Source organism: Ruegeria sp. BF8 (genome assembly GCF_056538625.1).
In genome coordinates this window covers 897502-954522 of sequence record NZ_JBQFTL010000001.1, presented here as the reverse complement: position 1 = coordinate 954522, position 57021 = coordinate 897502, and the positions used below count along the sequence as shown (strand labels likewise).

Annotated in this window: 52 protein-coding genes and 1 tRNA gene (2 of these 53 cut by a window edge); 24 read left to right on the top strand and 29 right to left on the bottom strand. The window is 60.6% G+C overall.

Features of this window, described 5'->3' with window-relative positions; genetic code table 11:
• The 5 genes in view from sufC to iscR are tightly spaced (at most 56 nt apart) and all read right to left on the bottom strand, a layout consistent with a single transcriptional unit that may run on beyond the window.
• Positions 1-736, bottom strand: partial view of a Fe-S cluster assembly ATPase SufC gene (gene sufC, locus ACR0LD_RS04715; protein ID WP_170357887.1) — the 5' portion only. It extends 20 nt beyond the left edge of the window; only the first 736 of its 756 coding nucleotides appear in the window; its start codon is at positions 734-736; its stop codon lies off the left edge, out of view.
• A 48-nt stretch (positions 737-784) separates the two neighbouring features.
• Complete coding sequence (locus tag ACR0LD_RS04710; protein WP_170363443.1) at positions 785-982, bottom strand: hypothetical protein; 198 nt, start codon at positions 980-982, stop codon at positions 785-787.
• Positions 982-2502 carry a Fe-S cluster assembly protein SufB gene (sufB, locus tag ACR0LD_RS04705; RefSeq protein ID WP_170339113.1) on the bottom strand — a complete coding sequence of 507 codons (1521 nt, stop codon included), beginning with the start codon at positions 2500-2502 and terminating at the stop codon, positions 982-984. The genes ACR0LD_RS04710 and sufB overlap by 1 nt, the downstream gene beginning before the upstream one ends.
• Positions 2503-2520: 18 nt before the next feature.
• Positions 2521-3564 carry a cysteine desulfurase family protein gene (locus ACR0LD_RS04700; RefSeq protein ID WP_480635746.1) on the bottom strand — a complete coding sequence of 348 codons (1044 nt, stop codon included), beginning with the start codon at positions 3562-3564 and terminating at the stop codon, positions 2521-2523.
• A 56-nt stretch (positions 3565-3620) separates the two neighbouring features.
• Complete coding sequence (gene iscR, locus ACR0LD_RS04695; protein ID WP_093962098.1) at positions 3621-4079, bottom strand: Fe-S cluster assembly transcriptional regulator IscR; 459 nt, start codon at positions 4077-4079, stop codon at positions 3621-3623.
• Positions 4080-4257: 178 nt separating this feature from the next.
• On the opposite strand from iscR, the gene ACR0LD_RS04690 reads away from it, so the two are divergent.
• From ACR0LD_RS04690 to typA, 4 genes are all read left to right on the top strand, one after another.
• Positions 4258-4911 (top strand): alpha/beta hydrolase, encoded by a 654-nt coding sequence (locus tag ACR0LD_RS04690; RefSeq protein ID WP_093962099.1) that lies wholly within the window; start codon positions 4258-4260, stop codon positions 4909-4911.
• Complete coding sequence (locus ACR0LD_RS04685; RefSeq protein ID WP_093962100.1) at positions 4911-5156, top strand: hypothetical protein; 246 nt, start codon at positions 4911-4913, stop codon at positions 5154-5156. Before ACR0LD_RS04690 ends, ACR0LD_RS04685 begins: the two co-directional genes overlap by 1 nt.
• Before the next feature lie 365 nt (positions 5157-5521).
• Positions 5522-5857: a DMT family transporter gene (locus ACR0LD_RS04680; protein ID WP_170339109.1), complete on the top strand. Its 336-nt coding sequence runs from the start codon at positions 5522-5524 to the stop codon at positions 5855-5857.
• Between the two features lie 74 nt (positions 5858-5931).
• A complete protein-coding gene (typA, locus tag ACR0LD_RS04675; protein WP_170338557.1) occupies positions 5932-7749 on the top strand; it encodes a translational GTPase TypA in 1818 nt (605 codons plus the stop codon).
• Positions 7750-9254: 1505 nt separating this feature from the next.
• Here the strand turns inward: typA and ACR0LD_RS04670 are convergent.
• The 4 genes from ACR0LD_RS04670 to recA form a co-directional block, all read right to left on the bottom strand.
• Positions 9255-9878: a transglutaminase-like cysteine peptidase gene (locus tag ACR0LD_RS04670; RefSeq protein WP_170339104.1), complete on the bottom strand. Its 624-nt coding sequence runs from the start codon at positions 9876-9878 to the stop codon at positions 9255-9257.
• Between the two features lie 378 nt (positions 9879-10256).
• Positions 10257-10544, bottom strand: coding sequence for a DUF1330 domain-containing protein (locus ACR0LD_RS04665; RefSeq protein ID WP_093962104.1), 288 nt, complete (start codon positions 10542-10544; stop codon positions 10257-10259).
• Between the two features lies 1 nt (position 10545).
• Positions 10546-13218 carry an alanine--tRNA ligase gene (gene alaS, locus ACR0LD_RS04660; protein WP_480635742.1) on the bottom strand — a complete coding sequence of 891 codons (2673 nt, stop codon included), beginning with the start codon at positions 13216-13218 and terminating at the stop codon, positions 10546-10548.
• 141 nt (positions 13219-13359) lie between these two features.
• On the bottom strand, positions 13360-14424 hold the full coding sequence (recA, locus tag ACR0LD_RS04655; RefSeq protein WP_170339099.1) for a recombinase RecA: 1065 nt from the start codon (positions 14422-14424) through the stop codon (positions 13360-13362).
• A 306-nt stretch (positions 14425-14730) separates the two neighbouring features.
• On the opposite strand from recA, the gene ACR0LD_RS04650 reads away from it, so the two are divergent.
• Complete coding sequence (locus tag ACR0LD_RS04650) at positions 14731-15324, top strand: sulfotransferase family 2 domain-containing protein (RefSeq protein ID WP_170359204.1); 594 nt, start codon at positions 14731-14733, stop codon at positions 15322-15324.
• Here the strand turns inward: ACR0LD_RS04650 and ACR0LD_RS04645 are convergent.
• The 3 genes from ACR0LD_RS04645 to guaB form a co-directional block, all read right to left on the bottom strand.
• Positions 15321-17612: a hybrid sensor histidine kinase/response regulator gene (locus ACR0LD_RS04645; protein WP_480635740.1), complete on the bottom strand. Its 2292-nt coding sequence runs from the start codon at positions 17610-17612 to the stop codon at positions 15321-15323. The two genes, ACR0LD_RS04650 and ACR0LD_RS04645, sit on opposite strands and share 4 nt — an antisense overlap.
• Before the next feature lie 104 nt (positions 17613-17716).
• A complete protein-coding gene (locus ACR0LD_RS04640; protein ID WP_480635737.1) occupies positions 17717-18877 on the bottom strand; it encodes an RsmB/NOP family class I SAM-dependent RNA methyltransferase in 1161 nt (386 codons plus the stop codon).
• 28 nt (positions 18878-18905) lie between these two features.
• Entirely contained in the window at positions 18906-20354 is a 1449-nt protein-coding gene (guaB, locus tag ACR0LD_RS04635; RefSeq protein ID WP_170359199.1) for an IMP dehydrogenase, read from the bottom strand.
• Positions 20355-20569: 215 nt separating this feature from the next.
• Here guaB and ACR0LD_RS04630 point away from each other — a divergent pair, with 215 nt between their 5' ends.
• The 4 genes from ACR0LD_RS04630 (at position 20570) to ACR0LD_RS04615 (ending at position 25092) form a co-directional block, all read left to right on the top strand.
• Positions 20570-22612, top strand: a complete 2043-nt coding sequence (locus ACR0LD_RS04630; RefSeq protein ID WP_480635736.1) for an ASKHA domain-containing protein — start codon at positions 20570-20572, stop codon at positions 22610-22612.
• 24 nt (positions 22613-22636) lie between these two features.
• Positions 22637-23494 (top strand): class I SAM-dependent methyltransferase, encoded by an 858-nt coding sequence (locus ACR0LD_RS04625; RefSeq protein ID WP_480635734.1) that lies wholly within the window; start codon positions 22637-22639, stop codon positions 23492-23494.
• Positions 23495-23866: 372 nt separating this feature from the next.
• Positions 23867-24601 (top strand): helix-turn-helix transcriptional regulator, encoded by a 735-nt coding sequence (locus ACR0LD_RS04620; RefSeq protein WP_480635732.1) that lies wholly within the window; start codon positions 23867-23869, stop codon positions 24599-24601.
• On the top strand, positions 24598-25092 hold the full coding sequence (locus tag ACR0LD_RS04615) for an A24 family peptidase (RefSeq protein WP_480635730.1): 495 nt from the start codon (positions 24598-24600) through the stop codon (positions 25090-25092). Before ACR0LD_RS04620 ends, ACR0LD_RS04615 begins: the two co-directional genes overlap by 4 nt.
• A gap of 75 nt (positions 25093-25167) precedes the next feature.
• Here ACR0LD_RS04615 and ACR0LD_RS04610 read toward each other — a convergent pair whose 3' ends face one another.
• From ACR0LD_RS04610 to ACR0LD_RS04550, 13 genes are all read right to left on the bottom strand, one after another.
• The gene (locus ACR0LD_RS04610) at positions 25168-26154 is read right to left on the bottom strand and encodes a type II secretion system F family protein (protein WP_170359189.1); all 987 of its coding nucleotides are present in this window, start codon (positions 26152-26154) and stop codon (positions 25168-25170) included.
• A 15-nt stretch (positions 26155-26169) separates the two neighbouring features.
• Complete coding sequence (locus ACR0LD_RS04605; protein WP_480635728.1) at positions 26170-27198, bottom strand: type II secretion system F family protein; 1029 nt, start codon at positions 27196-27198, stop codon at positions 26170-26172.
• Between the two features lie 11 nt (positions 27199-27209).
• A complete protein-coding gene (locus ACR0LD_RS04600) occupies positions 27210-28604 on the bottom strand; it encodes a TadA family conjugal transfer-associated ATPase (RefSeq protein WP_170338532.1) in 1395 nt (464 codons plus the stop codon).
• Positions 28605-28650: 46 nt separating this feature from the next.
• Positions 28651-29856, bottom strand: a complete 1206-nt coding sequence (locus ACR0LD_RS04595) for a CpaE/TadZ family protein (RefSeq protein WP_480635725.1) — start codon at positions 29854-29856, stop codon at positions 28651-28653.
• 11 nt (positions 29857-29867) lie between these two features.
• Positions 29868-30506: a TadE/TadG family type IV pilus assembly protein gene (locus ACR0LD_RS04590; RefSeq protein WP_170580483.1), complete on the bottom strand. Its 639-nt coding sequence runs from the start codon at positions 30504-30506 to the stop codon at positions 29868-29870.
• Positions 30503-30994, bottom strand: coding sequence for a TadE/TadG family type IV pilus assembly protein (locus ACR0LD_RS04585; RefSeq protein WP_170338526.1), 492 nt, complete (start codon positions 30992-30994; stop codon positions 30503-30505). Before ACR0LD_RS04585 ends, ACR0LD_RS04590 begins: the two co-directional genes overlap by 4 nt.
• Positions 30991-32472, bottom strand: coding sequence for a pilus assembly protein TadG-related protein (locus tag ACR0LD_RS04580; RefSeq protein ID WP_170442751.1), 1482 nt, complete (start codon positions 32470-32472; stop codon positions 30991-30993). Before ACR0LD_RS04580 ends, ACR0LD_RS04585 begins: the two co-directional genes overlap by 4 nt.
• A 19-nt stretch (positions 32473-32491) precedes the next feature.
• Positions 32492-33298 (bottom strand): Flp pilus assembly protein CpaB, encoded by an 807-nt coding sequence (gene cpaB / locus ACR0LD_RS04575; RefSeq protein WP_254428886.1) that lies wholly within the window; start codon positions 33296-33298, stop codon positions 32492-32494.
• A gap of 180 nt (positions 33299-33478) precedes the next feature.
• On the bottom strand, positions 33479-33661 hold the full coding sequence (locus ACR0LD_RS04570; RefSeq protein WP_093962121.1) for a Flp family type IVb pilin: 183 nt from the start codon (positions 33659-33661) through the stop codon (positions 33479-33481).
• A 236-nt stretch (positions 33662-33897) separates the two neighbouring features.
• Positions 33898-33971: transfer RNA gene (locus ACR0LD_RS04565), tRNA-Gly, on the bottom strand.
• A 109-nt stretch (positions 33972-34080) separates the two neighbouring features.
• Positions 34081-35145: a methyltetrahydrofolate cobalamin methyltransferase gene (locus ACR0LD_RS04560; RefSeq protein ID WP_170370496.1), complete on the bottom strand. Its 1065-nt coding sequence runs from the start codon at positions 35143-35145 to the stop codon at positions 34081-34083.
• A 9-nt stretch (positions 35146-35154) separates the two neighbouring features.
• Entirely contained in the window at positions 35155-36081 is a 927-nt protein-coding gene (locus ACR0LD_RS04555) for a methylenetetrahydrofolate reductase (RefSeq protein ID WP_480635721.1), read from the bottom strand.
• Positions 36082-36107: 26 nt separating this feature from the next.
• Positions 36108-36404 (bottom strand): virulence factor, encoded by a 297-nt coding sequence (locus ACR0LD_RS04550; RefSeq protein ID WP_480635719.1) that lies wholly within the window; start codon positions 36402-36404, stop codon positions 36108-36110.
• Between the two features lie 237 nt (positions 36405-36641).
• Between ACR0LD_RS04550 and ACR0LD_RS04545 the strand changes: the two genes are divergently transcribed.
• From ACR0LD_RS04545 to ACR0LD_RS04535, 3 genes are read left to right on the top strand one after another with little or no spacing between them, the layout of a single operon-like run.
• Positions 36642-37754, top strand: coding sequence for a Ppx/GppA phosphatase family protein (locus tag ACR0LD_RS04545; protein ID WP_480635717.1), 1113 nt, complete (start codon positions 36642-36644; stop codon positions 37752-37754).
• A complete protein-coding gene (locus ACR0LD_RS04540; protein WP_170442759.1) occupies positions 37726-38106 on the top strand; it encodes a hypothetical protein in 381 nt (126 codons plus the stop codon). The genes ACR0LD_RS04545 and ACR0LD_RS04540 overlap by 29 nt, the downstream gene beginning before the upstream one ends.
• A 52-nt stretch (positions 38107-38158) precedes the next feature.
• A complete protein-coding gene (locus ACR0LD_RS04535) occupies positions 38159-38875 on the top strand; it encodes an RlmE family RNA methyltransferase (RefSeq protein WP_170339056.1) in 717 nt (238 codons plus the stop codon).
• Here ACR0LD_RS04535 and ACR0LD_RS04530 read toward each other — a convergent pair whose 3' ends face one another.
• The 3 genes from ACR0LD_RS04530 to ACR0LD_RS04520 form a co-directional block, all read right to left on the bottom strand.
• The gene (locus ACR0LD_RS04530; RefSeq protein WP_170339054.1) at positions 38876-39082 is read right to left on the bottom strand and encodes a hypothetical protein; all 207 of its coding nucleotides are present in this window, start codon (positions 39080-39082) and stop codon (positions 38876-38878) included. It lies immediately after the preceding gene.
• 97 nt (positions 39083-39179) lie between these two features.
• Positions 39180-41102, bottom strand: coding sequence for a cytochrome c3 family protein (locus ACR0LD_RS04525; protein ID WP_480635714.1), 1923 nt, complete (start codon positions 41100-41102; stop codon positions 39180-39182).
• Positions 41099-41965 carry a YihY/virulence factor BrkB family protein gene (locus ACR0LD_RS04520; protein WP_170339051.1) on the bottom strand — a complete coding sequence of 289 codons (867 nt, stop codon included), beginning with the start codon at positions 41963-41965 and terminating at the stop codon, positions 41099-41101. The genes ACR0LD_RS04525 and ACR0LD_RS04520 overlap by 4 nt, the downstream gene beginning before the upstream one ends.
• 171 nt (positions 41966-42136) lie before the next feature.
• Between ACR0LD_RS04520 and ACR0LD_RS04515 the strand changes: the two genes are divergently transcribed.
• The 10 genes from ACR0LD_RS04515 to cls all read left to right on the top strand — a co-directional run bounded on the left by ACR0LD_RS04515 (position 42137) and on the right by cls (position 53830).
• A complete protein-coding gene (locus ACR0LD_RS04515) occupies positions 42137-43213 on the top strand; it encodes an AI-2E family transporter (protein ID WP_170359158.1) in 1077 nt (358 codons plus the stop codon).
• Positions 43214-43354: 141 nt separating this feature from the next.
• Entirely contained in the window at positions 43355-44332 is a 978-nt protein-coding gene (locus tag ACR0LD_RS04510; protein WP_480635711.1) for an AAA family ATPase, read from the top strand.
• Between the two features lie 20 nt (positions 44333-44352).
• On the top strand, positions 44353-45300 hold the full coding sequence (locus ACR0LD_RS04505) for a DUF58 domain-containing protein (protein ID WP_170446082.1): 948 nt from the start codon (positions 44353-44355) through the stop codon (positions 45298-45300).
• Positions 45297-45770 (top strand): DUF4381 domain-containing protein, encoded by a 474-nt coding sequence (locus ACR0LD_RS04500; protein WP_170418759.1) that lies wholly within the window; start codon positions 45297-45299, stop codon positions 45768-45770. The genes ACR0LD_RS04505 and ACR0LD_RS04500 overlap by 4 nt, the downstream gene beginning before the upstream one ends.
• Positions 45770-46753: a vWA domain-containing protein gene (locus ACR0LD_RS04495; protein ID WP_480635708.1), complete on the top strand. Its 984-nt coding sequence runs from the start codon at positions 45770-45772 to the stop codon at positions 46751-46753. Before ACR0LD_RS04500 ends, ACR0LD_RS04495 begins: the two co-directional genes overlap by 1 nt.
• A complete protein-coding gene (locus ACR0LD_RS04490) occupies positions 46750-48252 on the top strand; it encodes a VWA domain-containing protein (protein ID WP_480635706.1) in 1503 nt (500 codons plus the stop codon). Before ACR0LD_RS04495 ends, ACR0LD_RS04490 begins: the two co-directional genes overlap by 4 nt.
• The gene (locus ACR0LD_RS04485; RefSeq protein WP_480635704.1) at positions 48249-49475 is read left to right on the top strand and encodes a hypothetical protein; all 1227 of its coding nucleotides are present in this window, start codon (positions 48249-48251) and stop codon (positions 49473-49475) included. Before ACR0LD_RS04490 ends, ACR0LD_RS04485 begins: the two co-directional genes overlap by 4 nt.
• Positions 49476-49733: 258 nt before the next feature.
• Entirely contained in the window at positions 49734-51344 is a 1611-nt protein-coding gene (locus tag ACR0LD_RS04480) for an arylsulfatase (RefSeq protein ID WP_093962145.1), read from the top strand.
• Positions 51345-51419: 75 nt separating this feature from the next.
• Complete coding sequence (locus tag ACR0LD_RS04475; protein WP_480635703.1) at positions 51420-52394, top strand: HAD family hydrolase; 975 nt, start codon at positions 51420-51422, stop codon at positions 52392-52394.
• 23 nt (positions 52395-52417) lie between these two features.
• Positions 52418-53830 carry a cardiolipin synthase gene (gene cls / locus ACR0LD_RS04470; RefSeq protein ID WP_170432515.1) on the top strand — a complete coding sequence of 471 codons (1413 nt, stop codon included), beginning with the start codon at positions 52418-52420 and terminating at the stop codon, positions 53828-53830.
• Here the strand turns inward: cls and ACR0LD_RS04465 are convergent.
• The gene (locus tag ACR0LD_RS04465) at positions 53827-54261 is read right to left on the bottom strand and encodes an ion channel (RefSeq protein WP_170338490.1); all 435 of its coding nucleotides are present in this window, start codon (positions 54259-54261) and stop codon (positions 53827-53829) included. The two genes, cls and ACR0LD_RS04465, sit on opposite strands and share 4 nt — an antisense overlap.
• Before the next feature lie 171 nt (positions 54262-54432).
• Between ACR0LD_RS04465 and ACR0LD_RS04460 the strand changes: the two genes are divergently transcribed.
• Together ACR0LD_RS04460 and ACR0LD_RS04455 are read left to right on the top strand one after the other, a co-directional pair.
• Complete coding sequence (locus ACR0LD_RS04460) at positions 54433-55080, top strand: ABC transporter ATP-binding protein (RefSeq protein ID WP_170442781.1); 648 nt, start codon at positions 54433-54435, stop codon at positions 55078-55080.
• Positions 55077-57021, top strand: the 5' portion of a protein-coding gene (locus ACR0LD_RS04455; RefSeq protein ID WP_480635702.1) for an ABC transporter permease. 470 nt of this gene lie beyond the right edge of the window; 1945 of the gene's 2415 nt are visible here — the first part of the coding sequence; its start codon is at positions 55077-55079; its stop codon lies off the right edge, out of view. The genes ACR0LD_RS04460 and ACR0LD_RS04455 overlap by 4 nt, the downstream gene beginning before the upstream one ends.

Here is a 57021-nt window from a genome sequence, read left to right as displayed (position 1 = left end):
TGTCGGCGTAACCGTTGTTTTCGACTTCCAGCGCCAGCTCGGGCCCGCCGGTCTTGACGATCCGGCCATCGGCCATGATGTGCACCACGTCGGGTTTGATGTGGTCCAGCAGACGCTGATAGTGGGTGATCACCAGGAATCCACGGCCTTCGTCGCGCAGCGCGTTCACGCCTTCTGCAACAAGTTTCATGGCATCGACATCCAGACCCGAGTCGGTCTCGTCCAAGATACACATCTTGGGCTCGAGCATCGCCATCTGCAGGATTTCGTTGCGCTTCTTCTCGCCGCCCGAGAAGCCCACGTTCACCGGGCGTTTCAGCATGTCGGCGTCAATCTTCAGCGACTTGGCCTTTTCGCGCACCAGCTTGAGGAAATCCGCGGCCGAGAGTTCTTCCTCGCCGCGCGCCTTGCGCTGGGCGTTCACGGCGGTGCGCAGGAACGTCATGTTGCCCACGCCCGGGATCTCGACCGGGTACTGGAACGCCAGGAACACGCCGGCGGCGGCACGCTCTTCCGGCTCCATCTCCAGCAGGTCGGCGCCATCCAGAGTCGCCGAACCCTCAGTGACCTCATACCCGTCACGGCCCGACAGCACATAGCTGAGCGTCGATTTGCCCGAGCCGTTCGGCCCCATGATCGCGTGCACCTTGCCGGCCTCGACCGTCAGATCCACGCCCTTGAGGATCTGCTTTTCCTCTTCCTCAAGTTTGACGTGCAGGTTCTTGATTTCCAGCATGATTTGTCCTTTTGCGTATCGTCGGGACGCGCCGGCCCCGGTCTGTTCCTATCCCAGCATCCTGCGCAGCAGCCGCGCCGCGATCCATCCCAGGACCGCCCCGCCGCCGATTGCCCAGACCGGGTTGATGAAATCGGTGTAGTTGACGTTGACATAGGCCACGCCCAGCAAGCCGCCCAGAACAGGCAGCGCATAAGACGCCGCGGTCAGGACATCATCCCTGCGGGTGCGCGGCGAGCGAGCCATCAGCCGACCGAGCCTTCCAGCGAGATCGCGACCAGCTGCTGGGCTTCCATGGCGAACTCCATCGGCAGCGCCTGCAGCACGTCCTTGCAGAAACCGTTGACCACCAGCGCCACGGCCTCTTCCTCGTCCATGCCGCGCTGGCGGCAATAGAACAGCTGATCGTCATCGACCTTCGAGGTTGTGGCCTCGTGCTCGACCCGGCTGCTGTTGTTCTTGACCTCGATATACGGAACGGTGTGCGCCCCGCATTTGTCGCCGATCAGCAGGCTGTCGCATTGGGTGTAGTTCCGGCTGTTCTTGGCCTTGGGGTGCATCGACACCAGCCCGCGATAGGTGTTCTGGGCCTTGCCCGCGCTGATGCCCTTGGACACGATGCGCGACTTGGTGTTCTTGCCCAAATGGATCATCTTGGTGCCGGTATCGGCCTGCTGCATGTTGTTGGTGATGGCGATCGAGTAGAACTCGCCTTGGCTGTCATCGCCCCGCAGGATGCAGGACGGGTATTTCCAGGTCACGGCACTGCCGGTCTCGACCTGCGTCCACATCACCTTGGACCGGTCGCCCCGACAATCGGCACGCTTGGTCACGAAGTTGTAGATGCCGCCCTTGCCGTTCTCGTCGCCCGGGAACCAGTTCTGGACGGTCGAGTATTTCACCTCGGCGTCTTCTTCGACGATGATCTCAACCACCGCGGCGTGCAGCTGCGCGGTATCACGCTGGGGCGCGGTGCAGCCTTCCAGATAGGACACGTACGAGCCCTTGTCGGCGATGATCAGAGTGCGTTCGAACTGGCCGGTGTTTTCAGCGTTGATGCGGAAATAGGTGCTCAGCTCCATTGGGCAGCGTACGCCGGGCGGCACATAGACGAACGAGCCGTCCGAGAATACGGCCGAGTTCAGCGTGGCGTAGAAATTGTCCGACACCGGCACCACCGAGCCCAGGTATTTCTTGACCAGTTCAGGGTGTTCCTTGATCGCCTCGGAGATCGAGCAGAAGATGACGCCGGCCTTCTTCAGCTCGGCTTGGAAGGTCGTGCCAACCGAAACCGAGTCGAACACCGCATCCACCGCGACCTTGCGGCCCTCGGCCGGGGCATCCTCGGCACCTTCCACGCCGGCCAGAATCATCTGTTCTTTCAGCGGGATACCGAGCTTCTCGTAAGTGGCCAGCAGTTTCGGATCGACCTCGTCCAGAGACTTGGGCTTGGTCTCCATCGACTTGGGCCGGGCATAGTAATACTGGTCCTGAAAATCGATTTCAGGATAGTGGACCATGGCCCATTTTGGCTCTTCCATCTGGGTCCAACGCTCGAAGGCCTTCAGGCGCCATTCGGTCATCCACTCGGGCTCTTCGTTCTTTTCCGATATCAGCTTGACGATATCGGGGTTCACGCCCTTGGGCGCGTACTCCATCTCGATATCGGTATCCCACCCGTATTTGTAGGTTCCGACCTCGCGCACCGCGTCAACGGTTTCCTGATCGACACCTTCTTTTACCTGGGTCTGGTCCAAAGCGGCCATGTTCCACCCTCCGTCAGATCACGCGGCCCGCGCGCGATGCTTTTTCTCTTTTTCCAGCCACGTCTCGGCGAAACGTAGCACGTCTTCTTCACTCGTCTCGGGGCCCAGCGAAACGCGTACCGCGCTGGCCGCCGTGGCCTCGTCATATCCCATCGCGGTCAGTACCGCGCTTGCCTTAACCTTGCCGCTGGAGCAGGCCGAACCGGCGCTGATCGCAAAGCCCGACAGATCCATCTGCATCACCTGCGTTTCGCCCTTCCAGCCGGGCGTCGCAAAGCACAGGGTGTTGGGCAATCGATCCTGATCTTTCCCGACAAAAATAGTAGATTTAGAACCAGCCTCAAGGGCCTTTTCTAGAATATTTCTAAGTTCTGCAACCTTTTCCCAAACTCCGTTTGCCAGATCCCGCGCCGCCGCTTCAGCCGCAGCGCCGAACCCAGCGATTCCAATGACATTTTCCGTCCCCGACCGGCGCCCCATTTCCTGGCCACCGCCCTTGATCCGGGCCTCCAGATCCGTGCCGCGTTTCATCACCACGGCACCCACACCCTTTGGCCCGCCCAGCTTGTGCGCCGAGACCAACGCCATCTGCACATCCAGCCAGTTGAAGGCGATCGGCAGTTTCCCGAACGCCTGCGTGGCATCGGTGACGGCTAGACCCTTGGGCAAGGCCTGAATGATCCCGGTTTCAGAATTGGCGAGTTGCAACGTGGACCGGTCCGGGTCGGCGACGGCGACAACGCCTTGGTGCGAAACCGGCAAATCCTCGACAGTCCAGGCCCTTACGGCATCATGTTCGATCGCCGCGCCATGCAGGTTGCGCCCTTCCAAGGCCAGCGCCGCGCCTTCGGTCGACCCGGATGTGAACACGATATCGGCCCCATCCGCCCCAAAGGCCGCGGCCACCTGCGCACGCGCCTTTTCGATGACGGCCTTGGCCGCTCGCCCCTCAGCATGGACCGAGGAGGGGTTGCCGCAGACCTCCATCGCCGCGATCATCGCGTCGCGCGCCTCGGGGCGCAGCCGGGTCGTGGCGTTGTGATCCAGGTAAACACGTCTCATGGACTCACCTTTTCATCCACGGCCACGCCCCTCGAGATTCCCAATCCACTCACCGGTCAATCATCCACGACCGAGAACAGCCCCGGCACCGCCGGACACGGCGCAAGGTCGTTCTGGATCACATCGGACAAGCGTGTCTGGTGCAGGAATACGTAGACATGCGCGCTGAGACTTTCCCACAGGCGGTTGGTCAGCGACTGCGCCCGGCTGCCCGAGGATCCCCCCGACGCCCCGGCCCCCTTGTGCATGGCATCAACTGTTTCATCCACGGCTGACAGAATCTCGACCACGCGGATCTCCGACGCCGGCCGCGCCAAACGATAGCCGCCGCCCGGCCCGCGCACGGATGCAACCAGATCGGCACGGCGCAGCTTGACGAACAGCTGCTCCAGATAGGGCAGCGAAATGTCCTGACGCTCGGAAATCTCTCCCAGGGTCACCAGCGTGTCGGCGGGTTGAAGCGCGATGTCCGCCAACGCCACCATCGCGTAACGGCCCTTGGTTGACAGCTTCATTCTTCGATCCTCGTGGCTTGAACCGCGTGAAAACATTGACGTCGCCGCGGTCAGTGCGTATCTCCGACTGACAGCGTGTTCACGCTGCGATACTCAATTAGAACCGTTCTAAGGTGCCTGACGATAACCGTCAAGTATATCCCGGCGCCCGCGAGAAAAAGACAGGACAACCGCACACATGCCCGAGGTGATTTTTCCCGGACCTGAAGGCCGACTGGAAGGCCGTTACCACCCCCAAAAGGAAAAAGACGCACCGATCGCCATCGTGCTGCACCCGCACCCCCAGTTCGGCGGGACCATGAACAACAAGGTCGTCTACAACCTGCACTACGCGTTCTACAACATGGGCTTTACGGTCCTGCGCTTCAATTTCCGGGGCGTCGGCCGCAGCCAGGGCGAGTATGACCAGGGCGTCGGAGAACTCAGCGACGCGGCATCGGCGTTGGACTATCTGCAGTCGATGAACAACAACTCGAAACATTGCTGGGTTGCAGGCTTTTCGTTCGGAGCCTGGATCGGCATGCAGTTGCTGATGCGTCGCCCCGAGATCACCGGCTTCATCAGCGTGTCGCCGCCCGCGAACATGTATGATTTTTCGTTCCTTGCCCCCTGCCCCTCGTCCGGGCTGATCATCAACGGAACGGCTGACCGGGTGGCACCGCCGGCGGACACCACCGCACTGGTCGGAAAGCTGCACGAGCAGAAGGGTATCACCATCACCCATACCGAGGTTGAAGGAGCCGACCACTTCTTCCAGGGTGAGCACATGGATACGCTGATGACCAACGTAACCGACTACGTCAAACGCCGCCTGACCGAGAACACACGCTGATGTCCGACACCATCACCATTCTCGCGGCGAAACTGGCCGAGGATACGATGAAGGTCATGGACGAAACCGGCCAGGATCGGTTCTACGTCGAAGTCGGTGACGTTCTGGGCGCAGCCTCCCAATCGCTTGAGGAGGCTTTCCTTACCGAAATCCGCGTCCGGTTGGCCGAGCGCAAGGCGCGGCAATTCCTGATCAAGAGGCTGTCGGATCACCGGTCCAAGGTGAAGGCGATCGAAAAGCAATAGGCGCAAAAAAAGGAGCCCGCGGGCTCCTTTTTCGTTTCATTCGTGGCGTTCAAACTGTTGTTGCGCTTGACATATCAACCAAATTGGCTGCGTCAGTATCGACGGACCCCCCGTCAGCAAGCCACCCAATCGCCACGATAGTTGCCGAAGCAAACACGACCGTTTTTGCAAATGTCGTCATGAAACACACTCGTTAAAAAAGTAATCGAAAACGTGCAGTAGTTTACACACTTTCCGGCCTTGCCATAGTCGGGTTTACCTGACCCTAGGTGAACCAACGAAAGGGGCGGCTGCCTGAATTTCCTTGCGCCGTTTCTGAATTCTGTGCTCAACGTCCCAGCAGCTGCATCAAGGGTTCAAGAACCATGCCCCACGCCTACCTGATCCTCCTTCTCGCCGTTATCGCCGAGACAATCGGAACGACCGCACTGCAGGCCAGCCAGCAATTCACCCGGTTCTGGCCCTCGGTTCTGGTGGTGGTGGGCTATGGCTTTGCCTTTTACCTGATGGCGCTGACGCTGAAGGTAATGCCCGTCGGCATCGTTTATGCAATCTGGTCCGGGCTTGGCATCGCTCTGATTGCGCTGATCGGCTTTGTGGTTTTCGGCCAACGGCTGGACTGGCCGGCGGTTCTGGGCCTTGCGATGATTCTGGGCGGCATTCTAGTCATCCACCTCTTTTCGCAGACTGCGGGCCACTGATCGCGCGTTAGGGCTGGTAACTTGTGCCGCGCCGCGTTATGCGCGCGGCAACTTCCCGTTCAAAGGCTGACCTCATGGACCTGCGCAACATCGCAATCATCGCTCACGTGGACCACGGTAAAACGACCCTGGTAGACGAGCTACTCAAACAATCCGGTGCATTCCGGGAAAACCAGGCCGTGGCCGAGCGCGCCATGGACAGCAACGATCTCGAACGTGAACGCGGCATCACCATTCTGGCCAAGGCCACCAGTGTCGAGTGGAAAGGCACGCGCATCAACATCGTTGACACCCCCGGCCACGCCGATTTCGGCGGCGAGGTCGAGCGTATCCTCAGCATGGTCGACGGTGTTGTGCTTCTGGTCGATGCCGCCGAAGGCCCGATGCCCCAGACGAAATTCGTGACATCGAAGGCGCTGGCACTGGGTCTGCGTCCAATCGTGGTGCTGAACAAGGTCGACAAGCCCGATGCCGAGCCCGACCGCGCGCTGGACGAATGCTTTGACCTGTTCGCCAACCTCGGCGCCGACGACGACCAGCTGGATTTCCCTGCCATGTACGCCTCGGGGCGGTCCGGCTGGGCCGATATGGAACTGGACGGCCCACGCAAGGACCTGTCCGCCCTGTTCGACCTCGTAGTCGACCACGTTCCCGCACCCAAACAAGCTGAGCGCAAGGATGAACCCTTCCGCATGTTGGCGACCACTCTGGGCAGCGACCCGTTCATCGGTCGCATTCTGACCGGCCGTGTGGAAAGCGGTACGCTCAAAGCGGGTGACAGCCTCAAAGCGCTCAGCCGTGACGGCAAGCTGATCGAGAATTTCCGGGCTACCAAGATCCTGGCCTTCCGCGGCCTCAGCCAGCAACCGATCGACGTCGCCGAAGCGGGCGACATCGTGACCATCGCAGGCATGAGCAAGGCCACCGTTGCGGATTCGCTGGTGGCGCCCCAGGTGGACGAGGCCCTGCCCGCCCAGCCGATCGACCCGCCGACCATCACCGTCACCTTCGGTATCAACGACTCGCCGCTGGCGGGGCGTGACGGCAAGAAGGTCCAGTCGCGCGTCATCCGCGACCGCCTGATGAAGGAGGCCGAATCGAACGTGGCGATCCAGATCACCGACACCCCCGGCGGCGAAGCCTTCGAGGTTGCGGGCCGCGGTGAGTTGCAGATGGGCGTTCTGATCGAGAACATGCGTCGCGAAGGGTTCGAGCTCAGCATCTCGCGCCCGCAGGTTCTGTTCCGCGAGGAAGACGGCCAACGCCTGGAGCCCATCGAGGAAGTTACCATCGACGTGGATGACGAATTCTCGGGCGCAGTCATCGAAAAGGTGACAGGCGCGCGCAAGGGCGAGTTGGTTGAGATGCGCCCCGCAGGAGTTGGCAAAACCCGCATCATTGCGCATGTCCCGTCGCGTGGCCTGATCGGCTATCACGGTGAATTCCTGACCGACACCCGCGGCACCGGCGTTCTGAACCGCGTGTTCCACGGCTGGGCACCGCACAAGGGCCCGATCCCCGGGCGGCGCGCCGGCGTTCTGATCTCGATGGAGAACGGCCAGGCCGTCGCATACGCGCTGTGGAACCTGGAAGAGCGTGGGCGGATGTTCGTCGGCCCCCAGACCGATGTGTATCAGGGTATGATCATCGGCGAACACTCGCGGGATAATGACCTTGAGGTGAACCCGCTGAAAGGCAAGAAACTGACCAACGTGCGGGCCAGCGGTTCGGACGATGCTGTTCGCCTGACACCGCATGTCCAGTTCTCGCTGGAGGAGGCCATCGCCTACATCGACGACGATGAGCTGGTCGAAGTAACTCCGAACGCGATCCGGCTGCGAAAGCGGTTCCTTGACCCGCACGAACGCAAGCGCATGGCCAAGTCAGCCTGACTTCGGTCCGTTCGATTTTGGACGGGTCGGAAACAATGGCGCGAATGTGACATTTTTGCGTCCATCTGAAACGGTGTTTTCTCAGGGAAGCCATGAATGGTTCATGGCTTCCCTTTTGTTTTACCTGCAATTTCGTCCATAAGATGAGTTAATTCCGCATCGCTATCGCGGTGTTGCCCTTGAAAATGCGGCGTGATAGGGGTGTATTTGTGTTCAAAGTGTGTCATCGCCACGTTGTTCGGTGATGAGTTTAACGAGTTTAAGGAGGCGCGATATGCGCATCAAATCCCGTCTACTGACAATAGTATTTGCTTCAGCTTCATTGCCTCTGATGTCCGGTGGACCTGTTGTCGCCGCGGACAAGTGTACGATCCAGACAGCCCGGCAGTCGGTTTCCACAGAAACCCTGTGTGCCTGTACGGTCGTGGATGCACGGATGCTGCGTTACATCCAGCGTCGTGCCGATTTCGAAGACATTCTTGCCCGCACTTTGCAGACCTGTCCTGCCTTTGCGGCCGTACTGACGGATTTCCCGACCGCGTCGATTGGTACGGTTGATCAAAGATCCGGCGACGGCCCTTCGGAACAGAGCGGGAGCTCAGGCGGTGGTAGCTCCAGCGGCGGTAGCTCCAGCGGTGGCAGCTCCAGTGGAGGCGGTTCCAGTGGTGGCAATCCTCCACCGGCGGCACCTCCGGGAGGTTCAGGCGGTAGCTCCAGTGGTGGCAGCTCCAGCGGTGGTAGCTCCAGCGGTGGTAGCTCCAGCGGTGGTAGCTCAAGCGGCGGCAGCTCCAGTGGTGGGTCCGGCGACGGCGGTGGCAGCTCCAGCGGCGGCAGCTCCAGCGGCGGTTCTGGCGATGGTGGAAGCTCCAGCGGAGGCAGCTCCAGCGGCGGTTCTGGCGATGGTGGAAGCTCCAGCGGAGGCAGCTCCAGCGGTGGGTCCGGTGATGGCGGCAGCTCAAGCGGTGGCAGCTCCAGCGGTGGGTCCGGTGATGGCGGCAGCTCAAGCGGCGGTAGCTCTAGCGGTGGGTCCGGTGATGGCGGCAGCTCAAGCGGCGGTAGCTCCAGCGGTGGGTCCGGTGATGGCGGCAGCTCAAGCGGCGGTAGCTCCAGCGGTGGGTCCGGCGATGGCGGCTCGGGCGGTGGCGACGGCGGTGACGGCGGCGGCTCGGGTGATGGCGGCTCGGGCGGTGGCGACGGCGGTGACGGCGGCGGCTCGGGTGATGGCGGCTCGGGCGGCGGCGACGGTGGCAGCTCAAGCGGCGGCAACGGTAACGGCGGCGGCAACGGTAACGGCGGCGGCGTCAACGGTAATAATGGCGGTGGAAATGGACCGGAAGGCGCAAGCCCTGGTCAGGGCAACAACGCCAACAATGACGAGGACTAACCGCCTTTGGTCGTGATGCCACGTTTCAGTGGCAATCTGGCATACAAATGAAAAAGGGCGATGAATTCATCGCCCTTTTTTTTTGCTGGAGCCTTCAAGAAACTCAAATCGCTGTGGCTTCTTAGCTTCGCCCGTAAATCCCAACCCAACGCTGGGGCTGTTTCGGATCCTGCATCCGCAGGAACAAATAGCGTGTGGCCGACCAGGGTTTGATCCGATTGGTCAGGTTGTCCAGCACGAGATCACCTTGATTGGAGCGGTAAACCAGAACCGCGTGGGGGCCGCGGCGGGTGTCCAAAACGGTCGCCAGCAAAAGCTTGTTGGGATCAATTCCAGCCTTGATCAGGTCACGCTTTTTCAGCAGCGCAAAATCCTCGCAATCACCGCCGCGCGATGTTGGCAGGGCCCAACGCTCCCGCGTCTTGTACTGCACTTGGTCCGTGACCTCACGCGTTGTCGCATTGACCTGGGCATTGATTTGCTTGACCAGTCGCAGTTCCTGATGGCTGGGCAGCGAAACCGACTTCTTGTTCGCACAAGCCCAAGCATACTGGCGGCACAAGGTCCGTGCGCCCGACGGCGGTGGCGAAGCCGAAAACCCCGAAATGAAAGCTGTCTCTGAAGCGCTGGCTTGTCCTGTCGCAAGAACGGCACCGCCGATAACTCCCAACACACCCAGAGCCAATGTGGCCTTGCTGGCCGCGCGACTTGCCACTGTGTTGAGCCTGTCCAAAACCCGTTTCATGCCTGTCCCTCGATCCCATACGTTCGACTGACTGCCGCTTCTGAGGACCATATTCTGCTTTTGGAAACTATCCGTTAACAGACTGGCTCTGGCAATCCTCGGTCAGGTTGTCGGCAAAAAACGGCGGAAATTCGTAACTCAATATGACCTTTTCCGCGCAAGAAAATGGCGAAGCCTGACACAATTAGAGGTAGAACGTCATAGTTTCGCCGCCACAAAAAAGCTCAACCCATTGAAAGTATGAGGGAAATTTTTCTGCGGGACGTGATCACCGGAACACTATCGGCCCAATTACAGGATCGGCGTCGCAACTTTGGCTGACGTTGCGTCACCCAAAGCGGGTTCCGGAGCCAATCCAAGACCGGCTCCGGTTGATTCTCACTCGGTCGTTTCGACGACCAGCAATTCGCGCTCGCTTGCGCCCCGGGCGTGGCTCAGGGCTTCTTGGTATTCAGCCGAGTTGTAACAGGCGACGGCGGCTTCAACCGACGGGAACTTCGCCACGACATTGCGGGGCCGCTCTTTGCCTTCCAGTTGGACATAGCGTCCTGCACGGGCAATGAACGTGCCCCCATGTTTGGAAATGGCCGGGCCGGCAAGCTCGGCGTATTTGCCATAAGCTTCGGCATCAGTAACCGTGACATGTGCAATCCAGAGTGCTGGCATCTTATCCTCCCAAAACCTCTTCCGCGGCCTTGATGGCCGCCGCGGCGTTGGCGGCATCGCGACCACCGCCCTGCGCCATGTCGGGACGCCCGCCGCCGCCCTTGCCGCCCAGTTCCTGCACGGCGGCCTTGACCAGATCGACGGCCGATATCGACTGCGTCAGGTCGCTTGTGACACCGGCAGCAACTGCAGCCTTGCCGCCCGTGTCGGCGATCAGAAGAACGGCGCCCGATCCCAGCCGCGCTTTGTGCTCATCAATGAGGGCCGGCAGATCCTTGCCCGACACACCATTCAGAGCCTGTGCCAGGAACTTGACGCCGTTGATCTCTTTGGCTTCCGCGCCGCCGCCTTGACCGGCTCCACCGGCCATCGCCAGATCGCGGCGCAGCTGCGCCACTTCGTTCTGCAACGACTTGCGCTCGTCCAGCAGAGCTTTGATGCGATCGACGACATCATCCGGCTGCGCCTTCAACTCGGCAGCAATCTGGCCAAGCCGCCGATCCTGCTCGGTCAAGTACCGCAATGCAGAGTCCCCGGTCAGAGCCTCGATCCGCCGCACGCCCGCGCTGCTTGCACTGTCACCCAGAATGACAAAGGTCCCGATATCTCCTGTCTGGCGCACATGCGTACCGCCACACAGTTCGATCGACCAGGTTTGGCCGTCGTGGCCCTTGCCGGTCTGGGCCTTGCCCATCGAGACGACCCGGACTTCGTCGCCGTATTTCTCACCGAACAACGCCTGTGCCCCCAAGGCGCGGGCATCGTCCGGGGTCATGATACGGGTTTCGACCGTCGAGTTCTGACGAATGAACTCATTCACCTCGCGTTCCACGGTCTGCAACTCAGCCTGTGTCAGCGCTTTGGCGTGGCTGAAATCAAACCGCAGACGGTCGGCAGCATTCAACGATCCGCGCTGTGCAACATGATCGCCAAGCGTTTCTCGCAGCGCTTCGTGCAGGAGGTGGGTCGCCGAGTGGTTCGCTCGGATGGCCGAGCGCCGGGCGTGATCAACTTCGAGCTCGACGGCATCACCTTTGGCGATCGCACCGCTGTCCACGACGATCTTGTGTGCATAGACCTTGCCATCCGCGAATTTCCGGGTGTCTTCGACCGTCGCTCTCTGGGTGCGGTCTTCAAGACGCCGGATGCTGCCGGAATCGCCAACTTGGCCACCGGCCTCGCCGTAGAAGGGTGTCTGGTTTACGACCACCCAGCCGGATCCGCCCTGCTCGATACGGTCCACAAGGTCACCGTCGACCACCAGAGCCACAACCTGACCCTCAGCCATTTCGGTTTCGTAGCCCAGGAAATCCGTCGCACCGCTTGCGTCCAGTATGTCGAACCAGACCGCCTGATCTGCTGCCTCGCCCGAACCAGCCCAGGCGGCGCGCGCCTTCGCCTTCTGCTCGGCCATGGCGGTGTCGAACCCGGCGGTATCAACCGTCCGACCTTTCTCGCGCAGGGCATCCTGGGTCAGGTCAAGCGGGAAGCCATAGGTGTCATACAGCTTGAAAGCGGCATCCCCGGGCAGTGGCGCCCCGTCCGGCAGGCCCGCCACTTCGTCATCCAGCAGCTTGAGCCCCCGGTCCAACGTCTGCTTGAACCGGGTTTCCTCCAACAACAACGTCTCTTCGATCAGAGCCTGAGCACGACCCAGCTCGGAATACTGCGCGCCCATCAATTGAACCAGTGTCGGAACAAGTTTGTGCATGACCGGATCCTTGGCGCCCAGAAGATGCGCGTGGCGCATGGCCCGGCGCATGATCCGGCGCAGGACATAACCGCGACCATCATTCGAGGGCATGACCCCGTCTGCAATCAGGAAAGAGGTCGACCGCAAGTGGTCGGCAATCACCCGATGGTGCACATTCTGATCGCCGTAGGGGTCCACATGCGTGACTTCGGCCGAGGCCTCGATCAGTGTCTTGAAAAGGTCGGTGTCATAGTTGTCATGGCTGCCCTGCAGCAACGCGCCGATCCGTTCCAGACCCATGCCGGTATCGATCGACTGCATGTCCAGTTCACGCATCGAGCCGTCTTCGAACTGCTCGTTCTGCATGAAAACGATGTTCCAGATCTCGATGAACCGGTCACCGTCTTCCTCGGCCGATCCCGGAGGTCCGCCCCAGATATGGTCGCCGTGATCATAGAAGATCTCGGTACAGGGGCCGCAGGGACCGGTCGGGCCCATTTGCCAGAAATTGTCGCTGGTGGCGATGCGGATGATCCGGTCTTCGGGGACGCCGACTTTCTTCCAGATTTCAAACGCCTCGTCATCGGTATGATAGACCGTCGTCAGCAGACGGTTCTTGTCGATCCCGAACTCCTTGGTGATCAACTCCCAAGCGAACGGAATCGCTTCCGATTTGAAATAATCGCCGAACGAGAAGTTGCCCAGCATCTCGAAGAACGTGTGGTGGCGGGCCGTGTAACCGACATTGTCCAGGTCGTTGTGCTTGCCGCCGGCGCGCACGCATTTCTGCGCCGTGGTAGCACGTGTGTAGTCGCGGGTCTCAAGGCCGGTGAACAGGTTCTTGAACTGCACCATGCCCGAGTTAACGAACATCAGCGTCGGGTCGTTGCGCGGCACAAGCGGGCTCGACGCGACCACTTCGTGCCCTTGTTTGGCAAAGTAGTTCAGAAAGGTTGAGCGGATATCGTTCAGCGTGGGCATTGGGCTCTCTCAGCGCGCATTCATGATCTATCGCGACGGTTTAGCCCCCTGCCCGCCGATAGTCCACAGGATTGCTGCACCGCAAACGAAACAAGGTGAACCCGAAGGATCACCTTGCCAGTGTTCTCTCGGATCTTCCGATCAGGCTTCGAGAATATCATCCTCATCCGCCGCAGGCGGCATGTCGAAATCAAGTCCGTGCGCGGCACGGATCTTATCCTCGATTTCCAGCGCAACCCGACTGTTGTCCCGCAGGTATTGCTTGGCATTTTCACGCCCCTGCCCGATCCGCTCATCCCCATAGCTGAACCACGAGCCGGACTTTTCGACCACACCGGCTTTGACGCCAAGATCCAGCAGTTCGCCCATCTTGCTGATGCCCTCACCATACATGATGTCGAATTCCACCTGCTTGAACGGCGGGGCCACCTTGTTCTTGACCACCTTCACGCGGGTCTGGTTACCGACCACCTCATCGCGGTCCTTGATCGCGCCGATGCGGCGGATGTCCAGACGGACCGAGCTGTAGAATTTCAGGGCGTTGCCCCCGGTCGTAGTTTCCGGGCTGCCGAACATGACGCCGATCTTCATGCGGATCTGGTTGATGAAAATCACCATGCAGTTGCTGCGGGCGATCGAGCCGGTCAGTTTGCGCATCGCCTGGCTCATCAGCCGGGCCTGCACACCCACATTGCTGTCGCCCATGTCGCCTTCCAGCTCGGATTTCGGCGTCAGCGCCGCCACCGAGTCCACAACGACCATGTTGACCGCCCCGGAACGCACCAGCGTATCGGTAATCTCCAGCGCCTGTTCACCCGTATCGGGCTGCGAGATCAGCAGTTCGTCCAGATCCACCCCAAGCTTGCGGGCGTATTGCGGGTCCAGCGCGTGTTCCGCATCGACGAATGCACAGACGCCGCCGCGTTTCTGCTGCTCGGCGATACAATGCAGGGTCAGGGTCGTCTTGCCCGAGCTCTCCGGGCCGTAGATTTCGACAATCCGACCCATCGGAAGTCCGCCGATACCAAGGGCAATATCCAGCCCAAGTGACCCGGTCGAACTGGCTTCGATCTCCTGCCGGGCACCATCGCCCAGTTTCATGATCGAGCCCTTGCCGAACTGCCGCTCGATCTGCGCCAACGCGCTGTCCAGCGCCTTTTGCTTGTCGGGGTTTTTCTTGTCGTTCATTGTCAGAAGATCCGCCATTGTCCTGTCGCCTTCCCTTTTGTCACACCCATCACCGGGCGGCAATCGCTGCTTTGTTCGCCTCTTGTTCCTTATGAGATCAAAAAGAGAACATATCAACAAAAACTTTCATTCCTTACCCTTCGATGAAGAGGTTAAAAAGTCGTTTACTCTGATCTCGAAACTGCTCAATCATGCCCAAGGCTCTGTCTTTTCAATGAAACTTTGCTTGCGCAGGCTGGCGATTTTGTGCGGAAGCAATTGACCTTGGCTGCCGGGGCGGACAATCATGTGGCACGACAGCCTTCGGCGCAGGAAAGACATGAAATGCTGATCTTCTTCAAGGAACGCCTTGCGCTTTTGTCCCTGCCCAAAACCGGAAGCACCGCCTATCAGGTCGCGTTGCGGGACCGGGCGGATATCGTGGTGTCGGGTCCACCGGATCTAAAACATGCGCCTGTGCGTCGCTACGACCGTTTCTTCCAGAACATTTTCCGCAAGATGTACGACACTGAAATGGAAATCATGGCCGTCGTGCGCGAACCCGTCGATTGGCTGGGCAGCTGGTACCGGTACAGGACGCGCACCGAATTGACGGGCCACCCGCATTCGACCGACGGCATGTCTTTCGACAAGTTTGTCCAAGCCTATATGCAATCGCCCCGTCCCGCGTTCGCCGATGTCGGCAGCCAAACTGAATTCTTCCGGACCCGCAGCAATGGCGCCGGTGCTTCGCATATCTTTCGCTACGAACACCAGGACGAGATTCTGGACTTCCTTCAAGATCGACTGAACGCCCGGATCGATCTGACCCGCGAAAATGTATCGCCCAAGCGGGAACTGATACTGTCTGACCAGACCTTGGATACATTCCGCAAGGCTCATGCCGCCGAGTTTCGTCTGCATCAGCAGGCGCGTTAGTTGAGGTGCTGAAACACCGCCTCGGTCAATTGTGTCAGTGAAAAAGGCTTGGGCAGGAAGGTCGAATGTCTGATCTCCGGCCCAGCATCGCCAAACGCGCCTTCGGTATAGCCCGACATGAAGACCACCCGCACATCGGGCCGGCTTTCAAGCGCCTTGGCAACCCAGGTTGGACCATCCATTCCGGGCATGACCACGTCCGTGACGAAGACGTCGACGTGCAGGTTCTGATCCGCAAGAATGCGCAACGCGTCCTCGGCAGAGCCCGCCTCAAAGACGGTATAGCCCTTGAGGCGCAAGGCACGGGTGGCAAAGGCGCGTACCGGCGCCTCATCCTCGACCAGCAAAACGACACCTTCGCCTTGATGCGCGTTCGGTTCCGGTTGTGCCGGCGGTTCGATCGCAACCTCGGTGTCCCGTGCCAAGCAGACCGGCAGCATGACGTTGAATTCGGTCCCACGCCCTTCGGTGCTGTCCACGAAGATGAAGCCGCCGGTTTGCTTGACGATGCCATAGACCGTCGACAAACCCAGACCGGTCCCCTCGCCTGTCCGTTTGGTCGTGTAGAAGGGTTCGAAAATCTTCTGCAGCTTGTCTGACGGAATACCGACGCCACTGTCGATGACCTTGACCGAAACATATTCACCCACCGGAACCGTCGCCCTGTCCCGCATCAGCGGCTCGGTCAAAGAAAACACCTCGGTTTCGATACGGATTTCTCCGCCGTCGGGCATGGCATCGCGCGCGTTCACTACAAGGTTCATGACGACCTGTTCCAACTGCCTCTTGTCTGCGCGAACGGGCTTGAGAACCGGATCATGACTGAGGATCAGCTTGACCTTCTCGCCCACCAGGCGGTTCAACAAGTGGATCAGGTCGGAAATGGTATCGCGCAGATCCAGCACTTCGGGTCGCAGAGTCTGTTTTCGGGAAAAGGCCAGCAACTGGCTGACCAACGCAGCGGCCCGGTTGGCATTCTGGTTTATCTGGACGAGATCGCCGTAGTTCGGATCATTTTGATCATGGCGCAGCAGCAGCAGGTCGCAATGTCCGGAAATGGCTGTCAGCAGGTTATTGAAATCATGCGCCACGCCGCCCGCCAGCTGCCCGACCGCCTGCATCTTTTGCCCCTGGACGAACTGAGCCTCCAGCGTCTTGAGTTCGGTCGCGTCGTTCAGCACGGCAACAAGGCGCACCTCACCGTTCTTGACGATGCGGGTCAAGGTCAGTTGCACGAAGACCTCTCGGTCCTTTCCACCCAGCCGCAGGAATTCGGAACGTGGTGGCCCATCGCACGCGGCGACCTGAAGCAGCCAGTCCCGCAAGGGATGCCCCAATCCGCTCAGAACCGTGTCGATATTGGTCTGACCAAGTTCAACATCACCGATCAGCTTGCGCGCCAGTCGATTGGCATCCAGAATCTCACCGCCCGGAGCGATGTGCATCATGGGTACCGGGACGTCGGCGAAAGTCGTGGTCCACTGATCTGCAGGCGCGTCGTCAAGCACGACCAGCGCTATATCCCGGCCCGCGCTGGTTTTTCGTACCTCGCACACGAATACCCGCCGCGAACCTTCTTGAGCAGGCAGGCGCAGAACCGTTTCACCGGATATGACCTCCGGCGTCAGAGCCTCGGCCGCGCCCACTTCGCTGCCTCGGAGCATCGCCTCGGCGGCGGCATTCATGTTCAGGACCACGTCATTTCGCCCGAGCGTCACGATTGGAAGCGAAGCAGACGCCCAGGGTTGCCGACCCGAGGCCTTGATCCGCCACAGGTACAGATCATCGCCAAGGTCGATCGCCAGAACTGGAATTGTCGTACCCTTTGTCACGATGTCTTCTGCCGCGCGCCCTTCGACTTGCGCCAATGACTGCATCCGAACCAGTATCGCCGCAGGATTGGCGAAAACGGACCGCAAACACATGTCCAGCCTTGCGCCGGTTGTGGCGTTGAACCTGTCCCGCGCTGCGGAGTTCACGATCAGCACCCGCCCGTTGGCATCCGTGATGAAACCCGGAGCGGGCTCTTTTTCAAGAAACGACGCGAGTATGATCTGCGCCTGTTTGTCTTCGCGGTACGAGAACCATCCGCGCAACAGAACAAACGCGCCAACGGCCAGAAAAGACCCTCCAACCGCTAGCAGGCCCGAAACCAACTGAGGTGAGATCGGAAAGAGTTGGGCGAGAATGACCAACAAAAGCGCAACACCGACCAGAGAAATGGCCCGCGACCAACTCGGAAAATGTCGTCCGGTCAAGCTTGGCGTAAATTGAGCGACCTCGGTCATCAACAACTCGATTCAAAATCAATCCACGGCATATCGTGGTACAAAGAGTTAATATCCGCTTAAGAAATCCAGCGGACATTCTCCTTTAAGTTGTTTTCAGCGTATCAGCGTCGCGTCAAGTGGGCGGAATAGAAGCCGTCGGTGCCGTGTACAACCTGCCACAATCGGCTGAACATGCATTGCCATTCCGGATGCGACGACAGGAACGTGTCTATGACTCCTCTGTTTTCGACATCCAGGATCGAACAGGTGGCGTAGGCCAATACACCGTCATCACAGACGAGGGGTGCGGCTGCGTCCAGAATGGACAATTGTGTCTGAGGCAACTGGGTCAATTGCTCGGGCGTCAATGCCCATTTGCCCGCGGGTGCGCGCCGCCACGAGCCGCTCCCGGAACAGGGGGCGTCAGTCAGCACCACGTCAAACGGGCCGAGTTTTTCCAGGTCATCTGTGGACAGGATCGTAATGCGCGCTCCCGCCCGTCGTGCTCGGTCAGGAAGGTCACGCATGCGCCCGGGGTTGGCGTCATGGGCGAAGACTTCGACACCGCCAGAGGCGGCCATGGCCAACGCCTTGCCGCCACCCCCGGCACAATAGTCCAGAACCCTCATGCCGGGTCTTAGGTTCAATGCAGCAACGACAGCCTGGCTCGCCGCATCCTGCAACTCGACCAAGCCGTCACGATAGCTTTGGGATTGCGAAACCTTCCGGGCACCATCGACGACTTCAAGCGCCGTCTCGCAGGCCGGGTGCGGCGCAGTGGAAATCCCTTCCCGCGCCAGTGCATCCACCGCCTCTTGCATGCTCGTGCGGGCCAGATTGACCCGCAGGTGAACCGGAGCGCGTGATTGCAGCGCGGCGGCGGCCTCTCTGGCACTTTCACCAAGCGACCGCTCGAACACCGGCCAAAGCCACTCGGGTATGTCAAACTGTTCGGCTTCCGTTTCGAATGGACGTCCGACCTCGTCCGCCGTGACGGGGTCTGGGGCGTGACCAACTCCGTTGAACAGATCGACCGGGTCCTGGCCCCGGGACCGCAGAGCGCCCAACATCAGGCCTCGCCCGGTCCTTGCACCGCCGATCGCAGCGAAAGACCGAAGATGCCGAAGCGCGTCAAAGACATGGTCGCGGATCGCCGCCCTGTCCTTCGATCCCGCAAAACGGCTGCGCCGCGCCCAACCCGTCAACGCTTTCTCGGCGGGAGTTCCGCCCAGAAAATCGTCTAGGATTTCGATAGCGGCCTGAACGCGCGCGCCTGGGGTCATGTCGAGGTCCTGAGTCCGACGGAAACCGTCACATCACGCGGTAGTTGGGGCTTTCGCGTGTGATCTGCACGTCATGCACGTGGCTTTCCTTCAGACCCGCTCCGGTGATCTTCACGAACTGACAATTGCGGCGCATTTCATCAACAGTCGCGCAGCCGGTATAGCCCATGGCCGCACGCAGACCGCCGACCAGTTGATGAACGACGGCGCTGGCCGAGCCCTTGTAGGGCACCTGTCCCTCGATCCCCTCGGGCACCAACTTGTCATTTGCGGCGTCTTTCTGGAAATAACGATCGGCCGAGCCGCGCGCCATCGCGCCCAGGCTGCCCATGCCGCGATAGGATTTGAAAGAGCGGCCCTGATACAGGATCACCTCGCCCGGGCTTTCGTCGGTGCCGGCGATCATCGAGCCAACCATGGCGCAGGACGCGCCCGCCGCGATGGCCTTGGCGAAATCGCCCGAGAACTTGATACCACCATCGGCGATGACCGGCACGTCGCCAGCCGCAGCCGAGCAATCCATGATTGCCGTCAACTGGGGCACGCCGACACCGGCCACCATGCGCGTGGTGCAGATCGAGCCCGGCCCGATCCCGACCTTGACCGCATCGGCGCCAGCGTCGATCAGGGCCTTGGTTGCGTCGCCCGTTGCGACGTTGCCCGCGATGATCTGCACTTCGTTCGACAGGGCCTTGATCCGCTTCACCGCGTCCAGCACCCCTTGGGAATGGCCGTGCGCCGTGTCGACCACGATGATGTCGACGCCAGAGTCGACCAATTGCTCGGATCGTTCAAAGCCGGCATCGCCAACCGACGTGGCCGCCGCAACCCGCAGCCGACCCAGATGGTCTTTGCAGGCCGTGGGGTTCAGCACCGCTTGTTCCGTATCCTTCAAGGTCAGCAGACCGGTCAGTTTGCCCGATCCGTCGACGACCAGCAGCTTTTCAATCCGGCGAGCCTTCATCAGGCTCTTTGCCTCTTCCAGGTCGGCCGGCTCCTGCAGCATCGCCAGATTATCCGTGGTCATCATCGCGCGGATCGGCTGGTCGTCCGACGTGGCAAAACGCATGTCGCGGTTGGTCACGATGCCCACGACGCGGCCTTCGTCATCCACCACCGGGAACCCCGTGAAGTTGTAGCGTTCAACCAGGGCCTTGGCATCGGCCAGCGTTTGATTGGCGCGCAGGGTGACGGGGTTGTAGACGATGCCGGATTCGAAGCGTTTGACCCGGCGCACCTCACGCGACTGCTCCTCGACGGTCAGGTTCTTGTGGATGACCCCGATGCCCCCGGCCTGCGCCATTGCGATGGCCATCCGCGCCTCGGTCACCGTGTCCATGGCCGAGCTGAGCAGCGGTATGTTCATGGTGATCGCGCGCGTCACGCGCGTGGACGTGTCCGCCGTTGCCGGCAGCACCGACGAGGCCGCCGGAACCAAAAGAACGTCATCAAAGGTGAGTGCCTCACGAATCTGCATCTGCTAACCCCATGCAAAACCCCGTTTGGCGGTGACCCTATTGCATGGTTTCGACCAAAGGAAAAGCCCCTGCCCCAACTTGTTCGCCCACAAACCGCCGTGATGGCGCGGAAAACGACGCAAGCCGCGCAAAACCTGCCGCGGATTGGCCTTTCCCTTTGCCGCGAAACCCATATCTTGCCGCCATACGCGCGAACACCAAAAAGGCATCCGTCATGACCACCGATCCCCTTGTCGTCTTTACCCCTTCGGGCAAACGCGGACATTTCCCCGTTGGCACTCCGATCCTGACGGCGGCCCGGCAACTGGGGGTCGATCTGGATTCGGTCTGCGGTGGGCGCGGGATCTGCTCGAAATGCCAGATCACGCCCAGCTATGGCGAGTTTCCCAAACACGGCGTCACGGTCCGCGAAGACGCGCTGAGCGAATGGAACGCGGTTGAGCAGCGCTATGACGACAAACGCGGTCTGAAACCGGGCCGGCGTCTGGGCTGCCAGGCCACCGTTCAGGGCGACGTGGTGATCGACGTCCCGCCTGAAAGCCAGGTGCACCGCCAGGTGGTGCGCAAGGCCGCCGCCGCGCGCGCCATCACCATGGACCCGGCCACGCGCCTCTATTTCGTGGTGGTCGAAGAACCCGACATGCACTCGCCCACCGGCGATCTGGAACGGCTGGAGCGTGCCCTGCGCGAGCAGTGGCAGATCGACGCCGTCACCGCCGACCTGTCGCTTCTGTCCAAACTGCAGCCGACCCTGCGCAAGGGTAAATGGGAGGTCACGGTCGCCCTGCACAAGGGCCACAAGGACAAAGTGGCGCGCATCGTCGAAATCTGGCCCGGACTGCACGAAAACGGGCTGTACGGGCTGGCCATCGATTTGGGCTCGACCACCATCGCCGCGCATCTGACCGATCTGGACACCGGTGAGGTCAAGGCCTCGTCGGGACTGATGAACCCGCAGATCCGGTTCGGCGAAGACCTCATGAGCCGTGTGTCGTACGCGATGATGAACCCCGGCGGTGATCAGGAGATGACCCGGGCCGTGCGTGAGGCGATCAACGATCTGGTCACCTCGATCGCCGACGAGGCAGGGATCGACCCGGCCCTGATCGTGGAAACTGTGTTCGTCTGCAACCCGGTCATGCACCATCTTCTGCTGGGTCTGGACCCGGTTGAACTGGGCCAGGCGCCGTTTGCGCTGGCCACGTCGGAAAGCGTCACGCTGCACGCACGCGAGATGGATCTGACCACGATGAACCCCCGTGCGCAGGTCTACATCCTGCCCTGCATCGCGGGCCATGTGGGAGCCGACTGCGCCGCCGTGGCGCTGAGCGAAGAGCCGGGCAAGTCGCAGGATCTGGTTTTGATCGTGGACGTCGGAACCAATGCCGAGATCCTGCTGGGCAACACGACCCGCGTGCTGGCCTGTTCCTCGCCCACCGGACCGGCCTTCGAAGGTGCGCAGATCAGCTCGGGCCAGCGTGCCGCGCCCGGCGCGATCGAGCGCATTCAGATCGACCCGGTGACCAAGGAACCCCGGTTCCGCGTGATCGGCTCGGACAAGTGGTCCGACGAAGACGGATTCGAGACCGATATCGCCACTACCGGCATCACCGGCATCTGCGGGTCGGGCATCATCGAGGCGGTGGCCGAACTGCGCATGGCCGGCCTGCTGGACGAGAGCGGCCTGATCGGCTCGGCCGAGCAGACCGGCACCAGCCGCTGCATCCCCGAGGGCCGAACCCATTCCTATCTGATCCATGACGCCAGCGCCGAGGGCGGCCCGCGCATCACCGTGACACAGGGCGACATCCGGGCGATCCAGCTGGCGAAATCCGCGCTCTATGCCGGGGCGCGGCTGCTGATGGACGAGATGGGCGTGGACCGTGTGGATCGCGTAGTGCTGGCCGGGGCGTTCGGCGCCCATATCTCGACCAAACACGCGATGGTTCTGGGCATGATCCCCGACGCGCCGCTGGACAAGGTCCAAAGCGCGGGCAACGCCGCCGGCACCGGCGCACGCATCGCGCTGTGCAACATCGCCGCCCGGGCCGAGATCGAACGCGTGGTGCGCGAGATCACCAAGGTCGAAACCGCGATCGAGCCGAAATTCCAGGAGCATTTCGTCGCCGCGAACGCGATTCCGCACAAGACCGACCCGTTCCCGGAACTGGTTAAGATCGTCACCCTGCCCGCTCCGTCCTTCAACACCGGAGGCGATGCGGAAAAAACTGGCCGCCGTCGCCGCAGAAAGGCATAGTCCGAAAAACTGCGGAGGACCCCCATGCAAACAGCAAACGAAGATCAGGCTGAATACTGGGGCAACTCCGAATCCGGCACCAAGTGGCTGACTTTTGAGGACAAACTGGACCACATGCTGGCCCCGGTTCTGGACCTCGTTCTGGATCAGGCCGAACTGGAACCCGGAATGCGCGTTCTGGACATCGGCTGCGGGACCGGCGCCAGCACCATCGCGGCCGCCCAGCGTGTCGGACCGCAGGGCCATGTTCTTGGCGGCGACATTTCTGAGCCGTTCCTAAGCCGAGCGCAGGAAAGGGCCTTTTCCGCGGGTGTTGAAAACGTCGATTTCCAATGCGTCGACGCTCAGGTCGCCCGGTTCCCCGAGGGCGCGTTCGACGCTGCGATATCGCGGTTCGGTGTCATGTTCTTTCAGGATTCGGTTGCGGCGTTCGCCAACATCGCCAAGGCTCTGGCCCCCGACGGACAAATGACTTTTGCCGCATGGGGACCTCTGGCTGACAATCCCTGGTTCAGGATTCCCCACATGGCCGCCACATCGCATCTGGGCCACCCACCAAAATATGGTCGGTACGCACCGGGACCACTGGCCTTTCATGACATCGACCATGTGACCGGCATGATGGCAACGGCGGGTTTGGATGACATCTTCGCCAACCCCGTAAGCCTCCGACTACCGGGGCTTGGATCGGTGGAGGCCACCGCTGAGCTTTGCACCCGGGTCGGGCCGGCCGCGCGCGTGATAGCGCATTTTAAAGGCGATGAGGCCGACGAACGAAAAATCCAGAGCGCCGTGGCCCAGGAGTTTTCGAGTTTTCAAACGGCAGATGGGTTTGGCATCCCGGCAGTCATCAACGTCTTTCAGGCCCGTAAGCCCTCCTGAAATACCAGAGCGTGTCGCCCTTGGCCAATCACACCCGCTGACTGTTATTGTTTCTGATCGTCAACTCTTTTCAGCCTTTTGTGCCTAATTGTCTGCGTTTTTGCCAGTGTTTTTCTCACCATCCGGAAACTTAATAAGATTCTTGGTGATTTTTGCGTAAAAATCGTAAAATATGAATGTATTGGGCAGAGTAATTCAAATCTACAGAAGCCGCTGAACCGGCTCGCTTTAGTGAGTAAGACGTTTACCAGTTGGTGCTATATGGACAGGGGGATGGGCCGTGCAGGTGCGTGGCTACCGAACACGCAACACACACGCGCATTGATCAGTTTCATTCAATGGAGCCAGGGCGGAGTGGTTCTGGACGCTGCGTTGACCGAAGTTGTCAACGCGTTTGGAGCCGATTGTGGTACCCTCAGCCGTGTCTGGCTCAATAAAGGTGGCAGCCGAGTAGCTGCGCGCGCAGATACCCGTGACCAGACAATAAGTCGGCCGCTTTTCCTTTCCTTCACGAACGACGTGATTGGTCCGTTTGCGAGCAAGCCAAAGAAAGGCGTCGTCTTCAGTCTCAAGGATCACGGGAAACCCGTAAACGAGTTTTCTGCCGTTGTTCTGGACTGGATCTCGCACCGCAAGCTGCACGATATCCTGTTCGTCTGTCTCGACAACCAAGGCTGCGAAATCGATTTTCTGGAGCTGCATTTCGCCAAAGGCCTCGAACCCGGCTGGCGCGAAGCGATAGAGACAGTCGCACCCGAAATTTCCGAAATCTACCGCAACAGACGCGCCGGTCTGATTACGGAAGCAATTTCCCGCCAATCCGTAACGACCATCCAAAGGGCGGTGAATGACGCGCCGCTGATGAGCCTCGAAAACCCAGCGGGCCTGACACGGGCCGAATGGCGGGTCTGCGTTCTGATTTCCCGGGGACTGTCGCAACAGTCCATTGGATCCGAGCTCGAGATTGGTCCCGCGACTGTGAGAACGCATCTCAAGCATATCTACGGCAAGACAGGAATGGAGAACTTCCACATGTTGGCCAGACGGCTGGTTTCGATCGAAGAACGCGAAGCCTTGCACGGCAGACACAATCAGGCACGCGCATGATGATTGATCTGCCTTGGCATAATTGGGTACCTCTGTGGTTGATGGTGCCGCTGTTTGTAGCGGTGGCGTGGACGGACCTAACCGAATACCGGATACCGAACCTGTACTGCCTTATAGGGTTTGCCCTGTTTCTGGTCGGGTCCCCTGCCCTCGGTTTGCATGAAATTGGATTGCGATTGATTGCCGCCGGGCTTTGCTTTGGGATATGTTTTGCCCTTTTCGCCGCTGGTTGGCTGGGAGGCGGAGACGCCAAAATGCTACCGGTGATCTTTCTGGCGATACCGACCCAAGCCCTTTCGACATACATGCTGCTGCTATCTGCCGCGATGGCGTTTGGACTGACCAGCTTGACCCTGCTGCGCCTGTTCGTCCGGCAACCGACAGGAAAGCTTGCAGCAACGCTCAGCGGACGCGAGTTTCCTCTTGGGATTGCCATAGGCCTTTCAGGCCTGATCCTGGCCGGCTGGTCGATGCTGCTTTACAGCGCCTGAAAGAGCGCGACCCAAGTCGGGGACGCACAGTTGACCTCGTGCGGACCCGGGAGCGCCGCACCCACAAAAACAGGGTCATTTCACGAAGGTTTCGACGTATCGAATGATGATCGGTGCAAGGATCAGCCCCGCGATCGAGGGCAACATCAGGCTCGCCATGACCGCGGACATCTGCACCGGCAACTTGTTGGCTTTCTCCTGCGCGCGAAGCTCTCTCAGTTCGCGCATTTCTTCGGAATACGTAGTCAAGGCGGCCGACAACGGGACGCCGAACCGGGACGACTGGAGGACGACGCTCACGAACGAACTCATTTCGTCGATCCCCGTCCGGCGCGCCATTCTCATCAACGCAACTTCACGGTCGCGCCCGGCCTGAATCTCGCTCAGGGCAATCAGAATTTCCTCGGACATTTCGGGCGATACAGTCTGCATTTCCACTGCAACTTTGAGAAGCGCCTGGTCAAACCCCATTCCCGCCTCGATCCCAATCTGGAGCAAGTCCAGCATGTTCGGGAACGCATTTTCCATCCGACGTTTACGCTCCTTGATCCGAGCGCTCATCCAAAGCTGGGGGATGAAGAACCCGATGCCGCAGAGGATGCCAAGGTTCCGCAAGATCTGAAATGAATTCAGACCAGACACATAATCGTTGATCGTGGCGCCGATACTGGACGCAGGCTGCCAAGACATGAGGACAAGAAAGACAAGCGGCAGAAACGTCGCCAAGCCCAAACGGATCAGATAGAAATTGGCGATTGCATTCCGGCCACGAAACCCTGAGCGCGCAAGCACTTGGCCAACTTCGAACCTGACACTTGCATCGCTGGGGATAAGTGCGGCGCTCAGCCCGGTCGGTGTATCGCCCTCCACCTTTTCCGGCACAAGACGTGCAAGGCTCTGGCCCCTTGTTCGTTTGGGCAGCATCCGTTCGGCTGCTGTAGACCGATCGCCGAGCGACGATGATATCCCAAAGAATGCAACGATCGCGCCGGCGGCAACAACGCCCAGGATCATGAGTTGGGAAAAAAGACCAGTGTCGAGTAGCGAGTTCACGATTTCCATTTCGACAACCCTCCCTCAGATCCGGAAATTGACAAGCTTGAACAAAACGATGGCGTTCAGAACGATGGCCGCTGAAATGACGCTCATGACGGGCCAGAAAATCGGGTATTGCACAACGCTTCCGTAATAGTCCGGCGTCATGACCGTCATCACGAGGGCAATCCCGACAGGAATGAACGACAGGATATAGGCGGTCATCCGACCCTCGGCAGAAATGGCCTTGATCTTGCGCCGCAGAGACATGCGGGCACGGATGACGCGCGCCAATGTTCGCAGAATGCCGGCCAGATCGCCACCAGTGCCATGCTGCATCGTCAGCGCGACCGAGAGGTACTGGATATCCTCTTCATCTACCCGGTCTGCCATGTTGCGAATGGCGGTCGTCAACTCTTCCCCATAAGCGACTTGGTCCACGACCAGACCGAATTCAGTTCCGATCGGATCGGGCATTTCGTTTGCCACGCTCTGCAAGGTCGTGTTCAACGGATGTCCGACCTTCAACCCACGCGACATCAGGTCCAACGCATCCGGCAATTGCTTGATCAGCGCGGCCTTGCGCCGTCTGAGGTTGGCGCCAAGGTAGACCAACGGGGCCAACAGGAAGAACACAGCGCTTACAGGTATGACCGTCAGTGGGTTGGCCACCAGTGAGCCTCCGATCGCCGAAACCAGAAAAGCACCCCCACATCCCAACAGGAACATTTCCGGCACCATGTGCAGGCCCGATGCCGCAAGGGCACCCGGCAAGTCGCCGACCAGCGGAAACGACTTCATGAGTGGTTTGCTCTCCCGCGGTTTGAGCAATTCCAGAACGTCCTCGCCAGTCTTTCCCTGGTTCAGCATCTGGATGCGCCGGTTTATCGCCTCTTCCCGGTTTTCTCCGCGCTTCAAAAGCTGACGGACCCCTTCGAAGGCAATCAGGGCGCCGAGAAATATCAAGAGTGACAGAACAAAGCGGACATCGTAGCCGCCCACTTCCATCTCTGGTCCGATCAACGAGTCTATGCTGTGCGTCGAAAAGAAGGATCTGAGATCTTCCAACATGGCCGGGTCCCTCAGTTGAACTTGATCGATGAAAGGTCGACACCCGCCGCCGCCAGCGCATCGCTGGATTTCGGTCGGATACCGGTCGGCATGAAGCGCCCGAGGATGTTGCCGGCCTCGTCCTTGCCTTCACGTTTGAAGACGAAGATGTCCTGCATGGTCACGATATCGCCCTCCATGCCGGTGATCTCGGCAATCGAGGTGACACGGCGGGTACCATCAGACAGGCGGTTCAATTGCAGAACAAAGTGAATTGCCGAAGCGATAGTCGCGCGGATTGCTGCATGCGGCAGCTCCAGCCCGCCCATTTGCACCATCTGCTCGACCCGGGAAAGTGCATCGCGTGGGCTGTTGGCGTGTACCGTCGTCATCGACCCGTCATGGCCGGTATTCATCGCCTGCAACATATCGAATGCTTCGGAGCCGCGCACCTCGCCGATGATGATCCGATCCGGACGCATCCGCAGCGCGTTTCGCACAAGGTCTCGTTGGGCAACGGCGCCAGTACCGTCGAGGCCAGCAGGCCGCGTTTCCATGCGCAAGACATGTTCCTGCTGAAGCTGAAGTTCGGCCGCGTCTTCAATCGTGACGATCCGCTCCCGAGGGCTGATATACGACGACAATGCATTCAGCATCGTGGTCTTGCCCGATCCGGTTCCGCCCGAGATCAGCACGTTCATCTTGGCTTCAACCAATCCCCGCAGCAGTTTGGCCGCGCTTTCGTTCAAGGCCTCGTTTTTGATCAGGCGTTCCATCGTCAGCGGAACCCGCGAGAATTTTCGAATGGAAAGCGCCGGCCCGTCCAGTGCGCAGGGCCGAATGATCGCGTTGACGCGGCTGCCATCTTCCAACCGCGCATCCACCCACGGTTGCCGTTCATCAATACGGCGACCGATCCGGCTGACGATCTTGTCGATGATCCGCAGCAGATGACGTTCGTCACGGAAACGTGCCGATGTCTTTTCGAGGATGCCCGAGCGCTCGACAAAAATCTGCGTGTGGCCGTTCACGAGGATATCGTTGATCGTGGGGTCGGCCAACAACGGTTCCAGCGGGCCCAAGCCAAGCACCTCGTGCATCAGCTCTTCGACAAGTTGCTTGACCTCCTCGCTGCGCATCGCACGGCCTTCGGCGCGCAGCAGTTCGGTGACATGTCGCCCAATTTCGCCCCGCAGTGTTTCTTCCTCGACCTTTTCGATAACGGCGAGGTTCAGCTTGTCCAGCAACGAGTTATGCAGTCGTGCCTTGAGATCTATCCGATCGTTCTGGATGTCATGCATCAATACGAGGTCATCGCCGGAGCCATGAACCGGCTTGCCGATCTGAGCAAACTGCTTGGTGTCCAACGGCACAACTTTCGAAGCGTCCGGTTTTTCCTGGCCTGGTCGGTCGAATTCTCGAAACATCTACTTAACCTTCTGCAAATATTTAACTATTCTGAAACACTCTGACTCAGTGCTGGCCGACCCGAGGCGGCAAAGACAGGCATGTCTCGTGTGCCAGCTTTCGGATTGCGCGTGTCATCGGTGCGCGGGATGAAACATCTTCCAACGGCACGCCCCGATCGACCGACTCGCGTACTGTGCGCTCGTCGCGAGGCACCCAAAATGCAAAGTCCTTTTCAAGGAGTTTTGCCGCCGCTCTGTGGTGCGCCGCCGGAATGATGGGTTTCTTTTCAAGGTTGGCGACCAGTTGAATTTCCAGTGCTGGGTTTTCCGCTTGGTAGAAATCCATCAGCTTGCGGGCCGAGCGAACGGACGGAACGGCAACGTCCGTCACCAAATATAGGCGGTCAGCTTGCGTCAGGACGGGCGTAATCCATTCCACCAGCGCCCGCGGCAAATCCACCACGACGTAGTCATGGGTACGTTTCAGGGAATCCAGAATGGCCGATATCTGCTCTTCTTTGATCGCAGTCAACGGACCATAGCGCGACGGAGCGGCCAGGATATCGACCCCGCAGGGCGACTTGACCATTGCCTGTTCCAAAAAGGCACTGTCGGGAATGCTGCCTTCCATGGCCATACGCCACATCGCGTCGCTTTCGGCGACATCCATCAAGGCAGCAATCGAGCCGAACTGAAAGTCCAGATCCACCAGTGCAACCGAGTTCGACGCCGTCTTTTTCAGGAAGCCGGCCTTGGATTGAAGCTCGTTCGCCATATTAGCGGCAACCAAGGACGATCCGACGCCACCGCGAGATTTGCCAACCGCGATCAACTTGCCAAGTGTGGCTTGTCCACCCCAAACGGCGGGAAGCTGCGCCTGCCGTCGGGCACGGATCGCATCCACCTGGGGAATGATCTCCTCATGGATTGCATTGCGCGGCAGCACGTCATCAACTCCAAGCTTTTTGAGCTGTCGGGCCTTCTCAAGCGGCAGATCTTCAGACGCCAGGGCGATAATGATCGCATTGGGCATGCGCGCATCACAAATCTGCTTTGCGGTCTGCAACAGCTCTGGCGAACTGTCATCCACATCGAACAGAACCACGTCATGACGCGCTGACAAGGCAACGGCCGTCCCGTTGACCCGCGCGACAGTGTCCCTGCGGCCCGTAAAGCGGCAATTGCTCAGCCCCTCCAACGACGTTTCGATTGCCGCGAAAATCTCTTCGTCCGGTGAAATCAACAGCACTGAAATCTGCTTGGCACTCATGACTCTTCTCCTTACTCAACGGCACCGATGGCAAGATCCTCGGCCGGGACGGATGTGCTCATCGTTGGGATTGAAATGGTGTTGGGGCTGCTGGCGGATATGGCAGGGTTGCCAGCAGCAAGGGCGACCAACGGCCCAATTGGCAGCGCGAAATCGTAGTCCAGGTTTACCAGTTCGGCTGTAACCACCGGCGTATAGGGTCCACCAAGAAAACCAAGACGAGGATCGTGCGAATAGGTGATTTGCACATTTGCCGCGGTGGCTCCGGGTGGCAGCAGCATTTCGATCTCGTCCCAGATCCGGCTGCCATAGGCGCTTGATGCGTCAAGCTGACACGGCGCCGGCAGGTTCGGAGTGGCGCAGATGCTGCCGCTGCGGCACAGCGCGCCGAACTTGGTTGTTGCGGGGGCGCCACCGGCCAGCGTGTGCGTGTTTGGCATCGCGCCACACAGTGGCGGCCCGACCGTGGCAAGCCGAGAGGCTTTTTGCATCGCTTTCTGCGCCATCGTCGTGGACCAGTAGAGCCGTCCGTACTCGAGAATTCCAAACACGAGCACCAGGAACAACGGAACGACCATGCCCAGCTCGACCAGTGCCGACCCGTTTTCACGTCGCCAGAAAGCGCGCGCCATATGCAGGTTACCGGTCATACCCCAAACACCCGGCTCTGATCCGAGATTTCGGTGTCGAGAGGCCCCAGCGCTGCCCCGAAAAGGCTAAAAACGTTTCCAAACAGGTACTCAATCCGGATCTGAGCCGTGACCTCGACCACCGAAGTCGGATTGATCCGGTACACGCCAGCCCGCGAGATACAGCGCGGCGTGACGTCGATAACGGTTGTGCCATGCGGCATGATCGACGAACCGCCCAACTGGTTTTGGACGATGTCCGTGGCCAGAGCGTCATAGCTGCCGACTCCGCCCGCTGCGCACAAGTCCAACGGTGCGATCCGCGCGATCATACGCGAGGCATCGCGCACCCCGGCCGATGTTGCCTGATGAATCCAGGTGATACGCCCACCTTCGATGATCACGGCAAAGAACAGCAGGATCAACGGAAGTACGATCCCGAACTCGACCATCGGGGCGCCGGCCTCGCACGACCGCAACCGTCGGATATGCCGAACGAGCCGAGTCATCGATACAACCTCACGACATCGCGAAAGATTCCATCATCGCTGCTGCCACCGACTCCACCGCCGACCTGCTCGACCACCTCGACAAAGATGTCAAAATCAGTCCCCGAGGATTCTTCGAGCGGCTGGATCAGGAAAACCTTTACAAACTCCTGCACCGGAACGTTCTCCGCGCGTCCCGCGACCGGATTGGCACCGCAGTTTATGGCGGCTGCGATAAATGTGCGGCGGTCAGGGTCGTCCAGCGTTGTGCTCGCGCATTGCGGGCGGCCGGACTCGCTGCGCCCAAACAGCACATCACCCGTACCAGCCCTGGTGATCTCGTCGAGATACATTTCGTATCGCGTGTTACCCGTCGGGTTACCCAGCGGGTGCGGCGTCAGATCATTGGCCGGACCGTCGCCATAGTTCATGTCCAAATAAGCCGCTTTGCCGGAGGTCCAGACACCGTTTCCAAAACGGCCGCCATGCGCGCAGGTGCCGGCGGCGAAGCAATCGTCGGGCGGAAACGGCATCGAGTCGGTCGAAACCTCGGGATTGTTCTTCAGACAGCTTCCGCCAGAGTTTTCCCAGCCCGCGATGACCTGCGGTCCGGGCGCATAGTCTTCATCATTCTTGAGGTTGCTCATCGTCGAGTGGAAAATATCGAACCGAGAATTGTAGATTGCGCTGCCAATGCCATTGCGCTGACCGGGCTCGGTATCAACACCGCGCTGAGACACGCATTGCGTCAGGTTTCCATGCGCCGCGATCAGGCAGATATAGAGTTTTGATCCGGTCTGCCCCGCGCAAGGACCGTTGGGGTTTATGCCGATGTCCGTCGGGTCGAGGAAACCAAAATTCCCCGGCCCCCAAGCGGCACCGTTACCTCCAGTGCGCAACTTGATGGTTGACCCTTTGTTTGCATTCGCTGTCCAGCCGGAAGGGATGCAGAACATCAACGGCGTCACATCACAGGCATATTGGGTGTAACCCGCAATCGCGACGGCCTCGACATCCTCATCCGGGCGCGTCACCCCCAACAGATCCGCGAGGGCCCGACCGAAAGGAAGGAAAACGGTTCTAGGGGTCGCGGTCACCTCAACCAGAACGGCAAGAGCGGGATCGGTCGTGACAAACCCATCGACTGGATCATTGTCATCCGGATCGGCGGCAGGATCGGGCAGTCCCGACAGAAACCGCAGCGAATAATCTGCGGCCGTCCCCAGATCTTGGCTGCCCTCGGCAAAGAACTGGGAGTCTTCGATCATTCCGGCTGCTGCAGCCGTGGCGCGTGTGATCGCGTCACTGCCGCCATCCAGTTCTCCGGCGGCGGCCAGAGCCACGTGATCGGTATAAGCCTGCAGGTCGGTCTGCGTAGAAGCCAGTCGCCCAAGATCAAAGGTCAACGCCGCCATGCCAACGATCACGGTCATGCAAATTCCGACGAAAACCAGAATGGTCCCCTGTTCGTCGTCCTTTATGTTGCGCAACGTGGGCATGAACAGACCTCGCGAGCGATCAGTTGGACACGGTTGCATTCGAGGGGTTGCCGGCAACAGGAACTTCCTGGACGTCCGTGGTACCCCGACGCACCTTCACGATCGGCTTGGGCGCGCCCTCTGCAACCGGCGACTTTTCAAGCAGAATGTCGCTGAGGCGGATGGCCTCCAAGGGCTTGTCTTCCTGGATTTGCAGGGACCGCAGCGACAGGCTGAGTTGCCCGGCCTTCTGAGCCAATGCCAACCGCTGTCCCTGGTCCGGCGTGACTTCGACAGTCACCGTTCGGGCAATCCCGGGCTGGTCGACATCTTCATCAGCCGTCTGATCAACCCCAATGACACGGATGTTTTGCAGGATCGTCACCGCCCGCAGCGACTCGTTCTTGCCCTGCGTCAGCACGATATCAACAAAGTCACCTGGTGTGACGAACCCGCCAACACCGGTCTGCGCATCCACATTGATGGCCATTGCACGATTGTTCTCGCCCAAGGTCTGAACGATGGTGACCTTCTCACCGAAGTCAGAAACCTTTGACGCCAACAGGATTTCACCCTGCGCCAACGCGCGCTTGGCGCGTCGCGGGTCGACACCTGCTGTGGGCAGAACATCTTCGAAACTTGTAAATACACCTGCCGGCACGGAATCCGCCGGCCAGTCGATGGCGGTCAGCTTGTGACCTTCAATCGGAGATCCGAACGGGATCTCTTCTGCTGCTGCGACCACGCGAACGATCGTCGGATCAGCGGCGGCCTGGCTCCGTCTCAGCTGCTCCTGCGCGATCATCACGGCGCCACCCGCCAGACCCACGCCAAGAATAGTTATCATCAAGGATTTCAATCGCATAGGTCCCTCCAAATAGCCGGGCCGGTCATTCTGAAAACGTGGGGCCAGTCCTCGGCCGAAACTGCTTCACGCGGGGCGCAGTATGCCGAGACTGGTCTGGTTCTGGCTTCCCGCCGTCCTCGCGGCGGAAAACCAGTTGCTTTTCAGGCCAAAACAGCAGGATTACGGCCGTGTTGCAGCCGTGTTGGCGTCATTGAAGTTGGTGTTGGTTGTGCCGCCCAGACCGGTCAGCAGGGTCCCGCCAACAGCGATCGCGATGAACAGTGCGATACCGTATTCGACAAGAGTGGCGCCACGCTCGTCACGGCGCAGACGAATAAATAGACTACGAATTGCCTTTGACATGATTTGAACTCCAGTTTGTACTCATTAATGTGCGAATTTCGCACAGGAACGAGGGTTCCCCCGTCAGTTCAAATCGTATCGAGCCCGTATCTGGCAAACCTCCCCACAAACGAAAAGGATTTCCCGTTTAACGCGAGAATTCGTTCATTTTGGCTTTTTTTGTGGCAGGATTCTGGCGCGAAATAGTCCGAGTCCAGCTCAGTTTTGAGCTTCAAGCGGGCCAATATCAAAGTGCTTGGAGCGGGTAGCGGGAATCGAACCCGCGCGTTCAGCTTGGGAAGCTGACAGGCTACCATTACATCATACCCGCCGCTCGGTGCTGAATATCACCCGTCCTTTGCAGAGTTCAAGATGCTTCGATCAGCGCGGCAAACAAAAAGGCCGGGCAGATTGCCCGGCCCGTTGACAAAGCAGCCTACTCAGGCCCGGCGACGTCGAGCACCGCCCCGGCGGCCACGTGCGCTCTCGCCTTCGGCGCCTGCAGCATCGGCAGGTTTGTTGAACTTGATCCACTCGCCGCCATGCGGGTCGTTGTTGGTCAGCAGGTTGGCGGCGCGAATGGCCTCCATCTCCTTGCCGGCGCGCGGCTTGGTCGAGCCCAGACCGAACATCTGAACGAAGGTTTCGTCGTCCATGCCGTCGGGCAGGATGATGCCCGCCGCTGCAACCTCGACCTTTTTCTCGGCGATCTTCTTCTGCGTCACCGGCAACGCCACCGGGTTCATGATGGCCGAGGTCATGCCCGCGCCCATCGCCATCGGCAGGAAGGCGTTGTTGATGCCGTGACGGTTCGGCAGACCGAACGAGATGTTGGACGCACCACAGGTGGTGTTCACGCCCAGCTCCTCGCGCAGGCGGCGTACCAGGGCAAAGACCTGCTGGCCGGCAGTAGCCATCGCGCCAATCGGCATCACCAGCGGGTCCACAACGATGTCGTGGGCCGGAATGCCATAGTCAGCCGCGCGCTGAACGATCTTCTTGGCAACCTCAAAGCGCACGTCGGGGTCTTCGGAAATGCCCGTATCGTCGTTCGAAATCGCTACGACCGGCACGTTGTATTTCTTGACCAGCGGCAGCACCAGTTCCAGGCGGTCCTCCTCGCCAGTGACCGAGTTCAGCAGCGGGCGGCCTTCGGCAGCCTCCAGCCCGGCCTCCAACGCACCCGGAACCGAGCTGTCGATGCACAGCGGCACATCGACCAGACCCTGCACCAGCTCAACGATCTGTCTCATCAGCGGCGGTTCGGTCTCGTTCGGGTTGGGGTTCGAGTTGTAGACCACGCCTGCGTTGATATCGAGCACGGTCGCCCCGGCCGCGACCTGCGCCAGCGCGTCCTGCTCGACGGTCGAGAAATCGCCCGCTTCCAACTCGGCGGCCAGCTTCTTGCGGCCGGTCGGATTGATCCGCTCGCCGATCACGCAGAACGGCTGATCGAAGCCGATGATCGCGGTTTTGGTCTTTGATTCTACGACTGTACGGGTCATGTCCGGTCCTTAAGCGTTTACAGGCTTCGCCGAGGCGCCGCCGTTTTCGATGGCCCAGTTGGCATTGGTCTTGATGCCGCCAAGCGGGAAGAAGTGTACGTTGGTGATGTTGAAGTCGGGGTTGGCCGCCTTGTGCTGGGCCAATTCGGTAATCACGTCGGTCGGCTCGTAGGGCAGCAGCAGCTTGGACACGTCCATGGCGCGCTTCTGCAGCACCTTCAGCGACGGGCCCACACCGCAGGCGATCGCGAATTTGATCAGCGTCTGCAGCTTGGCCGGACCGGCGATGCCGATATGGATCGGCAGGTCGATCCCGGCCGCCTTCAGACCGTCGGCCCATGCGATGATCGGCTTGGCGTCAAAGGCAAACTGGGTGGCCAGCGCCATTTCGGCGTCGGTGGTTTCGCTGAATTTCTGCTTCCAACGCAATGCCTCGTCCACATTCTTGGTGGAACCGTCCGGGTCGATGTCCTTGTTGCCTTCGGGGTGACCTGCGACGTGCAGGCGCTTGAAGCCCGCCTTGTCGAACAGGCCCGTTTCCAGCAACTGCATCGAGCTGTCGAACTCGCCATGGGGCTTGGCAACGCCTCCGGCCAGCAGCAACGCCTGATCGACGCCCGCCTCGCCCTGGTACATGTTGATCCAGTCCCCCAGCGTCGCCGCGTCATTGATGATGCGGGCCGGGAAATGCGGCATGACCGGATAGCCCTCGGCCGCGATCCGCTTGGCGGTCTTGACCATGTCCTCGATGGGCGTGCCTTCGATATGGGCGATGTAGACACGCGTGCCTTCGGGCAGCAGGTCGCGGAAATCCTCGACCTTCTCGGCAGTACGCGGCATGACTTCGATCGAATAACCCTGCAAGAAGGCTTCGACGGTCGGGTTCACCGGGGCCTTATCGGCCGCATCACGTTTCTTGAAGTTCAGCAAAGCCATTGCGGCCTCCCATAAAGATCTGGGGCTCATGCCCAACCGTCATTTGCGATCAGAGCCTTGATGCGGTCCTGATCGTATTCCGTTTCCAGGCGCAACGCTTCAGCCTCGGCGATCTCGGTCGGGTCGCCCTCAACCTCGAACGGATCGGCTTTGCGCCACTCGGCCAGATAGGCATCACTGTCCTTGGCGTTCACCTTCATGGCGGCGCGGTCGATGGCTTGCTCGAACCGCACATCCAACTGTCGCTTTGCGCCACGGCGGCCCTTGCCCACGATGACCTGAGCGGGGATGTCGCGCCAGTAAACGATGGTGACGTCAGGCATTGGTCTTGATTCCTCCTAACCAGATGGTCCGGTTCTAAACGGCTATGTGGGGCCGGGTCGGTCGGATTTCGACACCCGGGGCTTTTCCAGCGACGTTTTGCAATTCGGGATACAAGCCCTGCACCGGTTTCTCCAGTCTCGGGGTCCATCAAAATCCTCATGACTTTAATGAGCGTCTTGCACGACGCGCGCCCGCGACCTAAGGTCGGGGTAACTCGAAAATCGGAGGGCGTGACGATGGCGCCCAAGCGTCCCAAAGGTGCGGGCGCGTTCCCGAAGGTGGTCGAAAGCCCCGCGCCGGCAAGACCCGATCCAGACGCCCTGTATGCTGCGCTGGATCTGGGAACAAATAGCTGCCGCATGTTGATCGCCCAGCCCAAGGGCAGCGGGTTCCATGTGGTGGACAGCTTCTCGAAGTCCGTGCAACTGGGCTCGGGGCTTGAAAGGACCGGACGGCTGTCGCGGTCCTCCATGGCGCGCACAATTCAAGCCTTGCGCATTTGCCAGCAGAAGCTGAAGCGCAACAAGGTCAAGCGCATGCGGCTTGTGGCGACCGAAGCCTGCCGCCGCGCCCGAAACTCCCGCGAATTCATACGTCAGGTGAAGCGTGAGACCGGCCTGACCCTTGAAATCATCCAACCCGAGGAAGAAGCCCGTCTGGCGGTCATTTCCTGTGCTCCGCTGGTCAGCACCAAGACCGAGCAGTTGCTGGTCGTCGATATCGGCGGCGGCTCGACCGAGCTGGTCTGGATCGACCTGTCCTCGGTGCCGCGACGCGACCGTTCAACGGCGATCATGCGGCTGCACAACGGGTTTCACACGGTCGACAGTCCCTTTCCGGCGGCCAAGGTGGTGGATTGGATCAGCGTTCCGCTGGGCGTCGCCACACTGCGCGATCAGTTCCACGATGTCGAAGACGATGCTGCCCGCTTTGCCCTGATGAGTTGGTTTTTTGAAGAAAACCTGGCCGATTTTGCGCCCTATAAAGACGAACAGGCCCGCGAGGGGTTTCAGATCGTTGGCACCAGTGGCACCGTCACAACCGTCGCTGCCTCTCATCTGGGCCTGAAGCGCTATGACCGAACCAAGGTGGACGGCCTGCGCATGACCAGCGATCAGATCGACAAGGTCATTCGCGGCTATCTGGAGCTTGGCCCTCAAGGCCGCCGTCGCGATCCGCGCATTGGCGAGGACCGGCAGGCCCTGATCATGTCCGGATCTGCCATCTTGCAGGCGCTGTTGCGCTGCTGGCCGACCGACCGCCTATCGGTGGCGGACCGCGGGCTGCGCGAGGGTTTGCTTTATGCACAGATGAGCGCCGATGGCGTCCTGGAAGACGGGCCGTTTTGAGAAAGCTCTGCGCTGCATGCCGCTTGCGACCATAGCGATCGCCTACCGGGTTTCGACGGCTGCAACCACGATCTGTGCGCTTGAGGCTGCTGGGTTCAAGGTATTCAGCCCGAGTTTTCACATCGCCAACACCGTTCCGCACTATGCTTTGGCGATTGGCGGCATTGGGATCGCCGTGCCAGCGGTCGACTCGGCAGAGGCGCTAGAACTGCTGCACAGTTTTTCGGCTTCACCGCCGATATCTGGCGACCTCGGCGGGAAGCTCTTGAACGGTCTGGGATGGGCGGCATTTGGTGTTTCTACGCCCTGGCCCGATCTGCTATTGATGGAGCGGTCGATATCATCGGCTTGATGCCACATGAACAAGCGGGTAAAGGCCTCGCAGTCTTCAGGAGACCTTTTTTATGGCCAAGAAACCCAGCGGCAAAAACACTTCGGGACGCGGGCAGCGTGACCTGAAGGTCAAGGTCAAGACCGCGCGCGGACGCAAGCTCAGTTCGACCCGCTGGCTCGAGCGGCAGCTGAATGATCCGTATGTCAAGCGTGCGCAGGCCGAGGGGTATCGGGGTCGCGCGGCCTACAAGATTCTGGAGTTGGACGACAAGTTCCGCTTTCTGGTTCCGGGCGCACGCGTGGTCGACCTTGGCTGCGCGCCCGGTGGCTGGTGCCAGGTCGCGGTCAAACGCGTGAATGCGCTGGGCGAGAAATCGGGCAAACGGATCGGGACGGTTCTGGGCGTCGACCTGCAAGAGGTCGAGCCCGTGGCGGGTGCCGAAACCCACGTTCTGGACTTCATGGAAGACGATGCCGACGAGAAGGTAAAACAGTGGCTTGGCGGCAAGGCCGACGTTGTCATGTCGGACATGGCCGCCGCGTCCTCCGGGCACAAGCAGACCGACCACCTGCGGATCATGGCGCTGTGCGAAACCGCCGCCTACTTCGCCTTTGACGTGCTGGAGGTCGGAGGAACCTTTGTCGCAAAAGTTCTGGCCGGTGGCGCCGAGGGCGATCTGCAGAAACTGCTGAAGCAGAAGTTCGAGAAAGTGGCAAATGTCAAACCGCCAGCTTCACGGTCGGACAGTTCGGAAAAATTCGTGGTGGCAACCGGTTTTCGGGGCTGATCAGTCGTCGTCCAGCGCGATTTTGTCGGCTACAATCCGCTGCGGCCGCAACGACGCCGCCGCGATCCCCTGCAGCAGCAACGCCTCGCCATGGTTAAGATACCTGGCCGGCTTGTTGCGCAACTCGTCGATCCGCTGATCCAGCGAGACCCGGCGCGTGGCCACAGGTTGGTCGAGCTTTGTCGACGGGCGTTTCAAATACAACATGGATTACCACATCCTGAACTGGTCAATGCCTTGACCTTGGATGTTAACCCGTAAATGGGACTGCAAAATGGCGCAACTGCGTCGCTTCGATGCCGGTTTACCGGCCCAGTTCCCGCGCAAGATCCTGAAGCGCTGGGCTGTCGGGCAGAGTCCGAAGACCCTCATCCAATACTTGTCGGGCTGCATCCGTGCCGCGGTTGATTTGGGCCAGCTGGATCAGCATTGGCCAAGCATCCTCGCGCTGGGGATCCAAGGATATCACCTGACGAAAGGCCTGTTCGGCGGCGACAGGGTTTCTCAGCGTCAGCGCCATCCCCCCAAGGACCAGGTGGGTTTCCGGGAAATCCAGACGGTTGGACAACGAGCGCTGCCAATCCGCCATGTTCTCACGCGCGTTGTTGCGCTGCAGAGGCGTCAAAGCCGCGGCGGGAATGGGCAGGAACTCCTTGGCAGCGGCAAGGCGCACACTTCGCACTGGGTCGGACAACAGCGGCGACAACCGGGCCACCCTGTCGTCCAGCCCTGCCGCCCGCTGCAACACCGCCGCGTTGGCGCGAACCAACGGGTCTTCATCGGTCAGCATCGCTGCTGTTTGCTCGGCCATTTCGGGCGTCGCGAAGGGTTGCAGCAGATAGGCGGCCGTCGCCCGCACGATGCCGGGCTGCGCGCCGTCCTGAGCAACAGCCAGTAACGCGGCCGGGTCGTCGACCTCTCCGGCAAATGCGGGGGCGAAAGCAGTCCCGAAATGGGGCGTACGATGATTGGAGTTCGGGAACCAGTCATTTATGGCGGCGGCGGCCCAAGGCTGATCCTGATCCGCGTGGCAATCAGTGCAGGCATCCTCTCCCAAGCCCAGATCGGGGCGCGGCACACGGAAACTGTGATCGCGCCGGCCATCGACGCCCATATAGAGACGTTCGATCATGTGGCAGCTTTTGCACTGCGCCCCCTCGCCTCCCTCCGGGTGGTGGTGGTGTGAGGGATCGTCGTATTGCGCCTTTCGCAGTGATGGAAAATCGGGATTGCCGGCCGGAGAATGGCACTGCGTACAGACCGCATTGCCCTCGGCCTTCAGAGTTGCGCTGTGCGCCTCATGGCAATTCAGGCAGCCGACGCCTTGCGCATACATATTGGACTGCAGAAACGATCCATAGACATAGACCTCGTCCAGTATCTGGCCGTCGGGCTGGTAGAGACCCGGACGCAGAAGCGCCAGATTGTAGGCATCGTAAAATGGCGTGCCAGGCAGCGGGTTTCCGTCCTCCAGAGCTTCGCGGCGGGAATGACAGCCGGCGCATTGCTGTATCTCGATCTCGGTGTCGCCCGTACCCCAGATGATCGGAAATCCAAACTCGTTCAGCCCGGCAGGCGCGGGCTGACCTTTTGTCCAATCCAGATGGGCCGAGCCGGGGCCATGGCAGGCCTCACAGCCCACGCCGATCTCGACCTGTTCGGAAGCAAAGGACTGGGTCTGCGGCTGAAAGTTCTTTTCGAACCCTGTCGCGTGACACTCCGCGCAGCGGCCGTTCCAATTCTTGTAGGGGCCGGTCCAGTGCAGCCCATCGTCTGGCGGCAAGTCCTGATCCGGATACAGGTGGTACCAGCGCCCGGCCTGCGTGTCCCAGACCACATCAAAGCTCTGCAATCGGCCGGGCTCGGTTTCAAACAGGTATTGCTGCAACGGCTCGATCCCAGCGACGGAATGAACCCTGTATTGCTGGCTTTGGTCGTCCTTCTCGGTCACGTCGGCAAGATAGTCCGACCCCTCCCGACGAAACGTGACGGTCATGCCGTCATGAGAAAAGGTCGTATCACCGAAATTGGCCACAACGGTGTCTGGCGCGGGCTCTGTCCAAGCCAGGGCGTGGTGGGATCCTGCCCAGGCTTGCACCTGTTCGTCATGACAATCGCGACAAGCGTCCGAGCCGACATAGTCCTGCGCCCAAGCCCAACCGCCGTTTTGCAAAAGGGCGCATCCGGAAAACGCGATGATCCGGGCGATGCGGTGCCAATTTCTCATGAAGCTCCGACCTCGCCCTGATTGTCGATGTCCATCAGCGCGCCGTTGAACTCTGCGCCGAAAATTAGGATGGCAGCGCACAGATACATGAAAATCAATGCGGCCATGGCCCCCGCCAGGCCAGCATAGGTGGCGCTGTAGGTCGCGAATTGCGCGATATAGACCGAGAACCCCCACCCTCCGGCCGCCCACAACAGAAGGGTCAACGCCACACCGGGCAGGATTTGCATGATGCGGTGACGCTTGGTCGGCAGGATCAGATGGGCCAGTAAGACCGTTCCCGCCGGCACCGCCACCGTGAAGGTCCACCGCAAACGGTCAACCGAGAGCCACTCGCCCACGTCCACGGCCGTATTCTCGGACACCAGACGTGTATAGACCGGCAGCACCAGTTCAACCGCCGCGATCAGCAGGATCGCGGCTCCGCCCAAAATGACCAACCCGAGGCAAAGCAGGCGCGTCTTCCAGAATGGCCAGCTGTCATTGTCATGATAGGCCTGATTCATGGCGGCACGTACGGCCGCCACTCCGTTCGAGGCAAAGTAGACGGCCAGCAGACCGCCCAGAGTGATCACACCCGAACCCGACCCGTCCAGAACCGCGCGCAGTTCGGCCACGATGGGTTGGGCCACGTCTTGTGGCCACGCACCGAATATCAGCTCGATCAGTTCGTCCGTCACATATCCCTGCGACAACGACCCGGCCAAAGCGACGGTGAAAAGAACAAACGGAAACAGCGCCAGCATCAGCGACATCGCCACATGGCTGCTCATGACGAAACCGTTTTTGTCGCCAAAGCGTTGGACCGCCAGCCACAGCGCCCGGCCAAACCGGCCAAAAACGGGAATCGAAAGACGTGTCATTGGGAAACTCTAGCCTGCAATCCGCGTTGGAAGAACCGGCCAATGTGCCAATTGCACGAGATTCTACCGAATAACTGTCTGGCCCGATTGCATAAAGCCCGCTGCCTGTGCAGGATTGCCCCACAAAACTCCAATCGCTGCCGGCATGCACCGGTATAGCCGAGGCCCCGCATGACGCCATCAGAGCCCCCCACCCGCACACCGCTGAGGTTGAGTGTCGTTCGCGACGTCACCATCGTGCTGACGCTTGTGGTTCTGGGGCTTTACGCAGGCGCCAGCTTTCTGGTTCCGCTGACCATGGCCTTGCTGATCAACGTTCTGATCATCGCACTCAGCGATCGGGTGATCGCACTGACCCGCGCTCCGGTCTGGCTTGCCAACCTGGCCGCAGTCACAGTGGTTCTGGCGGGCCTGTTCATGATCACCTACATCCTCGGCAGTCAGGCCACGCAGTTCGCGCGAACCGCGGGCACCTATGAAAGCCAGTTCGACGGCGTGATCAACCGCGTCACCGGTCTGGTCGGGAATGATGTCACCGCTTTTGTCAGGGACAACCTGATCAGCATCGACATGACCTCGGTCGCGCGGATTTTGCTGGGCAGCGCCACCTCGATGCTAAACCAGTTCTTCCTGATCAGCCTCTATGTGGCCTTCCTGATGGCCGAGCGGCTGGCCTTCCGCAAAAAGCTGCGGATTGCAGCGGGCAACCCCGTCACCGGAGCCGAACTTTCTTCGGTTCTGGATGCGATTACCTTCAGCTTGCAGCGCTACGTCGGGGTCAAAACCTTCATCAGCCTCGTTACCGCTGGAATCAGCTATTCGGTTTTTCGCGTGTTGGGTCTGGAATACGCGGAAACCTGGGCCGTTCTGACGTTTGCCCTGAACTTCATCCCATCAATCGGGTCGATCATCGCGGTGATCTTTCCCGCGATGATCGCCCTTGTTCAGTTCGAGACGATCGGCCCGTTCCTGATCATCGTCTTCGGGTGCGGCACGATCCAGTTCCTGATCGGCAACTTCCTTGACCCGGCCCTGCTGGGCCGTTCGCTGAACATGTCGACATTTCTGGTCATCCTCGCACTGACCTTCTGGACCACGGTCTGGGGCCTGATCGGCGCGTTTCTCAGCGTTCCCTTGACCGTGTGCATTCTGATCATCTTCAGTCACATTCCGGCCCTGCGCCCGATCGCCGTCCTGATGTCGCTGGATGGACGTTTGGCCGACGACGTCAAGTCGGCACGGCCCTGATCAGGGTTGAACACCCTGAATTCGGGGGTGGATCGGTCACGAGTGCGCTGCTAACTTTCAAATATTGCAATGGATTGACCGAAAAGATCCAGCGGGTCCGGCGCAAACGCATGATTGACCGTTTCTGATGATTGGACCGCCATGACACCGCTTGACCAAATCAACGATCTCAAAGCCCGGATGGCCCAATCGATCATTGGACAGACTCAGGTCATCGACCGCCTTCTGATCGGGCTGCTGGCCAACGGGAACCTGCTGATCGAAGGTTTGCCGGGCCTGGCCAAAACCCGTGCCGTCAAGGCGATGGCGCGCAATCTTGATGCCGAGTTCAGCCGCATCCAGTTCACGCCCGACCTGCTGCCGTCCGACGTGACCGGGACCGAGGTCTATACCCAGACCGAAGCGGGCGGCACCTTTCGGTTCGAGCCCGGCCCGATCTTCGCCAACATCGTCCTGGCGGACGAGATCAACCGCGCGCCGGCCAAGGTTCAGGCTGCGCTACTTGAGGCGATGGAGGAGCGGCAGGTCACCGTATCCGGCACCACCCATAAGATGGAGCCGCTGTTCATCGTGATGGCCACTCAGAACCCCATCGAGCAGGAAGGGACCTATCCGCTGCCCGAGGCACAGATGGACCGGTTCCTGATGCATGTGCAGATCACTTACCCCCCGGTCGAAGACGAGGTGCTGGTGATCCGTCTGGTCCGCGGCGAGGACACCGCTGCCAATTCCGGAACCGCCGCCGAGAAACCCTCACCAATCCCCCAAGATGCCGTTTTTGCCGCCCGGCAGGAGATCGGGCAGATCCATGTCTCGGATGCGATGGATCGGTACATGGCCGATCTGGTTCAGGCCACCCGGACGCCGTCCGCGCTCAGCGATGAGCTCGCCGCGTGGATCGAGATCGGCGCCAGCCCGCGGGCGTCGCTGGCGCTGGACAAATGCGGCCGGGCCCATGCCTGGATGAATGGGCGCGATTATGTCGACCCGGCCGACATCCGTGCCATTGCCCATGACGTGTTCCGCCACCGCATCACGTTGAGTTTCGAAGCTCAGGGGGACGCCAAGACCGCCGATGACGTGATCGACGAGATCCTGAAGCTCGTCGCCCTGCCCTGATCGCAACAAAGGAGAGCCGCGTGTCCCCGACCGCAGCGACATCCCGCGACCCACGCATCCACGTCGATGCCCGCCACCTGCTGAGTCTCGGCGGGCGCAGCGGCGCGCTCAGCCTTCTGCCCCGACAGCCTGCCCGTTCAGTGCTGAACGGCCGCCATGCCTCGCGCCTGCGGGGGCGCGGCCTGAATTTCGAGGAACTGCGCACCTATCTGCCCGGCGACGACATCCGCACGATCGACTGGAAAGTGACAGCCCGAACCGGCGAGCCGCATGTGCGCGTCTATACCGAAGAGCGTGACCGCCCGGCGCTGCTGCTGGTGGATCAGCGGGTCTCGATGTTCTTCGGCACACAAGTCTACATGAAATCGGTGGTAGCGGCCGAGGCTGCGGCCATCGCCGCCCATCGGGTTCTGGCGCAGGGCGACCGCGTCGGCGGTATCGTGTTCGGCGATACCGACCTGGCCGAACATCGGCCACAGCGCCGCCCGGCGGCCTTGCGGCGGTTTCTGTCCTCGCTCGGCGCGCTCAATTGCAACCTGCATGCCGGGCTCCGCCCACAAGCCACGGTCTCGCTGAACCAGGTGCTGCAACAGGCTGCGCGCATCGCACATACCAATGCCTTGGTCTGCGTGTTCTCGGACTTTGACGGCCTGACCGACGGGTCCGAACGGCTGCTGCGCCGCCTGGCCCATTCCAATGATCTGATCCTGTTCGACATCTCCGACCCGATCTCGCGCCACATGCCGCCCGAGCTTCGCCTGACGGTCTCGGACGGCGACCAGCAGATCGAACTGGACGCGTCAGACCGCCAGATGTCGGACCGCGTGACACAGGCGATGGAGCAACGGCTGGCGCAGCTGCAATCCTGGTCGCGCCGATACGGGTTTCCCGTCGTCCCGCTGACCACCGCCGAGCCCGCTCTGGCCCAGATCCTGAGACTGTTCGGCCACCAACGGGGGCGGTCATGACCCCGGACACCGAAGGCAAATCGCTGGTCGAGCTGCTGGACATGCTGAAACCCGCGCCCGAGCCGGCTCCGATTTCCATGGTACCGCAGACCTGGGGCTGGGTTGTTCTGGCAGTGGCACTGTTGCTCGTGGTTGGTCTGATCCTCGTGGCGATCCTGCGGCACCGGCAGTCAAATGCCTATCGGCGGTATGCACTGAAGGAATTGGACCGGTGTCAGAATGACCCGGCCAAAGCCGCCGAGATCGTGCGCCGCGCGGCGCTCGTCGCCTTTCCCCGGTCTCAGGTGGCCGGTTTGACCGGTGACGACTGGACGAATTTTCTTGGCCAAACCGCTGACCTGTCCGGGTTTTCCGCCTCGGCCCTCGGCAATCTGGCGGCCGCCCCATACCGCAAGGGGGGCACCGACCCGGATGCCGCCGAACTGGCGCGGCAATGGATCAAGTCGCATCGTTCCAAGGGGGCGGTCTGATGTTCAGTTTCGCCGCGCCTTGGGTGTTTCTTCTGCTGCCACTGCCGGCACTGGTCTATTTCCTTGCTCCGCCGCACAGGCAACGGGTCGATGCCATTCGCATCCCGTTCTTTCGCCACGTCGCACATGCAGCCGGGGCCGAGCCGCAATCCGGCTCGGTAACCCTGAGACGGACGCGCATGCAAACCGGTCTGGCGATCCTGATCTGGGTGCTTCTGGTTCTGGCAATGGCCCGGCCCGAACGGTTGGGCGACCCGATCGTCATCGAGAAATCCGCCCGCGACGTGGTGCTGGCCGTGGACATCTCGGGCTCGATGGACCAGCGCGATTTCAAGGCCGCAGATGGCACGCCCAAGCAGCGGCTGGAGGCCGTCAAGGACGTCCTGCGCGCCTTCATCGCCGCGCGCGAAGGCGACCGGATGGCGCTGATCATCTTCGGCACCCGCGCTTTCGTTCAGGCCCCGTTCACCGAGGATTTGCAAAGCCTCAACGGCTTTTTGGACCAGACTGCCGTCGGCATGGCAGGTCCGAACACGGCGCTGGGCGATGCGATCGGGCTGGGCATCCGGACCTTCGAGTCGAGCGAGGTTGACCAACGTCTGATGATCGTGCTGTCGGACGGTGCCGACACCTCAAGCCGCATGACGCCGGTCAATGCCGCGTCGATTGCGGCGGACAAGGGCGTCGTGATCTACACGATCGGCGTCGGCGACCCGGATGCCACGGGCGAAGACCGGGTCGATCTGGACGCGCTGAAGGACATCGCCAACAAAACCCAAGGCCAGTATTTCTTTGCCGATGATGAGGCCGCCCTGACCGAGGTCTACCGACAGATCGACGCCCAGAACCCCCGTGTGGTGGAAACCCAAAGCTACCGCCCGAGGGTCAGCCTTGCGCATTATCCACTGGCGACGGCGCTGCTCCTCATCCTCGCCAGCACCCTGGGCTTTCGCCTTTCACAGGGTCGGAGGCGCGTGGCATGATAGACGCTCTTGCCCAGTTTCATTTCCTGCGCCCCTACTGGTTGCTGCTGTTGCTGCCGATTGCCGCTGTCTGGTGGCTGACCCGGCCGCGCAGATCGGGCAGCTCGGACCTGCCTGCAGGCATTGCACCCCACCTCGCTCAGGCACTGCGTCTGGGGGCCGAAGATCAACGGCGGGTCGGTCCACTGGACCTCGCCGCGCTCGCTGCCGGTCTTCTGACCCTTGCCGTGGCGGGGCCGACATGGTCACGGGCGCCGAACCCTCTGATCGCGGACACCGCGCCGCTGGTGATCGCGCTCAAGGTCACCGACAGCATGGAGGAGGCCGACCTGGCGCCGTCACGGCTGGACCGTGCAAAGTTGAAGATCACCGATCTGATCAACACCCGCGCAGGTGCGCCCACCGCCCTGATCGCCTATGCCGGAACGGCGCACCGGGTCGCGCCGCTGACCGAAGACGCCAACATCCTGCGCCCCTTGCTCGAAGGGTTGACCCCGGCGGTCATGCCGGTCGCGGGCGATGCCGCCGGTGACGCGCTGACGCTGGCGCAGGACATTCTGGGCGATCAGACAGGCACAGGCGCGGTTCTCTTCGTACTTGACGATATCGATCCGCAACAGGTTTCCGCGTTGGGACAATCTGATACCCCTTTGTTTTTTCTGACAATGCTTCCGAATGGCCGCCAGATTCCGCAACTGGACGGCCTGCGCAGCGCCACGATCGTTCCCTTCTCGGGCGACGACCGTGACGTCTCCCGGCTGAACCGCGCGATCACCCGCAGTTTTTCCGCGGCATTGGGCGAGGATGACCGCGTCGACTGGCAGGACCGCGCCTGGATCCTGGCCTGGCCCGTCGCCTTGATCGCGCTGCTGTGGTTCCGACGCGGCTGGGTCATCCGCTGGGGGTTTGTGACATTGCTGTTACTGCCACCGACCGGCGCGCGCGCAGACGGTTGGCGGGACTGGTTCCTGACCCCGGACCAGCAGGGCCAGATCGCCATGAACCGCAAGGACTACGCCGCCGCCAGCACGCTGTTTAACGATCCGTATCACCGAGGCTACGCCCAGTTGAAAGCCGGGCAATATGCCGAAGCCTCCGAGACCTTTGCACAGCTGTCCACGCCCGAAGCGGCGTTTGCCGAAGGCATGGCCCGCATCCGAAATCGAGAGTATCGTCCGGCCATCGCAGCCTTTGAAACCGCGCTGGAGCGCCGCCCGGATTGGCCGGAGGCCGCGTACAACCTGACCGTCGCCCAGGCCATTCTGGCCGAGGTCGAATCCACCCGCGAGCAATCCGATACCGGCGAGGAAGCGGGCATCGGCGCTGATGATGTGGTGTTCGACAACGAAGCCGGCCTGGGCGCGGACACCACGCAACAGGCCGAGACCGGGGACGCCGCGCGCCTGTCGGCCGACCAGTGGATCAGTGCCATCGACACAGACATGCAGGATTTCCTGCGCAGCCGGTTTGTTCTTGAAAATCAGGAGCGTTCCCAATGAGGTATATCGCGCTCTTGATGCTGTTTCTGTGGCCCGCCCAGGCTTCGGCGCAAGCACCAGACATCCAGCCCCGCGTCACGATCGAAGTGCCGCCGGATCCGACAATCGTCGGCCAGCCCGCCATCGTTCGCCTGAAGGTGCTGGTGCCGACCTACATGCCAAATCCGCCGGTCTTTCCATCGCTTGAACAGGAAAACCTTCTGGTACGCCTGCCCGATCGCGCTTCGGGGCCGGTCAGCGAGAGCGTCGAAGGCCAAACATGGTCCGGAGTTCAGCGCAGCTATCGTCTGTATCCGTTGGCCCCCGGTGCGTATGAATTTGCGGCGGCCGGGGTGCAGGTGACATTTGCCGATCCCGAAACCAACGATCCCGTTCAGGTCTCGGTTCCCCTGCCTGCCGTTCGCCTGACAGTCGGGATTCCTGACGCAGCCCGAGGATTGGATCCCCTGATAATCGCTGACGGGTTCGAACTATCGCAGGAGATTGAGGGCGATACCAGCCTTCAAACCGGAGACGCACTGACCCGCACCCTGACGGCAAAGATCACCGGAACGACCCCGATCATGATCCCGCCTTTGTTGCCCGAGATCGAGGACCCGTTGTTGCGAGCCTATCCCAATGAGCCCCGACTGTCGGAAACCGAAGACCGGGGCGTTCTGTCCGGCCAGCGCACCGACCGCGTGACCTATGTGGCCCAGGACGGCGGACAGACCCAATTGCCGGCTGTCGAGATTGATTGGTTCAACCTCAAGACCAACAAGGTCGAAACTGCGCGCGCCGATCCCGTCGACCTCGTTCTTGCACCGCCGCCTTGGCAGCCTCCGGACCGGGAAACGGTCATACGTCTGGTCGGCTATTTTTTCATTGGGATCGTGATATTATGGTTTGTTTTTCGCAAGCTACATCCGGTTCTTATGGCACGCTGGGCAGCGGCTAGGCAACGCAGGCTGGCCTCGGCAGCGCATGCCTTTTCGGAACTCAAGCAGGCTGTGCGCCAACAAGACTTGGCCCGTGTTTATCAAAAGTTGGAAGTCTGGAAACGGCGACTGGCCGACCCGCCAGACACTGCTGAATTCGAGGCTTCTCTGGCCGAAATCGGCGCGTCCAGATATGGCGGCGGCGATCAACAAGCGGAAAACTGGAGCAAGGTCCGAGATTGCCTTGACCGTATCGCCCGCCCCCTAGGCCACTCTAAATCCGCCTTGCCCCAGCTCAATCCCTGACGCGGCTGCCAATTACTTACCTAACGTCAACCCAATCTGAGCCAAATTCCAGGGCGCTATCTTCAAACATAAGTATTTTTAGATTGGTCTTTGTGATAGTTATCAATCGCCTAGAGGGGCTTGTCTTGATTCCCCCTTTTTGCCGAACCGCCTGACCTGCGAAGGGCGTGTTGAATGATTGACGGATCGGGGGACGCATTTTCCCCTTTTTGACTTTCCTGCAAGGCCGTTTTTGCCTGACCACATAAGGAGAAAAAGATGTCATCACAGGGAAATTTAACGCATCTATGGCGCAGAGGACTGCGACGATTGGCAGTTGCTACGGTTTCTGTCGCGCTGGCCGCGCCGGCCTGGGCGCAAGATCAGAAACCCAACATTCTGGTCATCTGGGGCGACGACATCGGTCAGTCGAACATCTCGGCCTATACCAAAGGCATGATGGGATACCGTACGCCCAATATCGACCGGGTCGCGAATGAAGGTATGATCTTCACCGACTATTATGGTGAGCAGTCCTGTACCGCAGGGCGGTCGTCTTACATCATGGGTCAGTCAGTGTTCCGCACAGGGCTGTCGAAGGTCGGCCTGCCGGGCGCGGATCTTGGTATGCAGGTCGAAGATCCGACCATTGCCGGTCTGTTGAAGGACCACGGCTATGCCACCGGTCAATTCGGCAAGAACCACCTGGGCGACAAGGATGAACATCTTCCTACAAACCACGGATTTGACGAGTTTTTCGGCAACCTCTACCACCTGAATGCGGAAGAAGAACCCGAGAACGAGGACTATCCGGGTGACACCGTTCTGCCCGATGGCCGGACTTTCCGCGAAGCCTTCGGTCCCCGTGGCGTCATCAAGTCCAAGGCCGACGGAACCATCGAAGATACCGGACCGCTGACCAAGAAGCGGATGGAAACCGTGGATGAGGAAACGGTGGCTGCGGCGATCGACTTCATCAAGCGGGCCCACGAGCAAGGCCAGCCCTTCTATGTCTGGTGGAACGGAACGCGCATGCACTTCCGCACTCATGTCAAAGACGAGATGCGCCAGCAGGCCAATGACATGACCGGGCGTGTGATGGACGAATACTCGGCCGGCATGATCGAACATGACATGCACGTGGGCCAGCTGCTCGATCTGCTGGACGAGCTGGGCATCGCCGACAACACGATCGTCCATTACTCGACAGACAACGGACCGCACTACAATACGTGGCCCGATGCTGCTTCCACGCCGTTCTGGGGCGAAAAAAACACCAACTGGGAAGGCGGTTGGCGCGTGCCCTCGATGGTGCGTTGGCCCGGCAAGATCGAACCCGGATCTGTCACCAACGAGATCGTGCATCACATGGACTGGCTCCCGACCTATCTGGCGGCGGCCGGAGATCCCGAGATCAAGGACAAGCTTAAAGCAGGCTATTCGTCCTCGGGGATGGGTCGCGACTACAAGGTGCATCTGGACGGCTACAACATCCTGCCGCTGTTGACGGGTGAAACCACAGAAAGCCCGCGCAAGGAGATCTTCTATTTCTCAGATGACGGCGACATGACGGCGCTGCGCTTCGGAGATTGGAAGCTGATCTTCCTGGAGCAGAAGGCCTGGGCCACCCTGCGCGCCTGGATGGAGCCATGGACCGAACTGCGCGTTCCGATCATCGTGAACCTGCGCCGCGATCCCTATGAACGCGGATATCGCACGTCCAACACCTACTATGACTGGATGATCGACCGCGTGTATTTCTTGGTGCCCGCGCAGCAATACGTGGCGAATTTCCTCGCAACCTTCCAGGAGTTCCCGCCGCGCCAGAAGGCGGCGAGCTTCAGCCTGGATCAGGTGATGGAAAAGATGCTGACGCCGACCAACAACTGATAAAGGTCGGTTCTACTCTCGAGGGTCGCCGGCTTGATCGGCGACCCTCATTTCTTTGATGCGAAAGGATATTTCATGTTCCGCCTGATCTTCTCAGCCGCCGTTTTCGCGTTGCCTGCGGGCCTTGCGGCGGACCCTCTGCCCAGTTGGACCGACAGTCCGGCCAAGGAACGGATCATCGCCTTTGTCGATACGGTGACGACGCCGAACTCGGACGACTATGTCACCCCCGCAGACAGGGTGGCGGTGTTTGACAATGACGGAACGCTCTGGGCCGAGCAGCCGGTCTATTTCCAGTTCATCTACGCCATGGATGAGTTGGCCGAGATGGCGCAGGACGATCCCTCGGTCCTGACTACGCCGACCTTGGAGGCCGCGGCCAAGGGCGACGCCGAAACCGTGCTGAAGGGCGGTGAGGATGCCTTGATCGAAGTCGTCAGCGCCACGCATTCGAGGCTCAGCGTCGATGCCTTCCAGGCTTCCGTTGCAGAATGGCTTCAGACGGAACGCCATCCCGATACGGGGCTGGCCTACGACCAGATGACGTATCAGCCCATGGTCGAACTACTTCGGTATCTGCGCGACGAGGGGTTCACGACCTACATAGTGTCGGGCGGAGGCCTGCATTTCATGCGCGTGTTCGCCGAGGACGCCTATGGGATACCGCCCAACCAGATCTTGGGAACCTACGCGGACAGCACCTACGAACTTGTCGAACGCACGCCCACGATCATGAAGGCGCCAGCGCTGGCGTTCATCGACGACAAGGAGGGCAAGCCGATCAACATCGAGCGTACGATCGGGAAACGACCGATCCTGGCGGTCGGGAACTCGGACGGTGATTTTGCCATGCTGGAATGGACTACCGCTGGCGACGGGCCGCGGATGGGCGTTCTGATCCACCACACAGATGCCGAACGGGAATGGGCCTATGATCGCGACAGCCACATCGGGCGGCTTGTCGACGGGCTGGACAAAGGCCCAGAAATGGGCTGGGTTATCGTGGATATGGCCAAAGACTGGTCCCGGGTTTTCACCGGCTCGAACTAAAGCGCGGAAAGGTCGGCACACACATGTGGACATTCATCGCCTCGCTGTCCGTCTTTGCCATCTACTGTGTCGCGGTTTTTTTTGCAGTACGGGCCGCTCAGACGGCGCGCACCCCGCAGGGCGCCGTGGGATGGGTGGTGTTTCTGCTTTCGGCACCGTTTCTGGCGGTGCCGCTATACCTGTTCTTGGGACATCACCGGTTCAAAGGGTATCGGATCGCCCGCAAGGAAAGCGAGCGCGTGGTCGAAGGGATCCGCAGCTTTGCCGATCACTCAAAACCCGATCCCGCGACGCTGACCGTCAATCCGCGCCCGTTTGAGGCGCTGGCTCACCTGCCCCTGTCCCGCGGCAACGGGGCCGAACTATTGATCGACGGAGAGGCGACGTTCCAATCCATCTTCCGCGCGATCGATGCGGCCAAGAACTATGTCCTCATTCAGTTCTACATCGTGCGCGATGACGCGCTGGGGCTGGAGCTGCAAGACAGGCTGATCGATGCGGCCAAACGCGGGGTCAGCGTCCGGTTCATGACTGACGCGGTGGGCAGCTATGGCCTGCCGTCCTCATACCTGGAGGAGCTGCGCTCGGCCGGTGTGGATGTCGCTGATCCACGGGACCAGCGCGGGCCGAAGTTCCGGTTTCAGCTGAATTACCGCAACCACCGCAAGACCGTGATCATCGACGGTGAAACCGGGTTCATCGGCGGGCACAATGTGGGCGTCGAATACCTGGGGCAGGATCCGTATTTTGGCCGCTGGCGGGACACCCACATCAAGATGACCGGCCATATCGTTCGTCAGTTGCAGCTGATTTTCACCGAGGACTGGCACTGGGCCCGCGGAGAAGACCTGATTGACGTGCTGGACTGGGCCGGATCGGAATCCGATCAGGACATGAACGCGCTGCTGGTCGCCACCGGACCGGGCGACGCGACTGAAACGGGGTCGTTGATGTTCTTTTCCACGATCGCTGCGGCACAAGAGCGGTTGTGGATCGCATCACCCTATTTCGTGCCGGATATCGACGTGATGACGGCACTGGAACATGCCGCACTGCGCGGCGTTGACGTCCGCATTCTGGTGCCGGACATGATCGACCACCGCCTGCCCTGGTTGGCCGCCTTTGCCTATTTCGATGAAATCCGGGATTCCGGCGTGCGTGTGTTCCGCTACACCGACGGGTTCATGCACCAAAAGGTCATTCTGGTGGACGATACGTTGGCCGCAGTTGGCACCACCAACCTCGACAACCGCTCGTTCCGTCTGAATTTCGAAGCGATGGCGCTGTTTTTTGACAGCCGGGCAGCCGCTGCCACCGAGGACATGCTGAAGACCGATTTCGAAGCCAGCTACGAAATGACCAGAAGCCTCGCCCAGCAACCGCCGCATATCCGCTATGGTGCGCCTTTGGCGCGGTTGTTCTCGCCGATCCTCTAGGTCAGGAACCGTTCCTGGAATACGCGCGTCATCAGCGCGACCATGAATGCCGTGGAAAGACCGAAGGCCAACAATCCGGTGACCGAGGCGAAGGCCCCGAAAATCCGCAAGCCCTCGCCCAATACAATGTCGCCATAGCCCAGCGTCGTGAAGGTCACGAGCGAGAAATACAAGGCCGAGTTCCAGTCCGGCAGGACATCTCCCATCACCCAGACGATCGCCCAGATCCACACCTGAATCGTATGCGTCGCCACGATGACGGCCAGCGCCAAGGCGATTGGGCCTGCCGTGGGCAGAAAGGTTCCCTGCCCTTCCCATCTGTCGATCACCTTGCGCACCATGATGGTGCACCATGTGAGCAGCCCGATCTCGATCAGGAAACACAGCCCCAGATAGAAGCTGCCCCAAAGGATCTGCTGCGACAATGTCATGGTAATACCCTGCATCGGCCCGGAAACTGAAACTGCACAATGGCGGCTCTGCCCTCAAGGCACAAGGCCGGACAGCGGGCAGTCGTGCGACGAAAAGAACCGAAACTTTTTGAAGGCTGGACAGCGGATCGGCGCGCCGCACATTGTAGAGCGCACCAAGTGGAACCGATCATGTTGTTGGAAATACAGAATATCCACAAAACCTACCCGCGCGGGCGGCCTGTCCTGAACGACGTATCGTTGTCGCTGGAACGCGGTCAGACGCTTGCCATCACCGGCGAAAGTGGCAGCGGCAAAAGCACGTTGCTGAACCTTGCCGGCGCGCTGGACAGTTTTGACAGCGGTGAGATCGTTCTGGATGGCACGGCGTTGTCGCGACTGGACGATCGCGGCCGCGCATTGCTAAGGCGCGAAGACGTGTCCCTGGTGTTCCAGCAATTCAATCTGATCCCGTCGCTGACGGTTGCGCAGAACCTGTCATTTCATGCCCGGCTGGCAAATCGCGTTGACCCCGAGTGGGTCGCGCATCTGACCGCGACGCTCGGTCTCGCCGAATTGACCCAACGCTATCCCGAACATCTGTCGGGCGGCCAGCAACAGCGGGTCGCGATTGGCCGGGCCCTTGCCGTCCGTCCCAAGCTGCTGCTGGCGGACGAGCCAACGGGAAACCTGGACGAGACTGCAAGCGCGGCGGTTCTGGAGCTGATGCTGTCCTTGGTTGCAGATACCGGGGCAGCCCTGCTGTTGGTCACGCATTCGCCCGTGATCGCAGCCCGGCTTGATCAAACGGCACACCTGGCAAACGGGCGGATCGCATGACGCGCACCGTGATCCAGGCCCTCTGGTCGCATTGGCGTTGGCACCGTATCCAACTGGCCACGCTGCTGATCGGAATCGCGCTTGCGACAGGCCTTTGGTCGGCGGTCCAGGCCATCAACGCCGAAGCCCGTGCCAGCTATGCGCGTGCCAACCAACAATTGGCGCTTGGGCAGATGGAGATGCTGCGGCATCCATCCGGCCACATTCCTTTGGAAACATACGTAAATCTGCGTCGCGCCGGATGGCAGGTCGCAGCCGTTCTGGAAGGTCGGTACAGGGTTGGGGACCGATCGGTTCTTTTGACCGGAGTGGACCTTGTCTCCTACCCGCCGCTTCCGGCGGTAACGCAACTGGAACAGGAAGAGGCCCCACCCGACCCGGCGACCATGCTGACCGCGCCCGGCCGACTGCTGGCGCCACCAGACTTGGTGCCAATGCTGCAGGATCAGCCCGATCTTCCACCGGCGATCGCCAGCACTGCGCTTCCCCCCAATGTGGTTCTGACCGATATCGGCGTGGCTGAGACACTGTTGAACAAACCGGGTGAGATTTCGCGACTTGCCATCCTGCCCGATCAGCCTCGCGGCATTGCGCCCCTGTCCCAGGTTGCGCCAGAGCTGAACCGTCAGCCCCCTTCCAACAGCGTCGACACTGCACGCCTGACCGACAGCTTCCACCTTAACCTTTCCGCGTTCGGCCTGCTGTCCTTCGCCGTAGGGCTGTTCATCGTGCACGGAACGGTTGGGCTGGCCTTTGCGCAGCGCCGTGGAATGGTCCGCAGTCTGCGCGCGATGGGTGTCCCGATGGGTACGCTTTCCCGCATCATTCTGGCCGAACTTTTAGGTCTGGCTTTGATCGGTGGATCCATGGGCCTGCTGCTGGGTTTTTTCCTGGCCGGAGCGTTGTTACCCGATGTCGCCGCAACCCTGCGCGGGCTCTATGGTGCACCGGTGGATGGTCAGTTGCAACTGAGGGTCGGTTGGGTGCTGGCCGGGCTGGGTATGTCCATCACAGGAACCCTGGCAGCCAGCGGATACGCCCTGTGGCGTCTGGGCCGAATGCCGGTATTGTCCGGCCCAGGCTTGCAGGCATGGCGTGGCCGCAGCACACGAGCCGTCGTGACCGGACTGGCGGGTGTTGGGCTCGCTCTTGGCGGGGTCGTGATCTTTCTGCTCTTTGACGGATTGGTCGCTGGTTTCGCTCTGATGGCAGGCATTCTGACCGGCAGCGCCCTTTTGCTGCCTCTGGTTCTGTCCAGCATATTGCACCTGTGCGCGGGGCGCGCCCGTGACCCGGTTCGGCAGTGGGTGCTGGCCGACATGCAGGCCCAGCTGCCGGGCCTGTCGCTTGCGCTGATGGCTCTGCTGCTGGCCCTGGCCGCCAATATCGGTGTCGGAACCATGGTGTCCAGCTTCCGGCTTACCTTCGTCGGTTGGCTGGACCAGCGCCTGATGGCCGAGCTATACATCACGGCAAGGGACTCGGATCAAGGTCTCGAGATCGAGACATGGCTGACCCCGCGCGTTGACGCAGTCCTACCGATACGGAATGTGGAGCTGGATCATCCAACAGGCCCGCTGTTTCTGTACGGAGTGGTCGATCACGCGACCTACCGGGACAACTGGCCCCTTGTCGCCGCTGCCCCGGACGTATGGACCAAGGTTCTGGCCGACGGCGCCATCCTGATCAACGAACAACTGGCCCGCCGTGCTGATCTGTGGCCCGGGGATTCGATTGCGCTCAACGCCGATCACACTCTGGCAATCGCTGGCGTCTATTCCGACTACGGCAATCCGACCGGGCAAGGGATCGTCTCAATGGACCTGTTCGGCAGGGTCGCGCCAAATGCCGAAAACCGACGGTTTGGTATTCGCATCGCTCCGGAGCGCGTAGATGAGCTGGCGGCGGATCTGCAGAACAGGTTTGATCTGGACCCCGGCG

Coding starts and splice junctions, on each gene's coding strand:
- ACR0LD_RS04625 (WP_480635734.1), top strand. CDS start 22,637: ATGCAAACAGCAAACGAAGATCAGGCTGAATACTGGGGCAACTCCGAA.
- guaB (WP_170359199.1), bottom strand. CDS start 20,354: ATGCAGATTCGTGAGGCACTCACCTTTGATGACGTTCTTTTGGTTCCG.
- cls (WP_170432515.1), top strand. CDS start 52,418: ATGTGGACATTCATCGCCTCGCTGTCCGTCTTTGCCATCTACTGTGTC.
- ACR0LD_RS04550 (WP_480635719.1), bottom strand. CDS start 36,404: ATGCCTGACGTCACCATCGTTTACTGGCGCGACATCCCCGCTCAGGTC.
- ACR0LD_RS04640 (WP_480635737.1), bottom strand. CDS start 18,877: ATGACCCCAGGCGCGCGCGTTCAGGCCGCTATCGAAATCCTAGACGAT.
- ACR0LD_RS04595 (WP_480635725.1), bottom strand. CDS start 29,856: ATGAGTGCCAAGCAGATTTCAGTGCTGTTGATTTCACCGGACGAAGAG.
- ACR0LD_RS04495 (WP_480635708.1), top strand. CDS start 45,770: ATGTTCAGTTTCGCCGCGCCTTGGGTGTTTCTTCTGCTGCCACTGCCG.
- ACR0LD_RS04610 (WP_170359189.1), bottom strand. CDS start 26,154: ATGGAAATCGTGAACTCGCTACTCGACACTGGTCTTTTTTCCCAACTC.
- typA (WP_170338557.1), top strand. CDS start 5,932: ATGGACCTGCGCAACATCGCAATCATCGCTCACGTGGACCACGGTAAA.
- ACR0LD_RS04480 (WP_093962145.1), top strand. CDS start 49,734: ATGTCATCACAGGGAAATTTAACGCATCTATGGCGCAGAGGACTGCGA.
- ACR0LD_RS04580 (WP_170442751.1), bottom strand. CDS start 32,472: ATGCCCACGTTGCGCAACATAAAGGACGACGAACAGGGGACCATTCTG.
- ACR0LD_RS04630 (WP_480635736.1), top strand. CDS start 20,570: ATGACCACCGATCCCCTTGTCGTCTTTACCCCTTCGGGCAAACGCGGA.
- ACR0LD_RS04680 (WP_170339109.1), top strand. CDS start 5,522: ATGCCCCACGCCTACCTGATCCTCCTTCTCGCCGTTATCGCCGAGACA.
- ACR0LD_RS04670 (WP_170339104.1), bottom strand. CDS start 9,878: ATGAAACGGGTTTTGGACAGGCTCAACACAGTGGCAAGTCGCGCGGCC.
- ACR0LD_RS04530 (WP_170339054.1), bottom strand. CDS start 39,082: ATGTTGTATTTGAAACGCCCGTCGACAAAGCTCGACCAACCTGTGGCC.
- ACR0LD_RS04535 (WP_170339056.1), top strand. CDS start 38,159: ATGGCCAAGAAACCCAGCGGCAAAAACACTTCGGGACGCGGGCAGCGT.
- ACR0LD_RS04500 (WP_170418759.1), top strand. CDS start 45,297: ATGACCCCGGACACCGAAGGCAAATCGCTGGTCGAGCTGCTGGACATG.
- ACR0LD_RS04710 (WP_170363443.1), bottom strand. CDS start 982: ATGGCTCGCTCGCCGCGCACCCGCAGGGATGATGTCCTGACCGCGGCG.
- ACR0LD_RS04515 (WP_170359158.1), top strand. CDS start 42,137: ATGACGCCATCAGAGCCCCCCACCCGCACACCGCTGAGGTTGAGTGTC.
- sufB (WP_170339113.1), bottom strand. CDS start 2,502: ATGGCCGCTTTGGACCAGACCCAGGTAAAAGAAGGTGTCGATCAGGAA.
- ACR0LD_RS04600 (WP_170338532.1), bottom strand. CDS start 28,604: ATGTTTCGAGAATTCGACCGACCAGGCCAGGAAAAACCGGACGCTTCG.
- cpaB (WP_254428886.1), bottom strand. CDS start 33,298: ATGATAACTATTCTTGGCGTGGGTCTGGCGGGTGGCGCCGTGATGATC.
- alaS (WP_480635742.1), bottom strand. CDS start 13,218: ATGCCCACGCTGAACGATATCCGCTCAACCTTTCTGAACTACTTTGCC.
- ACR0LD_RS04645 (WP_480635740.1), bottom strand. CDS start 17,612: ATGACCGAGGTCGCTCAATTTACGCCAAGCTTGACCGGACGACATTTT.
- ACR0LD_RS04590 (WP_170580483.1), bottom strand. CDS start 30,506: ATGACCGGTAACCTGCATATGGCGCGCGCTTTCTGGCGACGTGAAAAC.
- ACR0LD_RS04540 (WP_170442759.1), top strand. CDS start 37,726: ATGGCGTCCTGGAAGACGGGCCGTTTTGAGAAAGCTCTGCGCTGCATG.
- ACR0LD_RS04690 (WP_093962099.1), top strand. CDS start 4,258: ATGCCCGAGGTGATTTTTCCCGGACCTGAAGGCCGACTGGAAGGCCGT.
- ACR0LD_RS04545 (WP_480635717.1), top strand. CDS start 36,642: ATGGCGCCCAAGCGTCCCAAAGGTGCGGGCGCGTTCCCGAAGGTGGTC.
- recA (WP_170339099.1), bottom strand. CDS start 14,424: ATGGCGGATCTTCTGACAATGAACGACAAGAAAAACCCCGACAAGCAA.
- ACR0LD_RS04555 (WP_480635721.1), bottom strand. CDS start 36,081: ATGGCTTTGCTGAACTTCAAGAAACGTGATGCGGCCGATAAGGCCCCG.
- ACR0LD_RS04510 (WP_480635711.1), top strand. CDS start 43,355: ATGACACCGCTTGACCAAATCAACGATCTCAAAGCCCGGATGGCCCAA.
- ACR0LD_RS04520 (WP_170339051.1), bottom strand. CDS start 41,965: ATGACACGTCTTTCGATTCCCGTTTTTGGCCGGTTTGGCCGGGCGCTG.
- ACR0LD_RS04475 (WP_480635703.1), top strand. CDS start 51,420: ATGTTCCGCCTGATCTTCTCAGCCGCCGTTTTCGCGTTGCCTGCGGGC.
- ACR0LD_RS04485 (WP_480635704.1), top strand. CDS start 48,249: ATGAGGTATATCGCGCTCTTGATGCTGTTTCTGTGGCCCGCCCAGGCT.
- ACR0LD_RS04685 (WP_093962100.1), top strand. CDS start 4,911: ATGTCCGACACCATCACCATTCTCGCGGCGAAACTGGCCGAGGATACG.
- ACR0LD_RS04570 (WP_093962121.1), bottom strand. CDS start 33,661: ATGTCAAAGGCAATTCGTAGTCTATTTATTCGTCTGCGCCGTGACGAG.
- ACR0LD_RS04605 (WP_480635728.1), bottom strand. CDS start 27,198: ATGTTGGAAGATCTCAGATCCTTCTTTTCGACGCACAGCATAGACTCG.
- ACR0LD_RS04525 (WP_480635714.1), bottom strand. CDS start 41,102: ATGAGAAATTGGCACCGCATCGCCCGGATCATCGCGTTTTCCGGATGC.
- ACR0LD_RS04585 (WP_170338526.1), bottom strand. CDS start 30,994: ATGACTCGGCTCGTTCGGCATATCCGACGGTTGCGGTCGTGCGAGGCC.
- ACR0LD_RS04560 (WP_170370496.1), bottom strand. CDS start 35,145: ATGACCCGTACAGTCGTAGAATCAAAGACCAAAACCGCGATCATCGGC.
- ACR0LD_RS04615 (WP_480635730.1), top strand. CDS start 24,598: ATGATGATTGATCTGCCTTGGCATAATTGGGTACCTCTGTGGTTGATG.
- ACR0LD_RS04490 (WP_480635706.1), top strand. CDS start 46,750: ATGATAGACGCTCTTGCCCAGTTTCATTTCCTGCGCCCCTACTGGTTG.
- ACR0LD_RS04700 (WP_480635746.1), bottom strand. CDS start 3,564: ATGAGACGTGTTTACCTGGATCACAACGCCACGACCCGGCTGCGCCCC.
- ACR0LD_RS04465 (WP_170338490.1), bottom strand. CDS start 54,261: ATGACATTGTCGCAGCAGATCCTTTGGGGCAGCTTCTATCTGGGGCTG.
- ACR0LD_RS04665 (WP_093962104.1), bottom strand. CDS start 10,544: ATGCCAGCACTCTGGATTGCACATGTCACGGTTACTGATGCCGAAGCT.
- iscR (WP_093962098.1), bottom strand. CDS start 4,079: ATGAAGCTGTCAACCAAGGGCCGTTACGCGATGGTGGCGTTGGCGGAC.
- ACR0LD_RS04650 (WP_170359204.1), top strand. CDS start 14,731: ATGCTGATCTTCTTCAAGGAACGCCTTGCGCTTTTGTCCCTGCCCAAA.
- ACR0LD_RS04460 (WP_170442781.1), top strand. CDS start 54,433: ATGTTGTTGGAAATACAGAATATCCACAAAACCTACCCGCGCGGGCGG.